Origin of the sequence: Streptomyces sp. NPDC056347, assembly GCF_042262625.1 — a bacterium.
GTDB lineage: Bacteria > Actinomycetota > Actinomycetes > Streptomycetales > Streptomycetaceae > Streptomyces.
In genome coordinates this window covers 1-41,054 of the sequence record NZ_JBHJQP010000060.1, presented here as the reverse complement: position 1 = coordinate 41,054, position 41,054 = coordinate 1, and the positions used below count along the sequence as shown (strand labels likewise).

The window sequence follows — 41,054 nt, the reverse complement described above, 5'->3', positions numbered from 1 at the left end:
GTCCATGGGCGCCGCGGCCGACTGCGTGCGCCGTATCGTGGAACGGGTACGCCGCAGACATCACCGGTCGACGCAGATCGACGGAACGACGGAGAGAGGCGCCGCGCAATGGTGCAGATCAAGACCCCCGAGCAGATCGCCAAGATGCGTGAGGCGGGGCTGGTGGTCGCTGCCATTCACGCGGCCACCCGTGAGGCGGCGGTGCCCGGCGCCACCACGGCGGACCTCGACCAGGTCGCCCGCAAGGTGATCGCCGAGCACGGCGCGAAGTCGAACTTCCTCGGTTACGGCGGCTTCCCCGCGACGATCTGCACCTCGGTCAACGAGGTCGTCGTCCACGGCATCCCGGACGAGAAGACCGTCCTCAAGGACGGCGACATCATCTCCATCGACGCGGGCGCGATCATCGACGGCTGGCACGGCGACGCCGCGTACACGGCCTTCGTGGGCACCGGTCACGCTCCGGAGCTGGTAGAGCTCTCCCGGGTGACCGAGGAGTCCATGTGGGCCGGTATCGCCGCGATGAAGGTCAACAACCGCCTCGTCGACATCTCGAAGGCGATCGAGTCCTACATCCGCCGCCAGCCCCGCCCCGCCACCGGCAAGTACGGGATCATCGAGGACTACGGCGGCCACGGCATCGGCACCGAGATGCACATGGACCCGCACCTGCTGAACTACGTCGCCCGCAAGCGCGGCAAGGGCATCAAGCTGGTCCCGGGCGTCTGCCTGGCCATCGAGCCGATGGTCTCGCTCGGTACGGCGCGGACCGAGGTGCTCCAGGACGACTGGACCGTGATCACGACGGACGGCACCTGGTCCTCCCACTGGGAGCACTCCATCGCCCTCACCGAGCAGGGCCCCCTGGTCCTCACCGCCCCCGACTGCGGCCGCGCGAAGCTGGCCCAGTACGGGATCGAGGCGGCGCCGGACCCGCTGGGCTGAGCCGCGGTGCCGCGCCGGGCCCGCAGGGCGGAAGCCGGGCCGCCGGCGAGGTCTAAGGATCTCCTCGGCTGGGCAAACTTGACGGATTCGTCTTTTGGGGTCCGCTGACGTAGACTGACTCGTCGGCTGTCGTGCATCGGTATGTCCGCATGCGATGCCGAGAGTTGATCAAGGTAGCCGATTCGAAAGGCGAAGCGTGGCCAAGAAGCAAGGTGCCATCGAAATCGAGGGCACCGTGATCGAGTCCCTCCCGAACGCCATGTTCAAGGTGGAACTCCAGAACGGTCACAAGGTCCTCGCGCACATCAGCGGCAAGATGCGGATGCACTACATCCGAATCCTTCCGGATGACCGGGTCGTCGTGGAGCTCTCTCCGTACGACCTGACGCGTGGCCGGATCGTCTACCGCTACAAGTAGATCTTGCCTCCGCCCCGCATTCGCGAGGCGACGGCACTGACCCGGAGAACCTGACATCCCATGAAGGTCAAGCCGAGCGTCAAGAAGATCTGCGACAAGTGCAAGGTGATCCGCCGTCACGGCCGGGTCATGGTCATCTGCGACAACCTGCGCCACAAGCAGCGCCAGGGCTGACGCACGACCACCTGCATCTCGCAGTACTTCGCGCGACGCACGTAATACGTACATACGCAGAGCCCGTCCACGCTTCGGCTGACGACACCTCCGGCGGGGGCCGGGGACCTGGGCGTACCACCTCTCCTCCCGAGAGGTCGGCGGTCAGGAGTGGCACTGCGGAAGACCCCCGAACGAACAACTGGAGCCATTGAATGGCACGCGTTTCAGGTGTTGACATTCCGCGCGAAAAGCGCGTGGAGGTCGCCCTCACCTACGTCTTCGGCATCGGGCGCACCCGGTCCAAGGAGATCCTCGCCGCCACCGACGTGAACCCGAACACCCGTGTTCGCGACCTGGCCGAAGAGGACCTGGTCAAGATCCGCGAGTACGTGGACGCCAACCTCCGCACCGAGGGTGACCTTCGCCGCGAGATCCAGGCCGACATCCGCCGCAAGGTCGAGATCGGCTGCTACCAGGGTCTGCGTCACCGCCGCGGTCTGCCGGTCCACGGCCAGCGCACCAGCACGAACGCTCGTACCCGCAAGGGCCCGCGTCGCGCGATCGCCGGTAAGAAGAAGCCGGGCAAGAAGTAGTCCTCAGCGGACGCACTGCGGTCGTCCGGTCACCGGGCACCCGCAGCAACCAGCGGTCTTCGCTGTAGGACCGATCACCTCCCCTCTCCATCTGGAGTCAAGACATGCCCCCCAAGGGTCGTCAGGGCGCAGCCAAGAAGGTGCGTCGCAAGGAAAAGAAGAACGTCGCTCACGGCCACGCGCACATCAAGAGCACGTTCAACAACACCATCGTCTCGATCACGGACCCCTCGGGCAACGTGATCTCCTGGGCCTCCGCCGGCCACGTCGGCTTCAAGGGCTCGCGCAAGTCCACCCCCTTCGCCGCGCAGATGGCCGCCGAGTCGGCCGCCCGTCGCGCGCAGGAGCACGGCATGCGCAAGGTCGACGTCTTCGTGAAGGGTCCGGGCTCCGGCCGCGAGACCGCGATCCGTTCGCTCCAGGCCACCGGCCTGGAGGTCGGCTCGATCCAGGACGTCACCCCGACGCCGCACAACGGCTGCCGTCCGCCGAAGCGCCGTCGCGTCTGATCCGTCACGGCCGGTGACGGCCGTGCGTCAATGACGCGGATGCGGGCGGTATGTCCCTTCCGGGGCATGCCGCCCGTATCCTTGTTTCATCTGTCGGGCATCAAATAGTGGGTGCCCACGACTGAAGGATCTCCACATGCTTATCGCTCAGCGTCCGTCGCTGACCGAAGAGGTCGTCGACGAGTTCCGCTCCCGGTTCGTCATCGAGCCGCTGGAGCCGGGCTTCGGCTACACCCTCGGCAACTCCCTGCGCCGCACGCTCCTCTCCTCGATCCCCGGTGCCGCTGTCACCAGCATCCGGATCGACGGTGTCCTGCACGAGTTCACCACCGTGCCGGGCGTCAAGGAGGACGTCACCGACCTCATCCTCAACATCAAGCAGCTGGTCGTCTCCTCGGAGCACGACGAGCCGGTCGTGATGTACCTGCGCAAGCAGGGCCCCGGCCTGGTCACCGCCGCGGACATCGCGCCGCCGGCCGGTGTCGAGGTGCACAACCCGGACCTGGTCCTCGCCACGCTCAACGGCAAGGGCAAGCTGGAGATGGAGCTGACCGTCGAGCGCGGTCGCGGCTACGTCTCCGCCGTCCAGAACAAGCAGGCGGGCCAGGAGATCGGCCGTATCCCGGTCGACTCGATCTACTCGCCGGTGCTCAAGGTCACGTACAAGGTCGAGGCGACCCGTGTCGAGCAGCGCACCGACTTCGACAAGCTGATCGTCGACGTCGAGACCAAGCAGGCCATGCGTCCCCGTGACGCCATGGCGTCGGCCGGCAAGACCCTGGTCGAGCTGTTCGGCCTGGCGCGCGAGCTCAACATCGACGCCGAGGGCATCGACATGGGCCCGTCGCCGACGGACGCCGCGCTCGCCGCCGATCTGGCGCTGCCGATCGAGGAGCTCGAGCTCACGGTCCGTTCGTACAACTGCCTCAAGCGCGAGGGCATCCACTCCGTGGGTGAGCTCGTGGCCCGCTCCGAGGCCGACCTGCTCGACATCCGCAACTTCGGTGCGAAGTCGATCGACGAGGTCAAGGCGAAGCTGGCCGGTATGGGCCTCGCGCTGAAGGACTCGCCTCCCGGCTTCGACCCGACCGCCGCCGCCGACGCCTTCGGCGCCGACGACGACGCGGACGCCGGTTTCGTGGAGACCGAGCAGTACTGATCCACCCCCCGGCCGGGCCTTCCGCCCGGCCGGGTTCTTGATCTTCCGCGTGGCGTCCGCCGCGCGGGAACTGACACCGGTACCTGATACGGCCGGTGCAGCACACAAGGAGAAACACCATGCCGAAGCCCGCCAAGGGCGCCCGTCTGGGCGGCAGCGCTGCGCACGAGAAGCTTCTTCTCAACAACCTCGCGAAGTCGCTGTTCGAGCACGGCCGCATCACCACGACCGAGGCCAAGGCCCGTCGCCTGCGTCCGGTCGCCGAGCGTTTCATCACCAAGGCGAAGAAGGGCGACATCCACAACCGTCGCCTGGTGCTGCAGTCGATCACGGACAAGGGCATCGTTCACACGCTCTTCACCGAGATCGCCCCGCGGTACGAGAACCGCCCCGGTGGTTACACCCGTATCACCAAGATCGGCAACCGTCGTGGCGACAACGCCCCGATGGCGGTCATCGAGCTGGTCGAGGCGCTGACCGTGGCCCAGCAGGCCACCGGTGAGGCCGAGGCCGCCACGAAGCGCGCGGTCAAGGAAGACGCCCTCAAGAAGGACGCGGCCGAGGCCGAGGTCGTCGAGGACGCCAAGCCTGCCGACGACGCCGAGTCCAAGGACGCCTGAGCGTTCTGAGACCACAGGACGGGCCCGCATCACCCTTCGGGGCGGTGCGGGCCCGTTCCGTATGCACCTGCGAGCAGCTGTGAGAACCCGCGGAAAGGGACCCTGGGGTGAGTGACGAAGTGGAGCCCGGCTCCGTACGGGTACGGCTGGACCTGGCGTACGACGGCAAGGACTTCTCGGGCTGGGCGAAGCAGACCTCGCGGCGGACCGTCCAGGGGGAGATCGAGGACGCGCTGCGGACGGTGACCCGGTCCGCGCGGACGTACGACCTGACCGTCGCCGGGCGGACCGACGCCGGGGTGCACGCCCGGGGCCAGGTCGCCCACGTCGACCTGCCGGACGAGGTGTGGGCGGAGCACGGCGAGAAGCTGCTGCGGCGGATGGCCGGGCGGATGGCGCCCGACGTACGCATCCGGCGGATCGCGTCGGCGCCCGCCGGGTTCAACGCGCGGTTCTCCGCGCTGTGGCGCCGCTACGCGTACCGGGTCTGCGACGCCCCCGGCGGGGTGGACCCGCTGGTGCGGGGTCATGTGCTGTGGCACGACCGGCCGCTGGACGTGGACGCGATGAACGCGGCGGCCGTCCGGATGACCGGGGAGCACGACTTCGCCGCGTACTGCAAGAAGCGCGAGGGCGCGACGACCATCCGTACGCTCCAGAAGCTGAGCTGGGAACGGGACCCGGCGACCGGGATCATGACGGCGACCGTGCAGGCGGACGCGTTCTGCCACAACATGGTGCGGGCGCTGATCGGTGCCGCGCTCTTCGTCGGCGACGGGCGCCGCCCCGCCGAATGGCCGGCCCAGGTGCTCGCGGCCCGGGTGCGCGACCCCGGGGTGCACGTGGTGCGCCCGCACGGGCTGACGCTGGAGGAAGTGGCCTACCCGGCCGACGAGTTGCTGGCCGCCCGTGCCGAGGAGGCGCGCAATGTGCGCACGCTCCCCGGAACGGGCTGCTGCTGAGGGCCGGTCAGGAGGTCCGGCCGGCCTGGGCGGTGGCCGCGGCCGAGGCCTGGAGCTCGCCACGGTGACGGATCTGACGGAACGTGAAGTTCGTCAGGTCGTCACCGGTGGCGTAGACGTTCTTGTCGGCCGTGGTGACGCTCTTGCCGTTGGTGAAGCCGCTGATCGCGAAGTAGGCGTAGCGGCCGTACGAGTTGGAGGTGCGGCGGCAGACCGAACCGGCCGGGCAGAAGGCGGGCACGCCCGCGCCGGGCAGGGTGGCGATGCTGCCGCTCGACTGCTGGGCCGCCTTCTTCGCCTGCGCCTCCGTCCGGAACACCGCGAGGCCGACGGTGACGGCGACGCCGTCCTTGCTGTACGTGGCCCGGATCACCTGCTCGCAGCCGTTGTTCACCAGGATCGGGCCCAGCGCGCCCTTCGTCGTCGCGGCACAGCTCTTCGTCTGCTGCGTCGCGCCCTTGACGTAGACGCGGTCGCCCATCGTGAGCTTCTTGCCGGGGAAGAACGCGTCGACGTTGATCGGCGCCCGGTCCTTCTTCGCGTCGGAGATGTAGTCCTTCGGGTCCGGCGGGGGCAGCGGGGCCACCGAGGAGAAGGACGGCTCGGGCTGCGCGGTCTCCTTTGGCAGATCGCTGGGCGCGGGCAGCTCGCTCGCGTTCTTGCCGGAACCGTGGGCGGCGTTGTTCTTGTTGGTCGAGATGACCGCGGTGGCCACGGCCGCGCCGATCGCCGCGGTGGCGAGCACGCCGCCGCCGATCAGCAGCCATTTCTTGCGCCGGCTGCGCGCGGCGGACGCGTCGGCCATCGCCGCCCAGTCCGGAGTCTGTGTGCCCCCTGGCCCCCCGAAGGGCCCCCCTTGCCCATAGCTCATGCGGCGAATCCTAGAGGAGACGTAAACCGGTTGGGTCAGGGCTTCGCGGACCGTGACAATGATGCGCATGGGACATCTCGAAGCGGGCCATCTGGAGTACTACCTGCCGGACGGGCGGGTGCTGCTGGGCGACGTGTCGTTCCGGGTGGCGGACGGTGCGGTGGTCGCGCTGGTCGGGGCCAACGGTGCGGGCAAGACGACGCTGCTCAGGCTGCTGGCCGGGGACCTCCAGCCGCAGGGCGGCTCCGTCTCGGTGAGCGGCGGGCTCGGGGTGATGCCGCAGTTCGTGGGCTCCGTGCGGGACGGGCGCACCGTGCGGGACCTGCTGGTCTCCGTGGCGCCGCCGCGTATCCGGGAGGCGGCGCTGGCGGTCGACCGGGCCGAGGAGCTGATCCTCACCGTCGACGACGAGGCCGCGCAGATGACGTACGCGCAGGCGCTGAGCGACTGGGCGGAAGCGCGCGGCTACGAGTCCGAGACCGTCTGGGACATGTGCACCATGGCCGCGCTCGGTGTCCCGTACGAGAAGGCGCAGTGGCGCGAGGTGCGCACCCTGTCCGGCGGTGAGCAGAAGCGGCTGGTGCTGGAGGCCCTGCTGCGCGGGCCCGACGAGGTGCTGCTGCTCGACGAGCCGGACAACTACCTCGACGTGCCGGGCAAGCGGTGGCTGGAGGAGAAGCTGAAGGAGACCCGCAAGACGGTCCTCTTCGTCTCGCACGACCGCGAGCTGCTGTCCCGGGCGGCCGAGAAGATCGTCAGCGTGGAGCCGAGCCCGGCGGGCAGCGACGTCTGGGTGCACGGCGGCAGCTTCGGCACGTACCACCAGGCGCGCAAGGACCGCTTCGCCCGGTTCGAGGAGCTGCTGCGGCGCTGGGAGGAGGAGCACGCCCGGCTGAAGGCCCTGGTCCACCGGCTGCGGCAGCAGGCGGCGATCAGCCCCGACATGGCGTCCCGCTACCGGGCGATGCAGACCCGCTTCAAGAAGTTCGAGGACGCGGGACCGCCCCCGGAGCCGCCGCGCGAGCAGGAGATCACCATGCGGCTGCGCGGCGGCCGTACCGGCGTACGGGCCGTGACCTGCGAGAACCTTGAGCTGACCGGGCTGATGAAGCCGTTCGACCTGGAGATCTACTACGGGGAACGGGTCGCCGTCCTCGGCTCCAACGGCTCCGGGAAGTCGCACTTCCTGCGCCTGCTCGCCGGGGAGGAAGTGGCGCACACCGGTGCCTGGAAGCTGGGTGCCCGGGTCGTGCCGGGCCACTTCGCGCAGACCCACGCGCACCCGGAACTGCTCGGCCACACGCTCGTCGAGATCCTGTGGACCGAGCACGCCAAGGACCGCGGCGGCGCGATGTCCGTGCTGCGCCGCTACGAGCTGGAGCGCCAGGGCGACCAGCCCTTCGAGAAGCTGTCCGGCGGGCAGCAGGCGCGGTTCCAGATCCTGCTGCTGGAACTGGCCGGTACGACCGCGCTGCTCCTGGACGAGCCGACGGACAACCTGGACCTGGAATCGGCCGAGGCGTTGCAGGAGGGGCTGGAGGCGTACGAGGGGACGGTGCTCGCGGTCACCCACGACCGCTGGTTCGCGAAGTCCTTCGACCGCTATCTGGTCTTCGGCTCCGACGGGGTCGTGCGCGAGACGCGGGAGCCGGTGTGGGACGAGCGCCGGGTGGAACGGGCACGGTAGGGCGGGGCGGGACGGGCACGGCACGTTTTGACCCGTCCGGGGCGGGGCGGGTAGTGTCGACCGTTGTTATGCGTATGGGCTGCGTGTTCTCACGCGAAGAGCCCGTGCGCAAGTTCTCTGGAGCAGTTACCAGTGGCTCGCATACGGGCGGTGTTCCCGGCGCTGTGGGCCCCAGCTGCATGATCGCTTCAGAGGTGTCGTGTGTATGGACCCCATCCACTGAAGAAGCGAAGGCTACGAAGTGCGTACGTACAGCCCCAAGCCCGGCGATGTCACTCGCCAGTGGCACATCATTGACGCGCGGGACGTCGTCCTGGGCCGTCTGGCCAGCACGGCTGCGAACCTCCTCCGCGGCAAGCACAAGGCGATCTACGCCCCCCACATGGACATGGGCGACTTCGTCATCATCATCAACGCCGACAAGGTTCACCTGTCCGGCAACAAGAAGACCCAGAAGATGGCGTACCGCCACTCCGGGTTCCCGGGCGGCCTCCGCTCCGTCCGCTACGACGAGCTGCTCGCCAAGAACCCCGAGAAGGCCGTCGAGAAGGCCATCAAGGGCATGATCCCCAAGAACAGCCTTGGCCGTCAGGTGATCTCGAAGCTCAAGGTCTACGCGGGCGACCAGCACCCGCACGCTGCTCAGCAGCCGGTCCCGTTCGAGATCACCCAGGTCGCGCAGTAGTTCCGGCCTCCCCCTAAGACCATAAGAAAGATCTGAGGAGAATCGTGGCCGAGACCACTGTTGAGAACCCCGTCGAGGGCACCGAGGGCGAGGAGATCTTCGCCGAGGTGACCACCTTCGAGTCCGAGGTTCCCGTCGAGGGCGAGTACACCAGCGAGTCGCTGGCCTCCCGCTTCGGCGACCCGCAGCCCGCCGCCGGCCTGGGCCGTCGGAAGAACGCCATTGCCCGCGTCCGGATCGTTCCGGGCACCGGCAAGTGGAAGATCAACGGTCGCACCCTTGAGGACTACTTCCCCAACAAGGTGCACCAGCAGGAAGTCAACGAGCCCTTCAAGGTGCTCGAGCTCGACAACCGCTACGACGTCATCGCCCGCATCTCGGGTGGCGGCGTCTCGGGTCAGGCCGGTGCCCTGCGCCTCGGCGTCGCCCGTGCGCTGAACGAGGCCGACGTGGACAACAACCGTCCCGCGCTGAAGAAGGCCGGCTTCCTCTCCCGCGACGACCGTGCGGTCGAGCGCAAGAAGGCCGGTCTCAAGAAGGCCCGCAAGGCCCCGCAGTACAGCAAGCGCTAATCCGCCTGCTCACCTGCTGTACACGTTCGCCCCGGCGGCACACTTCGTGCTGCCGGGGCGTTCGTCTATTGGCACCCCCGGGCGTATAACGACACAAGACGTTCATAGGCTCTTTTCTGCGACGTTGCGTCGATCACGTGGCGTCGCGCGAACCGGCGGCGGATTCGCGGTGTTGTGCGCGCCGTGTGCTGTGCCGCTTTGGTTGATTTGGTTGTGCGGTTTCGGAGCATCTTCGGAGGACACCAGTGGGACGACTCTTCGGCACGGACGGTGTGCGCGGTGTCGCCAATGCGGATCTGACGGCCGAGCTGGCGCTCGGTCTCTCGGTCGCTGCGGCGCATGTTCTCGCCGAGCGCGGCACCCACGACGGGGCACGGCCGACCGCCGTGGTGGGCCGTGATCCACGGGCTTCCGGAGAGTTCCTGGAGGCCGCGGTGGTGGCCGGGCTCGCCAGCGCCGGTGTGGACGTCCTGCGCGTCGGTGTGCTGCCCACCCCGGCGGTGGCGTACCTCACCGGGGCGCTGGGCGCCGACCTCGGCGTGATGCTCTCCGCGAGCCACAACTCCATGCCGGACAACGGTGTCAAGTTCATCGCCCGCGGCGGTCACAAGCTCTCCGACGAGCTGGAGGACCGGATCGAGACGCTGTACCGGCAGCACCGCGGCGGCGAGCCGTGGGAGCGCCCGACCGGCGCCGGTGTGGGGCGGGTCACCGAGTACACGGAGGGCTTCGACCGTTACGTGGCCCACCTGGTCGCGGTCCTGCCGAACCGGCTCGACGGGCTGAAGGTCGTGCTCGACGAGGCGCACGGCGCGGCCGCCCGGGTCTCGCCGGAGGCCTTCGCGCGGGCCGGCGCCGAGGTGATCACCATCGGGGCCGACCCCAACGGCCTGAACATCAACGACGGCTGCGGCTCCACCCACCTGGGCCCGCTGAAGGCGGCCGTCGTCGAGCACGGCGCCGACTTCGGCATCGCGCACGACGGCGACGCCGACCGCTGCCTGGCCGTGGACGCCTCGGGCGAGGAGGTCGACGGCGACCAGATCCTCGCCGTGCTGGCCCTCGCCATGCGCGAGAAGGGGCAGCTGCGCAAGGACACCGTGGTCGGCACCGTGATGTCCAACCTCGGCTTCAAGATCGCGATGGAGCGGGAGGGCATCCAGCTCGTCCAGACCGCCGTCGGCGACCGGTACGTACTGGAGTCGATGAAGTCCGAGGGCTACGCGCTCGGCGGCGAGCAGTCCGGCCACGTCATCGTGCTGGACCACGCCACGACCGGCGACGGCACGCTGACCGGGCTGCTGCTGGCGGCCCGGGTCGTCGCCACCGGCCGCACGCTCGCCGATCTGGCCGGGGTCATGCAGCGGCTGCCGCAGCTGCTGATCAACGTCCGCGACGTCGACAAGTCCCGGGTCGGCAGCTCCCCGGAGATCGCCGCGGCCGTCACCGAGGCCGAGCGCGAGCTGGGCTCCACCGGCCGGGTGCTGCTGCGCCAGTCGGGCACGGAGCCGCTGGTGCGGGTCATGGTCGAGGCCGCCGACATCGAGCAGGCCAGGGCGGTCGCCGAGCGGCTGGCCGATGTGGTGAAGTCCGCGCTGGGCTGAGGTCCTGGGGCGGGTCCGGTGGTCCGGGCCCGCCCCGTGCCGGAGCGGGGCGGGTCAGAGCTTGCGCAGGGAGAGCCGCTGGACCTTGTGGTCCGGGCCCTTGCGCAGCACCAGGGTGGCGCGGCCCCGGGTGGGGGCGACGTTCTCCACCAGGTTGGGCTTGTTGACGGTCCGCCACATCGTCGCCGCGTACTCCATGGCCTCCTCCTCGGAGACCTGGGTGTACTTGCGGAAGTACGACGACGGGTCCTGGAACGCCGTGTCGCGCAGCTTGCGGAAGCGGCTGAGGTACCAGCTCTCGATGTCCTCGGTGCGGGCGTCCACGTACACGCTGAAGTCGAAGTAGTCGGCGAGGCCGACCCTGGTGCGGCCGTCCTGGCCGGGCAGCGCGGGCTGGAGGACGTTGAGGCCCTCGACGATCAGGATGTCGGGGCGGCGCACGCTGAGCCGCTCGTCCGGCACGATGTCGTAGATCAGGTGCGAGTAGACGGGCGCCGTCACCTCGTCCTTGCCGGCCTTGATGTCGGCGACGAAACGGGTCAGGGCGCGCCGGTCGTACGACTCGGGGAAGCCCTTGCGGGACATCAGGCCGCGGGCCTTCAGCTCCTTCATCGGCAGCAGGAAGCCGTCGGTGGTCACCAGCTCGACGCGGGGGTGCTCGGGCCAGCGGGCCAGCAGCGCCTGGAGGATGCGCGCGGTGGTGGACTTGCCGACCGCGACGCTGCCCGCGACGCCTATGACGAACGGGGTGCCGCGCTGGGCGCCGTGGCCGTTGCCCGCGTCGCCGAGGAAGGTGTTCAGCGCGCCGCGCAGCCCCGAGGTGGCCTGGACGTAGAGGTTGAGGAGCCGGGAGAGCGGCAGATAGACGTCCCGTACCTCGTCGAGGTCGATGACGTCGCCGAGGCCGCGCAGCCGCTCCACCTCGTCGGCGGTCAGCGGCAGCGGCGTCTTGTCGCGCAGCGCGCTCCACTCGGCACGGGACAGGTCGACGTACGGCGTCGCCGCGTGCTCGGCGCGTCGGTGGGTGCTCCGTGGCGGCGAAGTGATCACGTGTTCATTGTTGCGGGAGTTTTGACGCGGTGGGGGGTGGGCTCGGTCACGTGGGGTACGCCGGGGCGTCGCCGCCCGGTCCGCTGTCCGGTCCGCCGTTCAGTCCGTCGGGCGGTCCGCCTTTTCGAGTACGCAGAGCTTCCCGTCGTCGGGGTCGCCGACGTACGTCCACAGGACGGGAACGTCGCCGCCGCTCCTGGCGTCGTAGAAGCCGCTGATCTCCCCGTCGCCGTACGTGAAGTCGAGGTCGACGGAGGTGGCCCCCTCCTCGTTGGTCGAATCGTCGGCGTCCCACTTCCCCGACGCGGAGAGCCTGGACGGGAAGTCGTAGCCGGAGTGGAGGTTGTTGTCGAAGTCGACGTAGTCGCCGCAGACCTGGGTGGAGCTGAAGGTGCCGTCCGCGGCGAGGACGAGGATTCCGCCCCGGTCGTCCTGCCAGGTGCCGGTCAGTTCGTCCGAGGACAGTGCGACCGGGGCGCCGTCCGGTTCCGGGGGGACGGCGAGGTCGCGCATGAGGACGAGCCCGATGACCAGGACTGCGGGGGCCAGGGCCACCAGGACCACCCCGATGACCGCGCCCGTCAGGATGCCGGCCCAGATCGGCATCCGGAACCCCCGCGGAGCCGGGGGCGGCGGGGGAGACGGCGTGGCGGGGTGCGGCGTGAGGGGCCTGAGGTCCCAGGCCGGCCGCTCCGGTGCGGTGTCTGATTCCTCGGCGCCGGACATGCGCCCACCCCCCCAGGTGTTCGTGCGGCGGATGCGCGGGAGCACCGCCGTGCCGTCATGATGCACCCGCGGCCCCCGGCCGTCGGCGGCGGGGCGGTGTCCGTACCCCCGTGACGGGCACCGCCCCCGCCGGGTCAGGGCTTCTGGCCCTTGCGGTCCACGACGGCGCCCGCGATCCGGGCCTCGCTCAGGGTGACCTGCCCCGCCCGGTACCGGGGCCCCGGCTGCTGCACCTTCTCGCCGGGGTACCTGAGCGTGTAGTCCTCGGCCACGACGAAGCGCTGGCCGACGTAGTCGAAGCTCCGCGGATCGAGCAGGATCTCCCGTTGCTCGTGGCTGCCGTCCTCCCTCCGGGTGATGGCGACGGCCTCGCGCCCGGCGGCGTCCTTCACCAGATGGCCGGTGACGCGGACGCCGGGGATGGTGGCCATGGCCCGGTAGACCCGGGCGAGGGCGGCCGGGGTGATCGGGTACGTCTGCACGACCAGGCTGACCGCCCGGAAGCTGTGCTGCGCCCTGGCCTCGGGCGGGCTCTCCGCCGTGTGACCGGTCGGGTAGAGGCGGCGGACGCTCGCCAGCAGCTGCTCCGGGTCGGCGGGCAGCGCGTTCGCGGCACGGTAGACCTGGCGGGCCGTGCGGTAGTCGGTGTCCTTGCCGTGCTTGGCCGCGGCGGAGTTGTCGTACGGCACCCAGGAGTCGGAGGTGTTCGAGATGGTGCTGGGGGCGGTGCCGTCCGAGGAGCCCACCGCGCTCAGGTTCGTCGTCCTGGTGTAGATCCACTGGTGGTCGAGCGGCTCCGGCGGAGTGGGCAGCCTCTCCAGCGTGTCGGCGGCCCGGTTCAGCACCTCGGCCGCGCTCTCCAGCCGCAGCGGCCCCGTGGCCGAGGCGGGCCCCGAGCGGTCCGGCGCGGCGTCCCAGAGCCGGGTACCGAGCACCGCCGCCACGGTGAGCGCCGCGGCCGCCACGACGGCGACGGTCCGCCGTTGCGCCCACGGGTGCCGGGGGCGGCGGCCCGGTGCAGCGGCCTCGGCGAGCCGTCGTCGGCCCGGGGCGAGCGCCGCGCGGTCGGGGGCGGGCGCGTCGTCGCGGAACTCGCGCAGCCGGGTCATTTCGTCCATGACGAGGTCAGCTCCATGGCGTCGGGCGTGAACGAGGGGTCCGCGCCGAGGGCCTCGCGGACCTTGCGGCGGGCGCGGTTGAGCCGGGACCGTACGGTGCCCAGCGGGATGCCCAGGGCCTCGGCGACCTCCTGGTACCCGAGATCGGCCCAGGCGACGAGCAGCAGTACATGGCGGTCGCCCGGCGAGAGCCCGGCGAGTGCCGAGGCCAGGGGCGCCCGCGCGGCGATCCGCTCGTCCACGTGCTCGCTCCAGGAGTCGGCCACCGGGTCCCGGCCGGTACGGGCCAGGGCCCGCAGCCCGCGTTCCTCGCTGCGCCGGTGCTTGCCGATGAGGTTCGCGGCGATGCCGTACAGCCAGGGACGGGCGCTGCGGCGGGAGCCGTCGTAGCGGTTCCGGGTCCGGAAGGCGGCCAGGAAGGTGTCCGCCGTGATGTCGTCCGCCGCGCCCTCCCCGAGGCGGCGGGCGGCGTAACGGTGGATCTCCGGCGCGTGGCGGTCGTAGAGACCGGCGAACGTCTCGGGCTCCGCCAGCGACCGTGCGATGAGCTCGGCGTCGTCGTCGTCGGGCGGGCCGGCTGGTGGTCCGGTCACATCGGCTCCTGGGGTTCGTCGGGCGAGTGTGGCACCCCTTGTTCCCCGCTGGGGACGGAAAGGTTCACGGGGCGGCCGCGGGGGGTGCCGTCCTCCCGGCCGCCCGGTGCGCCGTCTGCGACGATGCGAAGGAGAGGGGGCATATTGGCAGAGAAGGGAACGATATGTGCGGAATCGTCGGTTACGTCGGTGGGCGGTCGGCGCAGGACATCGTCCTCGCGGGCCTGAAGCGCCTGGAGTACCGGGGCTACGACTCGGCGGGCCTGGCCGTGCTCGCGGACGGCGGGCTGGCCGCCGCCAAGAAGGCGGGCAAGCTGGTCAACCTGGAGAAGACGCTGGCCGAGGCGCCGCTCCCGGCCGGTACCACCGGCATCGGGCACACCCGCTGGGCCACCCACGGCGCCCCCACCGACGCCAACGCCCACCCGCACCTGGACAACGCGGGCCGGGTGGCCGTCGTGCACAACGGGATCATCGAGAACTTCGCCGCCCTGCGCGCCGAACTCGCCGGGCGCGGCCACGACCTGGCCTCCGAGACCGACACCGAGGTCGTCGCCCACCTGCTCGCCGAGGCCCACTCCGCCTGCGCCGACCCGGCGGAGGCGATGCGCCAGGTCTGCCGCCGCCTCGAAGGCGCCTTCACGCTCGTCGCCGTACTCGCGGACGCGCCGGATACGGTGGTCGGGGCGCGCCGCGACTCACCGCTGGTGGTGGGGGTGGGGGAGGGCGAGTCGTTCCTGGCCTCCGACGTCGCCGCGTTCATCGCGCACACCCGCTCCGCGATCGAGCTGGGCCAGGACCAGGTGGTCGAGCTGCGCCGCGAGGGGGTCACCGTCACCGACTTCGACGGGCGGCCCGCCGAGGTCCGCGCGTACCACGTGGACTGGGACGTTTCCGCCGCCGAGAAGGGCGGCCACGACTCCTTCATGGACAAGGAGATCGCCGAGCAGCCCCGGGCCGTCGCCGACACCCTGCTCGGCCGGACCGACGGCGAGGGCTCGCTCCGCCTCGACGAGGTCCGCATCCCGCCGCACGAATTGCGCGAGGTCGACAAGATCGTCATCGTGGCCTGCGGCACCGCCTTCCACGCCGGGATGATCGCCAAGTACGCCATCGAGCACTGGACCCGCATCCCCTGCGAGACCGAGCTGGCCAGCGAGTTCCGCTACCGCGACCCGATCCTCGACCACCGCACCCTGGTCGTCGCGATCTCGCAGTCCGGCGAGACGATGGACACCCTGATGGCGCTGCGGCACGCCCGCGAGCAGGGCGCCCGGGTCCTGGCGATCTGCAACACCAACGGCTCCACCATCCCCCGCGAGTCCGACGCCGTGCTGTACACGCACGCCGGGCCCGAGGTCGCCGTCGCCTCCACCAAGGCCTTCCTCACCCAGCTGGTCGCCTGCTACCTGGTCGCGCTCTACCTGTGCCAGGTCCGGGGCACGAAGTGGGGCGACGAGATCCGCACCGTCGTCCGCCAGCTCGGCGCGGTCCCCGGCGCCGTCGAACGGGTCCTGGCGGACATGGCCCCGGTCCGCGCCCTCGCCCGCTCCCTGGCGGACCGGGGCACCGTCCTCTTCCTCGGCCGCCACGTCGGCTACCCGGTGGCGCTGGAGGGCGCGCTGAAGCTCAAGGAACTCGCCTACATGCACGCCGAGGGCTTCGCCGCCGGGGAACTCAAGCACGGGCCGATCGCACTGGTCGAGGAGGGGCTGCCGGTCGTCGTGGTGGTGCCCGCGCCGCGCGGCCGGTCGGTGCTGCACGACAAGATCGTGTCGAACATCCAGGAGATCCGGGCCCGCGGCGCCCGCACGATCGTCATCGCCGAGGAGGGCGACGAGACGGTCGTTCCGTACGCCGACCATCTGATCCGCATCCCCATTACGCCTACGCTGCTTCAGCCGCTGGTCTCGACCGTGCCGCTCCAGGTCTTCGCCTGCGAGCTGGCCAGGGCCCGCGGCAACGACGTGGACCAGCCGCGCAATCTGGCGAAGTCCGTGACCGTGGAGTAGCCGTCCGGCGAGCGGGCCGGCCGGCGAGGGATGAGGGGAACGCGCGTGATCATCGGGGTCGGGATCGATGTGGCCGAGATCGAACGGTTCGACGCGGCGCTGGAGCGTACGCCCCAGCTGGCCGACCGGCTCTTCGTGGAACGGGAGCTGACGCTGCCCAGCGGCGACCGGCGCGGGATCGCCTCGCTGGCCGCCCGGTTCGCCGCGAAGGAGGCCCTGGCGAAGGCGCTCGGCGCCCCCGCCGGGCTGCTGTGGACCGACGCCGAGGTGTACGTCGAGGAGAGCGGGCAGCCCCGGCTGCGGGTCCGCGGCACCGTCGCCGCCCGCGCCGCCGAACTGGGCGTACGGCACTGGCACGTCTCGCTGAGCCATGACGCGGGAGTGGCGTCGGCGGTGGTCGTCGCGGAAGGTTGAGCACATGCGTACCGCCTACAGCGTCGAGACCGTACGGGCCGCCGAGCGGGCCCTGATGGACCGGCTCCCCGAGTCCACCCTGATGCGCCGGGCCGCCGCCGGGCTCGCCGCCGTCTGCACCGACGTACTGCGCCGCCGGGGCCGGGTGTACGGGGCCCGGGTCGTCCTCCTGGTCGGCAGCGGCGACAACGGGGGCGACGCGCTGTACGCGGGCGCGCTCCTGGCCCGCCGGGGCGCCGGGGTGCGCGCCGTGCTCACCGCGCCGGACCGCGCCCACCCGGGCGGCCTGGCCGCCCTCCGCGCCGCCGGCGGGCGCACCGCGGCCGGCACCGACCTGTGGGGCGGCCACCTGGACCTGGTGGTGGACGGGATCACCGGCATCGGCGGCCGGGGCGGACTGCGCCCGGAGGCCGCCGCCCTGGTCCGCGAGCTGGCGGCCACCGGCGCGCCGCTGGTCGCCGTGGACCTGCCCAGCGGGGTCGAGGCCGGTACCGGGGAGGTGCGCGGCGAGGCGGTCCGCGCCGATGTGACGGTCACCTTCGGCACGTACAAGCCGGGCCTGCTCGTCGACCCGGCCGCCGAGCGGACCGGGGCACTGCACCTCGTCGACATCGGGCTCGGCCCGGAACTGCCCGCCGTGCCCGAGCTGGAGGCGCTCCAGTACGCCGACGTCGCCGCCCTGCTGCCGGTGCCGGCCGCCGAGAGCGACAAGTACCGGCGCGGGGTCGTCGGCATCGTCGCCGGGTCGGCCCGCTACCCGGGCGCGGCGGTGCTGGCCGTCTCCGGGGCGCTGCGGGGCGGGGCCGGGGCCGTGCGGTACGTCGGTCCGGGCGCGGACGCGGTGATCGCCCGGCATCCGGAGACCCTGGTGCACGCCGGGCCGCCGTCGCGGGCCGGGCGGGTGCAGGCCTGGGTGGTCGGCCCCGGGCTCGGCGACGGCACGGACGCCGAGGGGGCGGTCCGGGACGTGCTGGCCGCGGAGGTCCCGGTGCTGGTCGACGCGGACGGGCTGCGGCTGCTGGACACCGGCGCCGTCCGGGCCCGCACCGCCCCGACCGTGCTCACCCCGCACGCCGGGGAGGCCGCCGCGCTGCTCGGCGCCACCCGCGACGAGGTCGAGGCGGGGCGCCTCACCGCCGTACGGGAACTGGCCGCCCGCTACCGCGCCACGGTCCTCCTCAAGGGCTCGACGACCCTGGTCGCCGCCCCGGACCCGGACGTACCGGTACGGGTCAACCCGACCGGCACGTCCTGGCTGGCCACGGCGGGCAGCGGCGACGTGCTCTCCGGACTGACCGGCTCCCTGCTGGCCGCGGGCCTCGACCCGCGCGACGCCGCGTCCACCGGCGCCCACCTGCACGGACTCGCCGCCCGCCACGCCTCGGACGGCGGCCCGGTCGCCGCCCAGGACGTCGCCGACGCGATCCCCGCGGCCTGGCGGGACGTACGGGCCTGAGCGATCCTGGCCGCAGGGCCGAGGGCAGGAGGCACACCGTGACCGGCAGCGACGTACGCGTACGCAGGGTGTACGAGCCGAAGGAGGCCGGGGACGGCACCCGCGTCCTGGTCGACCGGCTCTGGCCGCGCGGCGAGTCCAAGGAGCGCGCCGCGATCGACAAGTGGCTCAAGGACGTCACCCCCTCCGCCGAGCTCCGCTCCTGGTACCACGCGGACCGCACCGGCACCCGCTACGACGAGTTCACCGAGCGCTACCGCACCGAACTGACCGATCCGGTCCACCGGGCGGCCGTGCGGGAGCTGGTCGAACTCGTCGAGGAGGGCGGCCCGGTGACCCTGGTCACCGCCGTCAAGGACGTGGCCCACAGCCACGTCCCGGTCCTCGTCGACCACCTGGAGCACGAGCTGCACCACCACCGCTGAGCCGGTCGCCCGGAGGGCCCGCCGCCGCGCTCTGAGAGACTGGGCGCGATGAACGAGACAGCGTCCTTGAGAGCCCGGGCCGAGATCGACCTCGACGCACTGCGCGCCAATGTGCGTGTGCTGCGCGCTCGGACGGGAGGCGCGCAGCTCATGGCCGTCGTCAAATCCGACGCGTACGGACACGGAGCGGTGCCCTGCGCCCGCGCCGCGCTGGAGGCCGGGGCGACCTGGCTGGGCACCGCCACCCCGCACGAGGCGCTCGCGCTGCGGGCCGCCGGGCTCGGCGGCCGGGTGATGTGCTGGCTGTGGACGCCGGGCGGGCCCTGGCGCGAGGCGATCGAGGCCGACATCGACGTGTCGGTGAGCGGGATGTGGGCACTGCGCGAGGTCGTCGCCGCGGCCACGGAGGCGGGCGTCCCGGCCCGCGTCCAGCTCAAGGCCGACACCGGCCTCGGCCGCAACGGCTGCCAGCCCGCCGACTGGCCGGAACTGGTCGCCGCCGCCCGCGCCGCCGAGGAGGCGGGCACCCTCCGGATCACCGGCCTGTGGTCCCACTTCGCCTGCGCCGACGAGCCCGGCCACCCCTCCATCCGGGCCCAGCTGACCGCCTTCCGGGAGATGGTGGCGTATGCCGAGAAGGCGGGCGTCCGGCCCGAGGTGCGGCACATGGCCAACTCCCCGGCGACGCTGACGCTCCCCGAGGCCCACTTCGACCTGGTACGCACCGGGATCGCGATGTACGGCGTCTCGCCCGCCCCGGAGCTGGGCACCCCGGCCGACTTCGGGCTCCGCCCCGTCATGCGGCTGGTCGCCTCGGTGGCCCTGGTCAAGCGGGTGCCGGCCGGCCACGGGATCAGTTACGGCCACCACTACACGACCGGCGCCGAGACCACCCTGGGCCTGGTGCCGGTGGGCTACGCGGACGGCATCCCGCGCCACGCCTCCGGCCGGGGCCCGGTCCTGGTCGGCGGTGCCGTCCGGCGGGTCGCGGGCCGGGTCGCGATGGACCAGTTCGTCGTCGACCTCGGCGGTGACGTGGTCGAGGTCGGCAGCGAGGCGGTGCTCTTCGGCGCGGGCGACCGGGGCGAGCCCACCGCCGAGGACTGGGCGCGGGCGGCCGACACGATCGCGTACGAGATCGTCACCCGGATCGGCACCCGGGTGCCGAGAGTGCACCTGCACACCACCCCCTGAGGCCCGGCCCCAGGGCGGCGGACCCGGCGGTACGACGAGGAAGGAAGGCGGCACGGTGAGCGAGAGCGGTGCGGGGGACGCGGCCACGGCCGCGGCGGCCGGCTGGCGCCGGGCGGGCATCGCCGGCGCGGCCGTGGGCGTGCTCGCGGCCGGTGCCGCCGCCGGTGTGGCCGTCGAGCGGCTCACCGTCGGCCGGGGCATGCGGAAGCGGGCCAGACTGACACTGGACGCCACCGGTCCCTACGGCTCGCTGCGCGGGCGGCCGGGCCGGGCCGCCGCCGACGACGGCACCGAGCTGTACTACGAGGTCGACGAGCTCGCACCGGACGGCGGCCCGGAAGACGCGGCCGGAGCCGACGCCGCCGGCCCCCGCCGCCGCCGGCTCTTCGGCCGCAAGGACCCCGCGCCGGTCACCGTCGTCTTCAGCCACGGCTACTGCCTCAACCAGGACTCCTGGCACTTCCAGCGGGCGGCGCTGCGCGGCCTGGTCCGTACCGTCCACTGGGACCAGCGCAGCCACGGCCGCTCGGAGCGGGGCCGGGCCCAGGCGGACGGCGTCCCGCTCGGCATCGACCAGCTCGGCCGGGACCTGAGGGCGGTCATCGACGCGGCGGCCCCCGAGGGCAGGCTGGTGCTGGTCGGGCACTCGATGGGCGGCATGACGATGATGGCGCTGGCCGCCCGGTACCCCGAACTGATCCGGGACCGGGTCGCCGCGGTCGCCTTCGTCGGCACGTCCAGCGGCCGGCTCGGCGAGGTCACCTTCGGGCTGCCGAGCGCGGGAGTGAAGGCGGTGCGGCGGGTGCTGCCCGGGGTGCTCCGGGCGCTGGGCTCGCAGGCGGAGCTGGTGGAGCGGGGCCGCCGGGCGACCGCGGACCTCTTCGCCGGGCTGATCAAGCGGTACTCGTTCGGTTCGCGGGACGTCGATCCGGTGGTGGAACGGTTCGCCGAGCGGCTCATCGAATCCACCCCGATCGACGTGGTCGCCGAGTTCTACCCCGCGTTCACCGAGCACGACGAGAGCGGCGCGCTGCCCGCCTTCCGGCCCGTGCCGGTACTGATCCTGGCGGGCGACAAGGACCTCATCACGCCCAGCTCGCACAGCGAGGCCATCGCGGACCGGCTTCCGGACGCGGAGCTGGTCATCGTCCCGGACGCCGGCCATCTGGTGATGCTGGAGCACCCCGAGACGGTCACGGACCGGCTGGCGGACCTGCTGGTACGCGCCGGAGCGGTGCCGGCAGCGACTAACGTGGGCGGACATGGAAGCACCGCACACCGACACGGCGACTGAGCCGGACGGCGCCGCCGCACCGGACACCGTCAGCGTGGACCTGGCCGTCGAGTCCCCCGAACAGATGCAGGAGCTGGGCCGCCGGATCGCCGCGGTCCTGCGCCCCGGCGACCTCGTGATGCTCAGCGGCGAGCTGGGCGCCGGGAAGACGACGCTGACCCGCGGGCTCGGCGAGGGCCTGGGCGTGCGTGGCGCGGTCACGTCCCCCACCTTCGTGATCGCCCGCGTCCACCCCTCGCTGACCGGCGGCCCGGCCCTGGTCCACGTCGACGCGTACCGCCTGGGCGGCGGGCTCGACGAGATGGAGGACCTGGACCTGGACGTGTCGCTGCCGGATTCGGTGGTGGTCGTGGAGTGGGGCGACGGCAAGGTGGAGGAGCTGTCCCAGGACCGCCTGCGGGTGGTCATCGAGCGCGCGGTCGGCGACACGGACGACGAGCGGCGCGCCGTGACCCTGATCGGGACCGGGGCGCGCTGGGCGGGACTGCGCGAGGTCTGAGGCAGGGCGCGCCCCCGTATTCCGACAGGCTGTCGGCAAATTGTTGCGCGCGGCGGGGCGGGCGTGGTCACATGGATGACGAGAGCGGAGTTAGGTCTGCCTAACCACGCCTTCCACCGGAGCCCCAGGAGGCATCCATGACGACGTCCGCCGAACATGAAGTGCCGCCGCCGCCATCGATGAAGGACCTGTTGGCGGCCTGCGCCGCGGCCACGGCGGTCTCCACCCCGCCACCGTCGAAGGACGGGCGGAAGGAGACCCCGGCCACCGGTCCCGCACCCGCCGCCGAGCCGGCCGGTACGCCCGCGCCCCGCGCCGGCTCCGGCCTCGAACGCACGGCCTGAAGGCACTACGGACGCACGGCCCGAGGCGTGGTGGACGCACGGCCCGAGGCGTGGCGGACGCACGGCCCGAAGGCGTTACGGGACGACGACCACCTTCGTGTTCCTTATGGCGAACTCCCACATGGCGTCGCCGTCCTCCTGGGCCATCCGCACCCCGCCCGTCCGCAGCGTCGGGTCCGGGCTCTCCATCGTGCCGTCCACCGCCGAGCTGAACCCGACGGACACGTTCTCCACCAGCGCGAACCGCACCACGTGCTCGATCATCACACCGTCCGAGCCCTTGGTCGGAGGGCCCTGGCGGGTGCCCACCTGGTACGAACCCGGCTTCGGGCTCAGCGCGCTCGGCATCACCGGGAAGGTCCGCAGTACCTTCCCGGCCTCGTCCACGAGCCAGACCCGGCGGGCCTCCAGGGCGTAGACGACCCGCTGCCCGGTGCCGGAGTGCGCGGGGAGCGCGGCAGGGCGCGGCTTCTTCTCCTTCGGCTTGGCGTCCTCGGTGGAGGAGACGGCGCCGGAGGCCGAGGGCTTGGGGGCCGCGAGGTCGTCGGGGACATTGGCCGACGCCTGGAAGGCCAGGAACCCGACTGCGGCCAGTGCCGCCACAGTGAGCCCGGCCACGATTCCCGAGCTGCCCTTGGACACCGTGCGCGCCCCTTTCGCTTCCGTAAGTCGTACAAGCGTTTAGCGATTACTTCGTACCCGCGTGTGCACGGTGACGGTAGCAGCCGGTGCCGGTCGCGCCGGGACGCCGGACGGGGCACCGTGCCCGCGTCGACGGAGCCGTACGCTGTTCGTGTGCTCTTGCTCGCCGTGGATACCGCAACCCCCGCCGTCACCGTCGCCCTGCACGACGGGACCGCCGTCGTCGCCGAGTCCGGCCAGGTCGACGCCCGCAGACACGGGGAGCTGCTGCTGCCCGCCGTCGACCGGGTGCTCGCCGAGGCCGGCACGAAACTCGACGCGGTGACGGACGTGGCCGTCGGCGTCGGCCCCGGCCCGTACACCGGGCTGCGGGTCGGCCTGGTCACCGCCGCGACCTTCGGCTCCGCCCTCTCCGTGCCCGTGCACGGCGTGTGCACCCTGGACGCGCTGGCGTACGCGGCGGGCCTGGCCGGGCTCACGGGCCCGTTCGCCGTCGCGACGGACGCCCGCCGCAAGGAGGTCTACTGGGCGCGGTACGAGGACTTCCGCACCCGGACCGCCGGGCCCGCCGTGGACCGGCCCGCCGACATCGCCGAACAGCTGGCGGGGCTGCCCGTCGTCGGCGCGGGCGCGGCGCTCTACCCCGAGGCGTTCCCCGACGCCCGTACGCCCGAGCACGTCAGCGCCGGAGCCCTGGCCTCCCTCGCCGCCGAGCGGCTCGCCGCGGGCGCCGAACTGCTGGAGCCGCTCCCGCTCTACCTGCGCAGGCCCGACGCCCAGGTGCCGAAGAACTACAAGGTGGTCACCCCCAAGTGACGACCACGACCGCCGTGCTGCGCGAGATGCGCTGGTGGGACATCGATCCGGTGCTCGGGCTGGAGAGCGAGCTGTTCCCGGACGACGCCTGGTCGGCCGGCATGTTCTGGTCCGAGCTGGCGCACTCGCGCGGCCCCGGGGCCACCCGCCGCTACGTCGTCGCCGAGGACCCGGCCACCGGCCGGATCGTCGGCTACGCGGGCCTCGCCGCCGCCGGTGAACTCGCCGACGTGCAGACCATCGGGGTCACCCGCGACCACTGGGGCGGCGGCCTCGGCGCCGCGCTCCTGACCGACCTGCTGAAGCACGCCACCGCCTTCGAGTGCGCCGAGGTGCTCCTCGAGGTCCGCGTCGACAACACCCGGGCCCAGAAGCTGTACGAGCGCTTCGGCTTCGAACCGATCGGCTTCCGCCGCGGCTACTACCAGCCGGGCAACGTCGACGCACTCGTCATGCGCCTCCACGTACAAGAGCACGTGCAAGAGCACGGACAAGAAACAGAGACTGACTGATGGCTGACGAACCGCTCGTACTCGGCATCGAGACCTCCTGCGACGAGACCGGCGTCGGCATCGTCCGGGGCACGACCCTGCTCGCCGACGCCGTCGCGTCCAGCGTCGACACCCACGCCCGCTTCGGCGGCGTCGTCCCGGAGATCGCCTCCCGCGCCCACCTGGAGGCGATGGTCCCCACCATCGAGCGCGCCCTGAAGGAGGCCGGGATCGCCGCCCGCGACCTCGACGGCATCGCCGTCACCGCGGGCCCCGGCCTGGCCGGGGCGCTGCTGGTCGGCGTGTCGGCGGCGAAGGCGTACGCGTACGCGCTGGGCAAGCCGCTCTACGGGGTCAACCACCTCGCCTCGCACATCTGCGTCGACCAGCTGGAGCACGGCCCGCTGCCCGAGCCGACGATGGCGCTGCTGGTCAGCGGCGGCCACTCCTCGCTGCTGCTGGCGCCGGACATCACGGCCGACGTACGGCCGCTCGGCGCGACCATCGACGACGCGGCGGGCGAGGCCTTCGACAAGATCGCCCGGGTGCTGGACCTCGGCTTCCCCGGCGGCCCGGTCATCGACCGGCTGGCCAGGGAGGGCGACCCGGCGGCGATCGCCTTCCCGCGCGGCCTGACCGGCTCGCGCGATGCCGCGTACGACTTCTCCTTCTCCGGGCTGAAGACCTCGGTGGCCCGCTGGATCGAGGCCAAGCGCGCCGCGGGCGAGGAGGTGCCGGTGCGGGACGTGGCGGCGTCCTTCCAGGAGGCCGTGGTGGACGTGCTCACCCGCAAGGCCGTACGCGCCTGCAAGGACGAGGGCGTCGACCACCTGATGATCGGCGGCGGGGTCGCGGCCAACTCCCGGCTGCGGGCGCTGGCCGAGGAGCGGTGCGAGCGGGCCGGGATCCGGCTGCGGGTGCCCCGCCCCGGGCTGTGCACGGACAACGGCGCGATGGTCGCCGCCCTGGGCGCGGAGATGGTGGCCCGCAACCGTCCGGCCTCGGACCTGGAGCTGTCCGCCGACTCCTCGCTGCCGGTGACCGACACCCACGTACCGGGCGCCCACGCGCACACCCACGACCACGACCACGTCCACGAGATCAGCAAGGACAACCTCTACTCATGACCGTCGCCCTCATGTGGGAGGCCCGCGCCACGGCGGGCCGGGGCGCCGAGCTCCTGGAGTGGGCGCGGGCCCGCGCCGCCGAGCTGGCCCGCGAGCCGCTCCGCCGCGAGCTGCTGCGCGCCTCGCAGGACCGGGTCCTGGTGATCACCTGGTGGGAGGGCGGCCACGACGACGCGCTCCCCGAGCTGCCCGAACCGGACGCCGCGCTGATCACCCGCCCGGTGCACCGCTGGCGCTTCGAGTCCGTGGAGGTCACCGGAGCGGGCGGCTGAGGCACCGCCTCCGGTGGCCGGCCGGGAAATTCCCCGGAAGAATTTTCGCGGGAACTGTCGATCCGGCCGGAGCCCGTTCGACGCAAGGGTGAGAGGCGGGGAGAGGCCCCGCCGCGCAGACCCGGGAGCCACCATGCCGCGCTTCATGACACTGATCCGCATCGACGAGCGGGAACTGCCCCCGCAGACCCCCGACGCCGAGTTCCAGCAGCGCATGGGCGCCCTGTTCGAGGAGATCACCAAGGCCGGGGTCATGCTGGAGACGGCCGGCCTCACGCCCAGCTCGCAGGGGACCAGGATCACCTGGTCCGGCGGGAAGCTCAGCCGGACCGACGGGCCCTTCACCGAGACCAAGGAGGTCGTCGGCGGCTACGCCATCCTCCAGGCCAAGGACATGGCGGAGGCCCTGGAGTGGACCAGGCGCTTCCTGAGCATCCACCCCGCGGAGTGGACCGTGACCTCCGAGGTCCGGCAGATCGACGAGGCCACCACGGGCGACTGACCGCCCGGCCCGATCCGCCCCGGCCCGGTCCGCCCGGACCCGGACGTGCCCGGACCCGATCCGCCCGGACCCGCCCGGTCCGGCTTGCACCGCCCCGGCCCCGCTGCTGGGATGGGGGACCGTGACAGCGACAACCGCGGCGGTCGAGGCGGTCTTCAGGATCGAGTTCCCGCGGATCGTCGCGGGCGTCACCCGTATCGTGCGCGACATCGGCATCGCCGAGGAGCTCGCCCAGGACGCCCTGGTCGCCGCACTGGAGCAGTGGCCCGAGTCGGGCGTCCCGGAGAATCCGGGCGCCTGGCTCATGGCCACCGCCCGGCACCGCGCGATCGACCTCGTACGCCGCAAGGAGGTCTACGCCCGCAAGCTCGCCGAGGTCGGCCGGTCGCCGGCGGACGTGGCGCCGCCCGAGCCCGCCGAGCCGGACGCCATCGACGACGACCTGCTCCGGCTGATCTTCACCGCCTGCCATCCGGTGCTCTCCGCCGAGGCCCGGATCGCCCTCACCCTGCGGCTCCTCGGCGGCCTCACCACCGAGGAGATCGCCCGCGCCTTCCTGGCCCCCGAGCCGACCGTCGCCCAGCGCATCGTCCGGGCCAAGCGGACCCTGGGCCGCGAGGGAGTCGCCTTCGAGGTGCCCTACGGGCCCGACCGCGCCGCCCGCCTCGGCTCCGTGCTCGAAGTGATCTACCTGATCTTCAACGAGGGCTACGCGGCGACCGCGGGCGACGACTGGCTGCGCCCGGCGCTCTGCGAGGACGCGCTGCGGCTGGCCCGGGTGCTCGCCGGGCTGATGGAGCACGAGCCCGAGGTGCACGGTCTGGCCGCGCTGCTGGAGCTCCAGGCCTCCCGCACCGCCGCCCGGACCGGCCCGGACGGCGCGGCGGTCCTGCTCGCCGACCAGAACCGGGCCCGCTGGGACCGGCTGCTGATCCGGCGCGGGGTCGCCGCCCTGGAGCGGGCCGTCGCCGGGACCGGCGAGGGCGCCGGACTCGGCCCGTACACCGTGCAGGCCGCGATCGCCGCCTGCCACGCGCGGGCGACGGCGTACGAGGAAACCGACTGGGACACCATCGTCGCCCTCTACGGCCGGCTCGCCGCGATCGCACCCTCCCCGGTCGTCGAGCTGAACCGGGCCGTGGCGCTCTCCATGGCGAAGGGCCCCGGGCCGGCCCTCGCCCTGGTCGACGCCCTGGCCGCCGATCCGGCGCTGGCCGGCTACCACCTGCTGCCCAGCGTGCGCGGCGACCTGCTGGCCCGGACGGGGCGCACGCGGGAGGCGCGCGCCGAGTTCGTACGGGCGGCCGCGCTGACCCGCAACGCGAGGGAGCGGGCCATGCTCCTGGACCGCGCGGAACATCCGGTCCGCGACGACCGATGAGTTCCGCTCCCGGCGGCGGTCCACCCTTCAACGGATCGGCACCATGCGACAGGAGCAGACCATGCAGAAGATCACGACCTTCCTGTGGTTCGACACCCAGGCCGAGGAAGCCGCGCACTACTACGTCTCCGTCTTCGGCGGCGACTCGGAGGTGCTGGACGCCACCCAGTACACCGAGGCCGCGCCGGACCGGGTGGGCACGGTCATGTCCGTACGGTTCCGGCTGGCCGGCCAGGAGTACGTCGCGCTCAACGGCGGCCCGCAGTTCCCCTTCACCGAGGCGGTCTCCCTGTACGTGGACTGTGACTCGCAGGAGGAGACCGACGCCCTGTGGGCCGAGCTCACCAAGGACGGCGAGGAAGGGCAGTGCGGCTGGCTCAAGGACAAGTACGGTCTGTCCTGGCAGCTGGTGCCGCGTGGCTTCACCGAGGTGATGTCCGACCCCGACCCGGCCAAGGTGCTGCGCGCCGTGAAGGCCATGATGGGCATGCGGAAGCTGGACCTCGAAGCGCTGCGCAACGCCTGAGCCCGCCCGCCCCGCGCGACGCCCGGACCCGTTCGCGCGGGGCGGTCGGTAGGGTCGTGCTCATGTCCCCTCGCGCACAACTGCCGCCCCCGCCGCCGCCCGTGGAGATACGCGCCTGGCCCGACCGGGAGGCGCTGCTCACCGACCGGGCGGCGGTGCTCGGGGGGCTGGTGCGCGCCCATGTCGGGCCGGGGCGGCTGGCGGTGCTCTGGGCATGGGGCGTGCTCGGCGCGTTCGGCTGGCTGCTGGTGGGCTCGGCGCTGGTCACCTTCGAGGAGTCGTACGACGTGCTCAGCGCCGGGGCCGGCATCGTGATGCTGGCCCTGGGCGTCTGCTGCCTGGTGCCCGCCGTCGTCCTCGTCGTCATCGGGTTGCGCCGGGACCGCCGGGTCCGCCGACTGCTCGACGCCTGGGGCGGCCTGGACCGCGATCCGGCGCGGGACGCGGCGCTGCGGATGCCGGGTGCGTCCGCCGCCTGGCTGGTGCTGTCGTTCGTGCTCTGCGCGGTCGGCCTCGGTACCTGCTTCGCCGTCCCGGCGAACGCCGCGCCGGACGGGTACGGCTGGAGCCTGGTCGTCCTCGCCATGGGGCTCGGGCTGATCGCCTGGCTGGTCGGACTGATCGGCCTGGTCAAGGCGTTCGCCCACCGGCGCTGGGTGCTGCGGGTCCTGGCCGGTGCGTCCGCCCCGGCGCCGCTGTTCTCCGTCGGGGGCGGTTCCCACCGCTGAGCCGGGCCCTATCCTGACCGGGCACAGGTGTCACTTAGGGGGAGGGCGTCATGGAGTGGTACTGGTGGGTGCTCATCGTTTTCTGGATGGGCGGTTTCGGATGGGCCGTCGACAACGTCCGTACGGCGCTGCGCAATCGGCACGAACGCAAGCTCGAACTGCTGGAGACGGGCCGGAAGGAGCGGCTGGCCGTCGAGGCGGCGAACAGGCCGCCGGAGCCGGTCTGCGGCTGCACGCACCACCTCGCCAAGCACGACAAGCAGGGCCGCTGCCATGAGCGTGTCGAGGTGCCGACGGCCTGGGACGAGAACAAGAAGCCGGTCCGTTTCGAGTCCGGCCAGTGCAACTGCCAGCAGTACGTCGGCCCCCGGCCGCTCTCGCAGGTGTACGCGGAGGATCTGACCGACCTCGCCTGACCAGCCGTCGCGGCCGGTCAGTTCGGGCCGGTCAGTTCGGGCCGGTCATCGGGTGGCCGATCAGCATCGTCGGCGCACCGGCCACCCGGGTCAGGAAGACCGTCGCGGAGTTGGGCCCCCGGAGCTTCATCCGGCGCCGCAGCTCCTCCGGTTCGACCGCCGAACCGCGCTTCTTGACGGTCAGCACGCCCACTTCCCGCTCCCGCAGCAGCGCCTTCAGCTTCTTCATGCTGAACGGCAGCCGGTCGGTGATCTCGTACCCGGCGGTGTACGGGGAGGTGTACGGCCGGTCGCTGGTGATGTACGCGATGGTCTCGTCGATCAGCCGCCCCTCGCACCGCGCGACCAGGTCGGCGACCAGATGCGCGCGGATGACGGCGCCGTCCGGCTCGTACAGGTAGCGGCCCACCGGGCCGACGGGCGGGGCGGGCAGCGGCGCTTTGGACCACAGCGTGGCGTCCGCCGGGAGCAGCGTGGCGCGGTACGCGCCGGCCGTGAAGCCCTCGCCGAACCAGAGCACCGCCTCCTTCACGTCGCCGCCGTCCGAGATCCACTCGGCCTCGGCCTGCTCGGGGATCGCCTCGTGCGGGATGCCCGGGGCGATCTTCAGGGCGGCGCGGGGGGCCGCTAGGGCGGCGCCGGTCGCCCAGGACAGCGGAGGGGAGTACGCCTCGGGGTCGAAGATCCGGCCCCGCCCGCCGCGCCGGGCCGGGTCCACGAAGACCGCGTCGCAGGACGAGGTGTCGACGGCGGCGACATCGGCGCACCGCACCTCGATCAGGTCGTCCAGCCCCAGCACGGCGGCGTTGGCGCGGGCCACCTCGGCGGTCAGCGGGTCGCGGTCCACGGCGAGCACCCGGATGCCCGCGCGGGCCAGCGCGATGGCGTCGCCGCCGATCCCGCAGCAGAGGTCGGCGACGTGGCGCACCTCGCCCGCCGCTGCGAACCGCCGGGCGCGGTGGGTGGCCACGGAGGTGCGGGTCGCCTGCTCGACGCCGTTGGGCGTGAAGAACATCCGGTACGCGTCCTCGGCGCCGAACTTCGCCACCGCCCGCTGCCGGAGCCGGGCCTGCCCGAGCGCCGCCGAGACCAGGGCGGCCGGGTGGGTGCGGCGCAGCCGGGTGGCGGTGGCGAGTTCCCGGGCGGGGTCGTGGTCCCGCAGCTCGTCCAGGAGCGCGGTGCCCTCGGGGGTGCGCAGGGCCAGGAAGTCGGCGATGGGGTCTCCCCCGCTCGGGGAAGGGGCGGGGGAGCCGGACCGGCCGTCGGCGGGCGGGTCGTTCGGGGCGAGAGCGTTCACCTGCCCCATTGTGAGCCAGCCGGGTAGACCGGCGGGCCCCGGCGGCGGTGTCGGGCCGGGAGGCCGGTCGCCTGCTGGCAGGATGCGGCGCCATGCAACTAGTACGACAAAACGAAAAATCAACCGCAAAACCACCCAGACCCGCCACGTCCGGGGAGCGCCGGCGGCGCGGCCGCTCCCCGCGGCGGCCCGCCGTCGCCGTGCTGGCCGCACTTCTGCTCGCGGCGGTCGGCTCGGGCTGTGCCTCCGAGCCCGGAGGCCGTCCGCCCGGCGAGGCAGGGCAGCGGGAGCGGGCCCTCGCCGGGAACCCGGGCCCGCCGCCGGGCGCCGCCGGGCTCCCGGTCGCCCCCGGGCTCCGCCGAGGCCTGGCCCGCCTGCCCGGCGAGCGTTACGAGAACGCGCGGCTCACCCCGGCCGTACGGGCGAGGATCGCCAGGAAGTGGGGGCTCGACAGGCCGCCGCTGATCGCCCCGCTGCCGCCCGTCGCGAAGCCGCGCGTCACTACCCGCGCGGGCTTCGAGGTGGAGGGCGACGACGGCGCGCTGCCGCCGGTCTTCACCACCGTCCCGACCAAGGACCGGGTCGTCTTCCTGACCATCGACGACGGGGCCGAGAAGGACCCCGAACTGCTCCAGATGATGGACGAGCTGGACATCCCGTACAGCGCGTTCCTCAGCGACGACGAGGTGAAGGACAACTACGGCTACTTCGGCGAGGCCCAGCGGCTGGGTACCGTCCTCGCCAACCACACCCTCCACCACCCCTACCTGCCCGGCCTCTCGTACGACGAGCAGCGGCACGAGATCTGCGGCCAGCAGGACGCCGTGGAGGCGCGGTTCGGGAAGCGGCCCCGCCTCTTCCGCCCGCCGTACGGCAGCTACGACGCCGACACGCTCCGGGCCGCACGGTCCTGTGGGATCGAGGCCGTGCCGCTGTGGAGCGCCGAGGCGTTCCCGGACCGCATGGAGTGGCGCGAGGGTGACCGGGACCTGCATCCGGGCGACATCGTCCTCACCCACTTCCGGGGCCGGGCCGCGTGGGGCGGCAGCATGACCGACCTGGTGCGGGCGGTCATGCGGACCGTCACCGAGCGGGGCTACGCCGTGGCCCGGCTGGAGGACTACGTGTGACGTCGGCGGTCCGGGTCCGGGCACCGGCGACCGTCCCCGCCGGCCGGGCGTAGTGCACCGGGCCGCCCACGTGCGAGGGAGGGGAGTGGGACATGCCCCCGAGGTCGTACGGAACGCTCCGGTCCGTACGTACGTTGCCCTCATGGCGTCCGGACCGTTGTCCGGACCGTTGTTCCGATGTTCCGGACGGCGGGAAGGCCGGGAGGACGCGGTGGAGTGATCGCGCCACGATCGCTCGAATTGGCACTCCGCTTGACCGAGTGCTAATCGCGGTCATAGTCTCGGTGCTGGCACTCACCACTGGAGAGTGCCAACACCACTGCGCGACTGGCAGGTCCGGCACCCGCGACGACGGATCGACCTGGTCGCCACCCAAGACTGTTACCCCGTGAGATCTCCGAAGGGGGAGACCGGATCGTGTCGACCGCCAGCTCCAAGGTTGCGATCAAGCCGCTCGAGGACCGCATTGTGGTCCAGCCGCTCGACGCCGAGCAGACCACGGCCTCCGGCCTGGTCATTCCGGACACCGCCAAGGAGAAGCCCCAGGAGGGCGTCGTCCTGGCCGTGGGTCCGGGCCGCTTCGAGAACGGCGAGCGTCTTCCGCTCGACGTCAAGACCGGCGACGTCGTGCTCTACAGCAAGTACGGCGGCACCGAGGTGAAGTACAACGGCGAGGAGTACCTCGTCCTCTCGGCTCGCGACGTGCTCGCGATCATCGAGAAGTAGTTCACCCACGTTTTCTGTGCTGCGCCCCTGGCCCCCTGCGATAACCAGCCGGGCGGTCAGGGGCGCGGTTCGTTCGAGAGGAAAGCTCAGCTCCCATGGCGAAGATCCTGAAGTTCGACGAGGACGCCCGTCGCGCCCTTGAGCGCGGCGTCAACAAGCTTGCCGACACGGTCAAGGTGACGATCGGCCCCAAGGGCCGCAACGTCGTCATCGACAAGAAGTTCGGCGCCCCCACCATCACCAACGACGGTGTCACCATCGCGCGCGAGGTCGAGCTCGACGACCCGTACGAGAACCTCGGTGCCCAGCTGGTGAAGGAGGTCGCCACCAAGACCAACGACGTCGCGGGTGACGGCACCACCACCGCCACCGTGCTCGCCCAGGCGCTCGTCCGCGAGGGTCTGCGCAACGTCGCCGCCGGCGCCTCCCCGGCCGCCCTGAAGAAGGGCATCGACGCCGCGGTCAAGGCCGTGTCCGAGGAGCTCCTCGCGACCGCCCGCCCGATCGAGGACAAGACCGACATCGCCGCCGTGGCCGCGCTCTCCGCGCAGGACCCGCAGGTCGGCGAGCTCATCGCGGACGCGATGGACAAGGTCGGCAAGGACGGCGTCATCACCGTCGAGGAGTCCAACACCTTCGGTCTGGACCTCGACTTCACCGAGGGCATGGCCTTCGACAAGGGCTACCTGTCCCCGTACATGGTGACCGACCAGGAGCGCATGGAGGCCGTCCTCGACGACCCGTACATCCTGGTCCACCAGGGCAAGATCGGCTCCATCCAGGAGCTGCTGCCGCTGCTGGAGAAGGTCATCCAGGCCGGTGGCTCCAAGCCGCTGCTGATCATCGCCGAGGACGTCGAGGGCGAGGCGCTGTCGACCCTCGTCGTCAACAAGATCCGTGGCACCTTCAACGCCGTCGCGGTGAAGGCCCCGGGCTTCGGTGACCGCCGCAAGGCCATGCTCGGCGACATCGCCACCCTCACCGGTGCGACCGTCATCGCCGAGGAGGTCGGCCTCAAGCTCGACCAGGCCGGTCTGGACGTGCTGGGCACCGCCCGCCGCGTCACCGTCTCCAAGGACGACACCACGATCGTGGACGGCGGCGGCGAGCCCGGCGACGTCAAGGGCCGGGTCAACCAGATCAAGGCCGAGATCGAGGCCACGGACTCCGACTGGGACCGCGAGAAGCTCCAGGAGCGCCTCGCCAAGCTGGCCGGCGGTGTCTGCGTGATCCGCGTCGGTGCCGCCACCGAGGTGGAGCTCAAGGAGAAGAAGCACCGTCTGGAGGACGCCATCTCCGCGACCCGCGCCGCGGTCGAGGAGGGCATCGTCTCCGGTGGTGGCTCCGCCATCGTCCACGCCGTCAAGGTCCTCGAGGGCAACCTCGGCAAGACCGGCGACGAGGCCACCGGTGTCGCGGTCGTGCGCCGCGCCGCCGTCGAGCCGCTGCGCTGGATCGCCGAGAACGCCGGCCTCGAGGGCTACGTCATCACCTCGAAGGTCGCCGACCTCGACAAGGGCCAGGGCTTCAACGCCGCCACCGGTGAGTACGGCGACCTGGTGAAGGCCGGCGTCATCGACCCGGTCAAGGTCACCCGCTCCGCGCTGGAGAACGCCGCGTCCATCGCGTCGCTGCTGCTCACGACCGAGACCCTGGTCGTCGAGAAGCCGGCCGAGGAAGAGGCCGAGGCCGCCCACGGCGGTCACGGCCACGCCCACTGACGCACCGCCGTCAGGCAGGCGCACAGCCGCAGAAGGCCCCCTGGCCCACCGCTTCGACGGTGGGACAGGGGGCCTTTTCGGCGTTTCCGGCGCTTCTAGCTTTTCCGGCGTTCTCGGGCCGGTGCTTCAGGCCGAGTGGCTGAGGCTGCCGGAGTGCACCGGGTCCGCGAAGGGCAGACCGGCCGCGAAACGCTCCAGCTCGTCCAGCGCCTGATCGGCCATCCGGTGCAGCTCGTCGCCGAGCGATCCCGCGACATGCGGGGTGAGCAGCACGTTCGGCAGCTCGTACAACGGCGAGTGCGAGGGCGGCAGCTCGGGGTCCGTCACATCCAGCACCGCCCGCAGCCGCCCGGTCGTCAGCTCCGCCAGCAGGGCCTGCTCGTCGACCAGCGAACCCCGGGCCGTGTTGATCAGCGTCGCCCCGGTCGCCATGGCGGCCAGCTGCGCCGCACCGATCAGGTGACGGGTCTCCGGGAGCTGCGGCGCGTGCACCGAGACCACGGAGCTGCGTGCGCACAGCTCGTCGATCGATACGGACCGCACACCGAGCCGTGCCGCCTCCGCACCGTCCACGTACGGGTCGTACAGCAGCACGTCCAGGTCGAAGGGGCGCAGCAGCTCGATCACCCGGCGGCCGATCCGGGAGGCGCCGACGATGCCGACGGTACGGCGGTAGTTCCCGGCCCCGTCGAGCTCCGCGAGCCAGTCGTGCCCGGTGCGCAGCTCGCGGTAGCGGCGCGCGCTGTGCAGGACGCGTTTGCCGGCGAAGAGGATCGCGGCGAGGGTGAACTCGGCGACCGGCAGGGCGTTGGCCCCGGCCGCCGAGGTGACGGCGATGCCGCGTTCCCAGCAGGCGTCCGTGATGTGGTGCTTCACCGAGCCCGCGGCGTGCACGACGGCGCGCAGCCGGGGCGCGGCGGCCAGCACCTCGCGGGTGAGCGGGGTCGCGCCCCAGCAGGTGAACAGCACCTCCGCCTCGGCGAGCGCGGCGGCCACGCCGGGCGCCGGCGCGGTCAGGTCGTGGGCGACGAGGTACGGGTCGGTGCGGGTGAGGGCGGCCAGCCGGGTGCGGTGGTGGTCGGCGAGGAGGCGCTCGGCGATGCCGGGCCCCATCGCGAGCAGGGCCGTGGGCCGGTTGTCAGTGGCGTGGGGCATGGTGGAACACGTACTCCTCGGGGCTCGCGACGGGGTCACTTGACGCTGCCGGCGGTCAGTCCGGCCTTCCAGTGCCGCTGGAGCGAGACGAAGGCGACGATCAGGGGGACGACGGCGAGGAGGGAGCCGGTGACGACCAGCGGGTAGAAGCTCGGCTCGCCGTGGGTGTTGGTGTTCCAGGAGTACAGGCCGAGGCTCAGCGGGAAGAGCTTGCGGTCCGAGAGCATCACGAGGGGGAGGAAGAAGTTGTTCCAGATCGCGGTGAACTGGAAGAGGAAGACCGTCACGAAGCCCGGCATGACCATGCGCAGCCCGATCGACCAGAAGACGCGCAGCTCACCGGCCCCGTCGATACGGGCGGCCTCCAGGGCCTCGTTCGGTATGTAGCCGGTGCTGAACACCCGGGCGAGATACACGCCGAAGGGGTTGACCAGCACGGGTATCAGCACGGACCAGTAGGTGTTGACCAGGCCGGTCTTGGAGGCCAGCAGGTACATCGGCAGGGCGAGCGCGGTGGTCGGCACCAGCACCCCCATCAGCACCAGCCCGAACAGCTTCTCCTTGCCGCGGAACTCGTACTTGTCGAAGGCGTACCCCGCGGCGACGCAGATCAGTGAGCAGACGATCGCCCCGCCGCCCGCGTACAGGAGGCTGTTGAGGTACCAGCGGAAGTAGATGCCGTCGCCGTAGGAGGCCAGGTTCGACAGGTTCTCGCCGAGGTTGAAGCCCTCGAAGGAGAAGGCGTTGCCCGCGAGCAGCCCGCCGGTGTCCTTGGTGGCGGCCGTGACCAGCCAGACGAGGGGGAAGAGCATGTAGACGACGGCGAGCAGGAGGAAGCCGTTGACGGCGGTCTTCGACATCCAGCGGCCGCGGGAAGCGGGGGAGTTCATGCTTTCTTGCCCTTCCGGCCGGTGAAGCGGGTGACGACGAAGGACAGCAGCGCGGCCGTGAGCGCCAGCAGGATGGAGGCGGCCGCGGCGAGACCGTAGTCATTGCGCTCGAAGGCCGCGGTGTACGCGTACATGTTCGGCGTCCAGGTGGAGGAGACGGCGGAGCCGGTCCCCTTGTTGAGGATCAGCGGCTCGGTGAACAGCTGGAGCGAGCCGATGACCGTGAACAGCGCGACCATCACCAGGGAGGAGCGGATCAGCGGGACCTTGATGGAGAGCGCGGTGCGCCAGGCACCGGCCCCGTCGACGGTGGCCGCTTCGAGCACCGAGCGGTCGATGGCCTGCAACGCGGCGTAGAAGATCACCATGTTGTAGCCGAGCCACTCCCACAGCGCGATGTTGACGATGGAGGGGAGGGCGCCGCCGGGGGAGAAGAAGTCGAAACCGATCCCGCCTGACTCCATGGCGCTCACCACCGGGCTGAGCTGCGGGGTGTAGAGGTACACCCAGATCAGCGCGGCGATGATGCCGGGCACGGCGTGCGGCAGGAAGAGCGCCAGCTGGAAGAACCGGCGGGCGCGGGCCAGCGTGGAGTCCAGCAGCAGGGCCAGGGCGAGGGCTCCGACGAGCAGCAGCGGAATGTAGAACAGGCAGTACCCGAGGAGTACGCCGAAACCCTCGCGGAACGCCCGGTCGCCCAGCGCCGCCGCGTAGTTGTCGAGTCCGCTGAAGACGGTCTCGGTGCCGCCGAAGCCCAGGCCGGACTGTTTCTCGGTGAACAGGCTGAGCCAGACCGCGTATCCGATCGGCACCACCATGCACGCGGTGAACAGTACGAAGAAGGGCCCCAGCAGGATGGCGGCGGCTCTGGTCGTCCGGGCGCGCTTCATCAGCCTGCGTCCTCGACCTTCAGCCCGCGCTTCTTCAGCTCGGTGACGGTGGCGTCGTGACCGGCCTTCACGGCGTCCTTGATGGTGGTGCCGCCGCTGGCGACCTTGCCGAACTGGTCCTTGATGACGGTGTTCGCCGTGCCGGTCGCCGGGCCCCAGGCCCAGTTCCGGCCGATCGACGTGGCGGCGCCCTCGAAGACCTGGTAGATGTCCTCGCCGCCGTAGAAGCCGGCGTCGAAGGACGCCTTGGCGACCGGGCGCAGGGACTCCGCAGCCGGGAAGGCGCTCGACGTGCCGGACGCGATGCGGGCCTTGATGCCTTCCTCGGTGGTCGACATCCAGGTGGCGAACTCGACCGCGGCCTTCGCCTTCTTGCTGGTCTTGGTCACCGCGAAGGTGGAGCCGCCGAGCATGCCGCTGGCGGGCTTGCCGTCCCAGCTGGGCATCGGGGCGACGGCCCACTTGCCGCTCTGCTCAGGCAGCGTGCCCTTGAGGACACCGGCGCCCCAGGCGGCACCCAGGTAGCCGATGGTGCCGCCGCTCTTGAGGGAGTTGGTCCACTCGGGACTGAACGAGGCGTTGGAGCGGACCAGGTCGTCGTCGAGGAGGCCCTGCCAGTAGTCGGCGACCTTGTTGGTGGCCGCGTCCCCGGTGGTGACCTTCCAGGTGTCGCCCTCGGGCTTGTACCACTGGGCGCCGGCCTGCCAGGCCATCGCCTGGAAGGTGGTCGGGTCGTCGGGGAGGAAGGTGCCGATCCGGGCCTTCTTGTCGGCCTTCTTGACCTTCTCGGCGGCCTTGCGGAACTCGTCCCAGGTCTTGGGGACCTCGACGCCGTACTTCTCGAACAGGTCCTTGCGGTAGTAGAAGGCCTGCGGCGAGGCGTCGAACGGGACGGCCCAGCTCTTGCCGCCGAGGGTGGTCAGCTCGACCGCCTGCGGGAGCAGCTTCTTGCGGATGTCCTCGGTGAAGTACGCGCCGATGTCCTGGAGCGCGCCCTGGCTGACGTACTCGGGGAGCTGCGGGTACTCGATGGAGACCAGGTCGGGGGCGTTCCCGGCCTTCACCGCGTTGGAGATCTTGGCGTAGCCGCCGGCGTTGCCGGACGGGATCTCCTCGTACACCACCTTGATGTTCTTGTGAGAGGCGTTGAAGGCGTCGACGACCTCCTTGGACCCCTTGGCCCAGCCCCAGAAGGTGATGCTGACGGGCTTGCCGTCGCTTCCGGCGGCGGCGTCGTCGTCACCGCTGCCGCCGCAGGCCGTGAGAAGGGCGAGGGCGGTGGCGGTGCCGACTACGGCGAGGGACGTTCTGCTCGTACTGCGGCTCACAGCGAGGCTCCTGAACTGGCGGCGACATTGGCGTTGGCCGTGATCCTTGGACCAGCCGTGACCGAAGTCAAGAGCGAAAGATCGATTGATCGAAAAAAGATCAGTCAAGTTACGTGCGGATAGAGTGTGGAATACCCTGCGGAGCCGGGATATCGGCATCGGGGCCGGAATCGGGTCCGCTCGTACGGTTGGGCCGTGTCTAGGGGTGGTTGCGCGCTCCGCAGGAGCCCCTCACCCGCAACTGCGGCAGCAGCGTCAGATGGCGCCGGGGCGCACCCGCGCCCTGCCCCAGCCGTTCCACCAGCAGCTCCGTCGCATGGCGGCCCACCTCGCGCTTGGGCGGTGCCACCGCCGTCAGCGGGGTGTCCGCGAGCGCCGCCACCTCGTCGTCGTAGGCGATCAGCGCCAGGTCGTCCGGCACCCGGACGCCCAGCTCGGCCAGGCGCTGCACCACCTGGATCGCGTCCACGTCGTTGTGGACCAGCGCGGCCGTCGCCACGCCCGTGAGGACCGCCTCGCGCAGCGCCCGTACGGCCTGCTCGAAGGCGTCCGGGAAGAGCTCGGACGGCACGGAGTCGATCACGTCCTGCGGAGCCCGCAGCCCGAGCACCGCCAGTGCCTCCGCGTACCCGGACCGCACCGCGACGGCGGTCGGGGAGTCCGCGCGGGCCATCAGCAGCGGGGCGCCGTGCCCGAGCCGCACCAGGTGACGCACCGCCAGCAGCACCCCGTACGCGTGGTCCGAGCAGACCCGGTCCAGGCCGTCCAGCGGGGAGCCCGCGGCGGGCCTGCGCTCCAGCAGCACCGTCGGCGCGGGCAGCGAGGCGATCCAGTCGCCGAACGCGGCGGGGTCGCCCGGGTCCTGCCAGCCGGGCGCGACCAGCAGCCCCTCGGCGCCCGCGGAGAGCAGCCCCTCGGTGCGTGCCTGGTCCTCCTGCGGACGGTAGTCGGAGATCCGCAGGACCAGCCGGGCCCCGGCGCGCGCGGCGGCTTCGTGGGCGCCGCGGATGACCTCGGCGAAGTAGTACGTCGAGGAGGGCGCGAGCATGCCGAGGACCGGTCCGCCGCCCGCGGGGCCGGGGGCGGCTCCGTCGGCCGGGCCCGCGGCGTCCCGCGGCCAGGACACCGATCCGTGGACCCGGTCCAGAAGGCCCCGGCCGGCCAGCTCCTCCACGTCCCGGCGCGCGGTGACCGTGGAGACGCCCAGCAGCGTGGCCAGGTCCGAGACCCGGGCCGAACCCCGCTCCCGTACCAGCCCGAGCAGGCGGTCATGACGTTCAGCAGCACTTTCGCGCACGGCAGCAGTCCCCTCGCAGTGTGTGGCCCGTCGCAGTGTGGGGCCGGTTCCTCGGCCCGGTCGGAGCCGGTCGGGGCCGGTGTCCGACCCTAGACCAAGAATGATCGAACGACGGAAGTTTCGATCATTCAAACGAGATCCATTGACGTTCGATCAATCCGAGTTCAGGATTCCGGCGATGCGGAACGGGCCCACCCCGCCATCGACCGTTCACTCCGCCCCCCGACCGTTCGTACGGAGGAATTGTGAGACATCGCGTCACCGCCGCCGCGCTCGCGGCCCTGACCGCCGCCGGAGCCCTGACCGCCGCGGGCCAGACCGCGGCACAGGCCGCGCCCGCCGCCGCACGCACCTTCCACGTCGACTGCGCCGCCGACCCGGCCGGCGCCACCGGCAGCGCGAAGCACCCCTGGACCACCCTCGCCGAGGCCAACGCCCACACCTACGGCCCCGGCGACCGGCTCCTGTTCAAGCGCGGCAGCACCTGCACCGGCACCCTCGCCCCCACCGGTTCCGGCTCCGCCCGCGCCCCCTTCACCATCGCCGACTACGGCACCGGCCCGGCCCGCGCCCGGCTCGACGGGGCGGGCGCCCACGACGTCGTCCTGCTCGCCAACACGCAGTACGTGCACCTCAAGGCGCTGGAGATCACCAACGCCGACAACCCCGGAAGCGAGCGCAACGGCGTCCGCCTCCGCCTCACCGACTACGGCGTGGCCCGCGGCTTCGACATCTCCGGCCTCTACATCCACGACGTCCGCGGCGGCGACCACAAGACGCTCTCCGGCTCCAGCGCGATCCACATCGCCGTCGAGGGCACCGCCAGGGCCAGCTGGTACGACGGCCTGGACATCGGGAACAACCGCATCGAGGACGTCGACCGGGAAGGCATCTACTTCAAGTCGACCTTCTCCAAGCGCGACCTGGTCGGCCAGCAGCAGGACCCGAACGCGTACCCGGGGGAGTGGACACCGAGCACCCGGGTCCGCGTCCACCACAACACGCTGAAGTCGCTGGCCGGTGACGGCATGAAGCTCGACACCACCAGCGGCGCCCGGGTCGACCACAACCGGATCGACGGCTTCCAGCTCCGCTCGCCCTCCGCCAACGCGGGCATCTGGACCTTCAACACCGACGACACCACCGTCGAGTACAACGAGGTCTCCGGCGGCGGAAACACCCACGACGGCATGTCCTTCGACGCCGACGGCGCCTCCCGCAACACCGTCTTCCAGTACAACTACAGCCACGACAACAAGGGCGGCTTCCTGCTGATCTGCCCGTACAGCGGAGCCAAGACCGTCGGCACGGTGGCGCGCTACAACGTCAGCCGCGACGACGGCGCCCGCCTCATCCAGAACTGCTGGGGCCCGATCCTCGACACGAGGATCTACAACAACACCTTCCACAACAAGGAGCAGATTCCCGGCTACCTCGTCCAGGACGACGCGGGCAGCCCCGAGACCACCCAGCACGAACTGGCCGTACGCAACAACGTCTTCGTGAGCGAGGGCACCGGCGGCTACGCCTTCAAGAACCCGACCGCCGGGCTCTCCTTCGACCACAACGCCTTCCACGGCATCGAGATGACCCGCCCGAACCCCGGCGGCATCACCGCCGACCCGAAGCTCAGGGACGACTTCCGGCTCGGCACGGGCTCGCCCGCCCTCGCCGCCGGAGCCGTCATCGAGAACAACGGCGGCAAGGACTACTTCGGCAACCCGCTGAAGCCCGGCGCCCCCAACATCGGCGCCTACGAGGGCCGCGGCGTGCGCTAGACGCACCGGCCCGCCGTCGAACCGCTGTCGTCCGC

Annotated in this window: 45 protein-coding genes; 33 read left to right on the top strand and 12 right to left on the bottom strand. The window is 71.9% G+C overall.

Going from position 1 to position 41,054, the window contains the following annotated elements; all coding sequences use genetic code 11:
* The first annotated feature begins 108 nt into the window (after window positions 1-108).
* The 8 genes from map (at window position 109) to truA (ending at window position 5,362) form a co-directional block, all read left to right on the top strand.
* A complete protein-coding gene (gene map / locus ACFCV8_RS16365; RefSeq protein ID WP_376686013.1) occupies window positions 109-945 on the top strand; it encodes a type I methionyl aminopeptidase in 837 nt (278 codons plus the stop codon).
* Between the two features lie 196 nt (window positions 946-1,141).
* Complete coding sequence (infA, locus tag ACFCV8_RS16360; protein ID WP_003956442.1) at window positions 1,142-1,363, top strand: translation initiation factor IF-1; 222 nt, start codon at window positions 1,142-1,144, stop codon at window positions 1,361-1,363.
* A 60-nt stretch (window positions 1,364-1,423) separates the two neighbouring features.
* On the top strand, window positions 1,424-1,537 hold the full coding sequence (gene rpmJ, locus ACFCV8_RS16355) for a 50S ribosomal protein L36 (protein ID WP_003956441.1): 114 nt from the start codon (window positions 1,424-1,426) through the stop codon (window positions 1,535-1,537).
* 194 nt (window positions 1,538-1,731) lie between these two features.
* Window positions 1,732-2,112, top strand: coding sequence for a 30S ribosomal protein S13 (rpsM, locus tag ACFCV8_RS16350; protein WP_148838713.1), 381 nt, complete (start codon window positions 1,732-1,734; stop codon window positions 2,110-2,112).
* Between the two features lie 104 nt (window positions 2,113-2,216).
* Window positions 2,217-2,621, top strand: a complete 405-nt coding sequence (gene rpsK, locus ACFCV8_RS16345) for a 30S ribosomal protein S11 (protein ID WP_003956432.1) — start codon at window positions 2,217-2,219, stop codon at window positions 2,619-2,621.
* A 136-nt stretch (window positions 2,622-2,757) separates the two neighbouring features.
* Entirely contained in the window at window positions 2,758-3,780 is a 1,023-nt protein-coding gene (locus tag ACFCV8_RS16340) for a DNA-directed RNA polymerase subunit alpha (RefSeq protein ID WP_024755423.1), read from the top strand.
* 119 nt (window positions 3,781-3,899) lie between these two features.
* Window positions 3,900-4,400 (top strand): 50S ribosomal protein L17, encoded by a 501-nt coding sequence (gene rplQ / locus ACFCV8_RS16335; protein WP_376686012.1) that lies wholly within the window; start codon window positions 3,900-3,902, stop codon window positions 4,398-4,400.
* Between the two features lie 107 nt (window positions 4,401-4,507).
* On the top strand, window positions 4,508-5,362 hold the full coding sequence (gene truA / locus ACFCV8_RS16330) for a tRNA pseudouridine(38-40) synthase TruA (protein ID WP_376686011.1): 855 nt from the start codon (window positions 4,508-4,510) through the stop codon (window positions 5,360-5,362).
* Between the two features lie 7 nt (window positions 5,363-5,369).
* Here truA and ACFCV8_RS16325 read toward each other — a convergent pair whose 3' ends face one another.
* Entirely contained in the window at window positions 5,370-6,233 is an 864-nt protein-coding gene (locus ACFCV8_RS16325; protein WP_376686010.1) for a hypothetical protein, read from the bottom strand.
* Between the two features lie 67 nt (window positions 6,234-6,300).
* Between ACFCV8_RS16325 and ACFCV8_RS16320 the strand changes: the two genes are divergently transcribed.
* The 4 genes from ACFCV8_RS16320 to glmM all read left to right on the top strand — a co-directional run bounded on the left by ACFCV8_RS16320 (window position 6,301) and on the right by glmM (window position 10,781).
* Complete coding sequence (locus ACFCV8_RS16320; protein ID WP_376686009.1) at window positions 6,301-7,920, top strand: ABC-F family ATP-binding cassette domain-containing protein; 1,620 nt, start codon at window positions 6,301-6,303, stop codon at window positions 7,918-7,920.
* A gap of 241 nt (window positions 7,921-8,161) precedes the next feature.
* The gene (gene rplM / locus ACFCV8_RS16315) at window positions 8,162-8,605 is read left to right on the top strand and encodes a 50S ribosomal protein L13 (protein WP_376686008.1); all 444 of its coding nucleotides are present in this window, start codon (window positions 8,162-8,164) and stop codon (window positions 8,603-8,605) included.
* Window positions 8,606-8,649: 44 nt separating this feature from the next.
* Complete coding sequence (gene rpsI, locus ACFCV8_RS16310; RefSeq protein WP_376686007.1) at window positions 8,650-9,177, top strand: 30S ribosomal protein S9; 528 nt, start codon at window positions 8,650-8,652, stop codon at window positions 9,175-9,177.
* 245 nt (window positions 9,178-9,422) lie between these two features.
* Window positions 9,423-10,781, top strand: coding sequence for a phosphoglucosamine mutase (gene glmM / locus ACFCV8_RS16305; RefSeq protein ID WP_376686006.1), 1,359 nt, complete (start codon window positions 9,423-9,425; stop codon window positions 10,779-10,781).
* Window positions 10,782-10,835: 54 nt separating this feature from the next.
* Here the strand turns inward: glmM and coaA are convergent, their stop codons facing one another.
* The 4 genes from coaA to ACFCV8_RS16285 all read right to left on the bottom strand — a co-directional run bounded on the left by coaA (window position 10,836) and on the right by ACFCV8_RS16285 (window position 14,268).
* Window positions 10,836-11,831, bottom strand: a complete 996-nt coding sequence (coaA, locus tag ACFCV8_RS16300) for a type I pantothenate kinase (protein WP_376686005.1) — start codon at window positions 11,829-11,831, stop codon at window positions 10,836-10,838.
* A gap of 99 nt (window positions 11,832-11,930) precedes the next feature.
* Window positions 11,931-12,437 (bottom strand): hypothetical protein, encoded by a 507-nt coding sequence (locus ACFCV8_RS16295; RefSeq protein ID WP_376686004.1) that lies wholly within the window; start codon window positions 12,435-12,437, stop codon window positions 11,931-11,933.
* Between the two features lie 254 nt (window positions 12,438-12,691).
* Entirely contained in the window at window positions 12,692-13,675 is a 984-nt protein-coding gene (locus tag ACFCV8_RS16290) for a CU044_5270 family protein (RefSeq protein WP_376686003.1), read from the bottom strand.
* Entirely contained in the window at window positions 13,663-14,268 is a 606-nt protein-coding gene (locus tag ACFCV8_RS16285; protein WP_376686002.1) for an RNA polymerase sigma factor, read from the bottom strand. The genes ACFCV8_RS16290 and ACFCV8_RS16285 overlap by 13 nt, the downstream gene beginning before the upstream one ends.
* A gap of 164 nt (window positions 14,269-14,432) precedes the next feature.
* On the opposite strand from ACFCV8_RS16285, the gene glmS reads away from it, so the two are divergent.
* The 8 genes from glmS (at window position 14,433) to ACFCV8_RS16245 (ending at window position 21,906) form a co-directional block, all read left to right on the top strand.
* The gene (gene glmS / locus ACFCV8_RS16280) at window positions 14,433-16,280 is read left to right on the top strand and encodes a glutamine--fructose-6-phosphate transaminase (isomerizing) (protein ID WP_376686001.1); all 1,848 of its coding nucleotides are present in this window, start codon (window positions 14,433-14,435) and stop codon (window positions 16,278-16,280) included.
* A 45-nt stretch (window positions 16,281-16,325) separates the two neighbouring features.
* A complete protein-coding gene (locus ACFCV8_RS16275) occupies window positions 16,326-16,694 on the top strand; it encodes a holo-ACP synthase (protein WP_376686000.1) in 369 nt (122 codons plus the stop codon).
* A 4-nt stretch (window positions 16,695-16,698) separates the two neighbouring features.
* Entirely contained in the window at window positions 16,699-18,150 is a 1,452-nt protein-coding gene (locus ACFCV8_RS16270; protein ID WP_376685999.1) for an NAD(P)H-hydrate dehydratase, read from the top strand.
* 38 nt (window positions 18,151-18,188) lie between these two features.
* The gene (locus ACFCV8_RS16265) at window positions 18,189-18,575 is read left to right on the top strand and encodes a DUF488 domain-containing protein (protein WP_376685998.1); all 387 of its coding nucleotides are present in this window, start codon (window positions 18,189-18,191) and stop codon (window positions 18,573-18,575) included.
* Between the two features lie 48 nt (window positions 18,576-18,623).
* Entirely contained in the window at window positions 18,624-19,769 is a 1,146-nt protein-coding gene (alr, locus tag ACFCV8_RS16260) for an alanine racemase (protein ID WP_376685997.1), read from the top strand.
* A gap of 55 nt (window positions 19,770-19,824) precedes the next feature.
* Complete coding sequence (locus ACFCV8_RS16255; RefSeq protein WP_376685996.1) at window positions 19,825-21,063, top strand: alpha/beta fold hydrolase; 1,239 nt, start codon at window positions 19,825-19,827, stop codon at window positions 21,061-21,063.
* The gene (tsaE, locus tag ACFCV8_RS16250) at window positions 21,032-21,562 is read left to right on the top strand and encodes a tRNA (adenosine(37)-N6)-threonylcarbamoyltransferase complex ATPase subunit type 1 TsaE (protein ID WP_376685995.1); all 531 of its coding nucleotides are present in this window, start codon (window positions 21,032-21,034) and stop codon (window positions 21,560-21,562) included. The genes ACFCV8_RS16255 and tsaE overlap by 32 nt, the downstream gene beginning before the upstream one ends.
* 137 nt (window positions 21,563-21,699) lie before the next feature.
* The gene (locus tag ACFCV8_RS16245; RefSeq protein ID WP_376685994.1) at window positions 21,700-21,906 is read left to right on the top strand and encodes a hypothetical protein; all 207 of its coding nucleotides are present in this window, start codon (window positions 21,700-21,702) and stop codon (window positions 21,904-21,906) included.
* Between the two features lie 75 nt (window positions 21,907-21,981).
* Here the strand turns inward: ACFCV8_RS16245 and ACFCV8_RS16240 are convergent, their stop codons facing one another.
* Window positions 21,982-22,548, bottom strand: a complete 567-nt coding sequence (locus ACFCV8_RS16240) for a L,D-transpeptidase (protein WP_376685993.1) — start codon at window positions 22,546-22,548, stop codon at window positions 21,982-21,984.
* Window positions 22,549-22,716: 168 nt separating this feature from the next.
* Here ACFCV8_RS16240 and tsaB point away from each other — a divergent pair, with 168 nt between their 5' ends.
* The 9 genes from tsaB to ACFCV8_RS16195 all read left to right on the top strand — a co-directional run bounded on the left by tsaB (window position 22,717) and on the right by ACFCV8_RS16195 (window position 28,807).
* Entirely contained in the window at window positions 22,717-23,364 is a 648-nt protein-coding gene (gene tsaB, locus ACFCV8_RS16235) for a tRNA (adenosine(37)-N6)-threonylcarbamoyltransferase complex dimerization subunit type 1 TsaB (RefSeq protein WP_376685992.1), read from the top strand.
* Window positions 23,361-23,876 (top strand): ribosomal protein S18-alanine N-acetyltransferase, encoded by a 516-nt coding sequence (gene rimI / locus ACFCV8_RS16230; RefSeq protein ID WP_376685991.1) that lies wholly within the window; start codon window positions 23,361-23,363, stop codon window positions 23,874-23,876. The genes tsaB and rimI overlap by 4 nt, the downstream gene beginning before the upstream one ends.
* Window positions 23,876-24,982 carry a tRNA (adenosine(37)-N6)-threonylcarbamoyltransferase complex transferase subunit TsaD gene (gene tsaD, locus ACFCV8_RS16225; RefSeq protein ID WP_376685990.1) on the top strand — a complete coding sequence of 369 codons (1,107 nt, stop codon included), beginning with the start codon at window positions 23,876-23,878 and terminating at the stop codon, window positions 24,980-24,982. The genes rimI and tsaD overlap by 1 nt, the downstream gene beginning before the upstream one ends.
* On the top strand, window positions 24,979-25,254 hold the full coding sequence (locus ACFCV8_RS16220) for a hypothetical protein (protein ID WP_376685989.1): 276 nt from the start codon (window positions 24,979-24,981) through the stop codon (window positions 25,252-25,254). Before tsaD ends, ACFCV8_RS16220 begins: the two co-directional genes overlap by 4 nt.
* A gap of 133 nt (window positions 25,255-25,387) precedes the next feature.
* Complete coding sequence (locus tag ACFCV8_RS16215; RefSeq protein ID WP_376685988.1) at window positions 25,388-25,756, top strand: YciI family protein; 369 nt, start codon at window positions 25,388-25,390, stop codon at window positions 25,754-25,756.
* Window positions 25,757-25,877: 121 nt separating this feature from the next.
* The gene (locus ACFCV8_RS16210) at window positions 25,878-27,137 is read left to right on the top strand and encodes an RNA polymerase sigma factor (protein ID WP_376685987.1); all 1,260 of its coding nucleotides are present in this window, start codon (window positions 25,878-25,880) and stop codon (window positions 27,135-27,137) included.
* A 61-nt stretch (window positions 27,138-27,198) separates the two neighbouring features.
* Window positions 27,199-27,663, top strand: a complete 465-nt coding sequence (locus tag ACFCV8_RS16205) for a VOC family protein (RefSeq protein ID WP_376686014.1) — start codon at window positions 27,199-27,201, stop codon at window positions 27,661-27,663.
* A 62-nt stretch (window positions 27,664-27,725) separates the two neighbouring features.
* Complete coding sequence (locus ACFCV8_RS16200) at window positions 27,726-28,391, top strand: hypothetical protein (RefSeq protein ID WP_376685986.1); 666 nt, start codon at window positions 27,726-27,728, stop codon at window positions 28,389-28,391.
* A 50-nt stretch (window positions 28,392-28,441) separates the two neighbouring features.
* Window positions 28,442-28,807, top strand: a complete 366-nt coding sequence (locus ACFCV8_RS16195) for a hypothetical protein (protein ID WP_376685985.1) — start codon at window positions 28,442-28,444, stop codon at window positions 28,805-28,807.
* A 31-nt stretch (window positions 28,808-28,838) separates the two neighbouring features.
* On the opposite strand, the gene ACFCV8_RS16190 is transcribed toward ACFCV8_RS16195, so the two are convergent.
* A complete protein-coding gene (locus ACFCV8_RS16190) occupies window positions 28,839-30,113 on the bottom strand; it encodes a methyltransferase domain-containing protein (protein WP_376685984.1) in 1,275 nt (424 codons plus the stop codon).
* Window positions 30,114-30,196: 83 nt separating this feature from the next.
* Here ACFCV8_RS16190 and ACFCV8_RS16185 point away from each other — a divergent pair, with 83 nt between their 5' ends.
* From ACFCV8_RS16185 to groL, 3 genes are all read left to right on the top strand, one after another.
* Complete coding sequence (locus tag ACFCV8_RS16185) at window positions 30,197-31,234, top strand: polysaccharide deacetylase family protein (protein ID WP_376685983.1); 1,038 nt, start codon at window positions 30,197-30,199, stop codon at window positions 31,232-31,234.
* A gap of 417 nt (window positions 31,235-31,651) precedes the next feature.
* A complete protein-coding gene (gene groES, locus ACFCV8_RS16180; protein WP_018101172.1) occupies window positions 31,652-31,960 on the top strand; it encodes a co-chaperone GroES in 309 nt (102 codons plus the stop codon).
* A 95-nt stretch (window positions 31,961-32,055) separates the two neighbouring features.
* Window positions 32,056-33,681: a chaperonin GroEL gene (groL, locus tag ACFCV8_RS16175; protein ID WP_376685982.1), complete on the top strand. Its 1,626-nt coding sequence runs from the start codon at window positions 32,056-32,058 to the stop codon at window positions 33,679-33,681.
* Between the two features lie 126 nt (window positions 33,682-33,807).
* Here groL and ACFCV8_RS16170 read toward each other — a convergent pair whose 3' ends face one another.
* The 5 genes from ACFCV8_RS16170 to ACFCV8_RS16150 form a co-directional block, all read right to left on the bottom strand.
* On the bottom strand, window positions 33,808-34,836 hold the full coding sequence (locus ACFCV8_RS16170; protein WP_376685981.1) for a hydroxyacid dehydrogenase: 1,029 nt from the start codon (window positions 34,834-34,836) through the stop codon (window positions 33,808-33,810).
* Window positions 34,837-34,871: 35 nt separating this feature from the next.
* Window positions 34,872-35,726, bottom strand: a complete 855-nt coding sequence (locus tag ACFCV8_RS16165; protein WP_376685980.1) for a carbohydrate ABC transporter permease — start codon at window positions 35,724-35,726, stop codon at window positions 34,872-34,874.
* On the bottom strand, window positions 35,723-36,616 hold the full coding sequence (locus ACFCV8_RS16160) for a carbohydrate ABC transporter permease (RefSeq protein ID WP_376685979.1): 894 nt from the start codon (window positions 36,614-36,616) through the stop codon (window positions 35,723-35,725). The genes ACFCV8_RS16165 and ACFCV8_RS16160 overlap by 4 nt, the downstream gene beginning before the upstream one ends.
* Window positions 36,616-37,944: an ABC transporter substrate-binding protein gene (locus ACFCV8_RS16155; protein ID WP_376685978.1), complete on the bottom strand. Its 1,329-nt coding sequence runs from the start codon at window positions 37,942-37,944 to the stop codon at window positions 36,616-36,618. Before ACFCV8_RS16155 ends, ACFCV8_RS16160 begins: the two co-directional genes overlap by 1 nt.
* Window positions 37,945-38,143: 199 nt before the next feature.
* Window positions 38,144-39,241 (bottom strand): substrate-binding domain-containing protein, encoded by a 1,098-nt coding sequence (locus tag ACFCV8_RS16150; RefSeq protein ID WP_376685977.1) that lies wholly within the window; start codon window positions 39,239-39,241, stop codon window positions 38,144-38,146.
* A gap of 245 nt (window positions 39,242-39,486) precedes the next feature.
* Between ACFCV8_RS16150 and ACFCV8_RS16145 the strand changes: the two genes are divergently transcribed.
* Window positions 39,487-41,019, top strand: coding sequence for a right-handed parallel beta-helix repeat-containing protein (locus tag ACFCV8_RS16145; protein WP_376685976.1), 1,533 nt, complete (start codon window positions 39,487-39,489; stop codon window positions 41,017-41,019).
* The last annotated feature ends 35 nt before the right edge of the window (window positions 41,020-41,054 follow it).

Excerpts from the sequence above, each read along its gene's own strand:
- map (WP_376686013.1), top strand. The coding sequence starts at position 109 with ATGGTGCAGATCAAGACCCCCGAGCAGATCGCCAAGATGCGTGAGGCG.
- rpmJ (WP_003956441.1), top strand. The coding sequence starts at position 1,424 with ATGAAGGTCAAGCCGAGCGTCAAGAAGATCTGCGACAAGTGCAAGGTG.
- rpsM (WP_148838713.1), top strand. The coding sequence starts at position 1,732 with ATGGCACGCGTTTCAGGTGTTGACATTCCGCGCGAAAAGCGCGTGGAG.
- rpsK (WP_003956432.1), top strand. The coding sequence starts at position 2,217 with ATGCCCCCCAAGGGTCGTCAGGGCGCAGCCAAGAAGGTGCGTCGCAAG.
- ACFCV8_RS16340 (WP_024755423.1), top strand. The coding sequence starts at position 2,758 with ATGCTTATCGCTCAGCGTCCGTCGCTGACCGAAGAGGTCGTCGACGAG.
- rplQ (WP_376686012.1), top strand. The coding sequence starts at position 3,900 with ATGCCGAAGCCCGCCAAGGGCGCCCGTCTGGGCGGCAGCGCTGCGCAC.
- ACFCV8_RS16325 (WP_376686010.1), bottom strand. The coding sequence starts at position 6,233 with ATGAGCTATGGGCAAGGGGGGCCCTTCGGGGGGCCAGGGGGCACACAG.
- ACFCV8_RS16320 (WP_376686009.1), top strand. The coding sequence starts at position 6,301 with ATGGGACATCTCGAAGCGGGCCATCTGGAGTACTACCTGCCGGACGGG.
- ACFCV8_RS16295 (WP_376686004.1), bottom strand. The coding sequence starts at position 12,437 with ATGCCGATCTGGGCCGGCATCCTGACGGGCGCGGTCATCGGGGTGGTC.
- ACFCV8_RS16290 (WP_376686003.1), bottom strand. The coding sequence starts at position 13,675 with ATGGACGAAATGACCCGGCTGCGCGAGTTCCGCGACGACGCGCCCGCC.
- glmS (WP_376686001.1), top strand. The coding sequence starts at position 14,433 with ATGTGCGGAATCGTCGGTTACGTCGGTGGGCGGTCGGCGCAGGACATC.
- ACFCV8_RS16270 (WP_376685999.1), top strand. The coding sequence starts at position 16,699 with ATGCGTACCGCCTACAGCGTCGAGACCGTACGGGCCGCCGAGCGGGCC.
- alr (WP_376685997.1), top strand. The coding sequence starts at position 18,624 with ATGAACGAGACAGCGTCCTTGAGAGCCCGGGCCGAGATCGACCTCGAC.
- tsaE (WP_376685995.1), top strand. The coding sequence starts at position 21,032 with ATGGAAGCACCGCACACCGACACGGCGACTGAGCCGGACGGCGCCGCC.
- ACFCV8_RS16245 (WP_376685994.1), top strand. The coding sequence starts at position 21,700 with ATGACGACGTCCGCCGAACATGAAGTGCCGCCGCCGCCATCGATGAAG.
- tsaD (WP_376685990.1), top strand. The coding sequence starts at position 23,876 with ATGGCTGACGAACCGCTCGTACTCGGCATCGAGACCTCCTGCGACGAG.
- ACFCV8_RS16220 (WP_376685989.1), top strand. The coding sequence starts at position 24,979 with ATGACCGTCGCCCTCATGTGGGAGGCCCGCGCCACGGCGGGCCGGGGC.
- ACFCV8_RS16215 (WP_376685988.1), top strand. The coding sequence starts at position 25,388 with ATGCCGCGCTTCATGACACTGATCCGCATCGACGAGCGGGAACTGCCC.
- ACFCV8_RS16205 (WP_376686014.1), top strand. The coding sequence starts at position 27,199 with ATGCAGAAGATCACGACCTTCCTGTGGTTCGACACCCAGGCCGAGGAA.
- ACFCV8_RS16200 (WP_376685986.1), top strand. The coding sequence starts at position 27,726 with ATGTCCCCTCGCGCACAACTGCCGCCCCCGCCGCCGCCCGTGGAGATA.
- ACFCV8_RS16195 (WP_376685985.1), top strand. The coding sequence starts at position 28,442 with ATGGAGTGGTACTGGTGGGTGCTCATCGTTTTCTGGATGGGCGGTTTC.
- ACFCV8_RS16190 (WP_376685984.1), bottom strand. The coding sequence starts at position 30,113 with ATGGGGCAGGTGAACGCTCTCGCCCCGAACGACCCGCCCGCCGACGGC.
- ACFCV8_RS16185 (WP_376685983.1), top strand. The coding sequence starts at position 30,197 with ATGCAACTAGTACGACAAAACGAAAAATCAACCGCAAAACCACCCAGA.
- groL (WP_376685982.1), top strand. The coding sequence starts at position 32,056 with ATGGCGAAGATCCTGAAGTTCGACGAGGACGCCCGTCGCGCCCTTGAG.
- ACFCV8_RS16170 (WP_376685981.1), bottom strand. The coding sequence starts at position 34,836 with ATGCCCCACGCCACTGACAACCGGCCCACGGCCCTGCTCGCGATGGGG.
- ACFCV8_RS16165 (WP_376685980.1), bottom strand. The coding sequence starts at position 35,726 with ATGAACTCCCCCGCTTCCCGCGGCCGCTGGATGTCGAAGACCGCCGTC.
- ACFCV8_RS16160 (WP_376685979.1), bottom strand. The coding sequence starts at position 36,616 with ATGAAGCGCGCCCGGACGACCAGAGCCGCCGCCATCCTGCTGGGGCCC.